General features: G+C 65.0%; 50 protein-coding genes (1 of these 50 running past the window's edge). 42 read left to right on the forward strand and 8 right to left on the reverse strand.

The features are described 5' to 3' along the window. Positions 1 to 119: 119 nt before the first annotated feature. The gene (gene hutC, locus FOY51_RS07175) at positions 120 to 875 is read right to left on the reverse strand and encodes a histidine utilization transcriptional repressor HutC (RefSeq protein WP_149429552.1); all 756 of its coding nucleotides are present in this window, start codon (positions 873 to 875) and stop codon (positions 120 to 122) included. Positions 876 to 960: 85 nt separating this feature from the next. Here hutC and hutI point away from each other — a divergent pair, with 85 nt between their 5' ends. The 11 genes from hutI to FOY51_RS07230 all read left to right on the forward strand — a co-directional run bounded on the left by hutI (position 961) and on the right by FOY51_RS07230 (position 12,948). Further along, on the forward strand, positions 961 to 2,175 hold the full coding sequence (gene hutI / locus FOY51_RS07180) for an imidazolonepropionase (protein ID WP_149429553.1): 1,215 nt from the start codon (positions 961 to 963) through the stop codon (positions 2,173 to 2,175). After that, positions 2,172 to 3,110, forward strand: coding sequence for a formimidoylglutamase (gene hutG, locus FOY51_RS07185; RefSeq protein ID WP_149429554.1), 939 nt, complete (start codon positions 2,172 to 2,174; stop codon positions 3,108 to 3,110). The genes hutI and hutG overlap by 4 nt, the downstream gene beginning before the upstream one ends. Positions 3,111 to 3,210: 100 nt before the next feature. Further along, a complete protein-coding gene (locus tag FOY51_RS07190; protein WP_149429555.1) occupies positions 3,211 to 4,647 on the forward strand; it encodes a purine-cytosine permease family protein in 1,437 nt (478 codons plus the stop codon). Positions 4,648 to 4,688: 41 nt separating this feature from the next. Further along, positions 4,689 to 6,356, forward strand: a complete 1,668-nt coding sequence (gene hutU, locus FOY51_RS07195) for a urocanate hydratase (RefSeq protein ID WP_149429556.1) — start codon at positions 4,689 to 4,691, stop codon at positions 6,354 to 6,356. 63 nt (positions 6,357 to 6,419) lie between these two features. After that, complete coding sequence (locus tag FOY51_RS07200; RefSeq protein WP_149429557.1) at positions 6,420 to 8,723, forward strand: Tex family protein; 2,304 nt, start codon at positions 6,420 to 6,422, stop codon at positions 8,721 to 8,723. A 9-nt stretch (positions 8,724 to 8,732) separates the two neighbouring features. Continuing rightward, entirely contained in the window at positions 8,733 to 9,596 is an 864-nt protein-coding gene (locus FOY51_RS07205) for a hypothetical protein (protein WP_149429558.1), read from the forward strand. A gap of 244 nt (positions 9,597 to 9,840) precedes the next feature. Beyond that, positions 9,841 to 10,182: a 50S ribosomal protein L19 gene (rplS, locus tag FOY51_RS07210; protein ID WP_149429559.1), complete on the forward strand. Its 342-nt coding sequence runs from the start codon at positions 9,841 to 9,843 to the stop codon at positions 10,180 to 10,182. Positions 10,183 to 10,330: 148 nt separating this feature from the next. After that, a complete protein-coding gene (gene lepB / locus FOY51_RS07215) occupies positions 10,331 to 11,086 on the forward strand; it encodes a signal peptidase I (RefSeq protein WP_149429560.1) in 756 nt (251 codons plus the stop codon). Positions 11,087 to 11,097: 11 nt separating this feature from the next. Next, positions 11,098 to 11,808, forward strand: coding sequence for a ribonuclease HII (locus FOY51_RS07220; protein ID WP_149429561.1), 711 nt, complete (start codon positions 11,098 to 11,100; stop codon positions 11,806 to 11,808). A 37-nt stretch (positions 11,809 to 11,845) separates the two neighbouring features. Beyond that, a complete protein-coding gene (locus FOY51_RS07225; protein WP_149429562.1) occupies positions 11,846 to 12,151 on the forward strand; it encodes a DUF2469 domain-containing protein in 306 nt (101 codons plus the stop codon). Continuing rightward, positions 12,148 to 12,948, forward strand: coding sequence for an acyl-CoA thioesterase domain-containing protein (locus FOY51_RS07230; protein ID WP_187776227.1), 801 nt, complete (start codon positions 12,148 to 12,150; stop codon positions 12,946 to 12,948). The genes FOY51_RS07225 and FOY51_RS07230 overlap by 4 nt, the downstream gene beginning before the upstream one ends. A gap of 6 nt (positions 12,949 to 12,954) precedes the next feature. Here the strand turns inward: FOY51_RS07230 and FOY51_RS07235 are convergent, their stop codons facing one another. Next, positions 12,955 to 13,419: a DUF2599 domain-containing protein gene (locus FOY51_RS07235; protein ID WP_235916184.1), complete on the reverse strand. Its 465-nt coding sequence runs from the start codon at positions 13,417 to 13,419 to the stop codon at positions 12,955 to 12,957. A gap of 123 nt (positions 13,420 to 13,542) precedes the next feature. Here FOY51_RS07235 and FOY51_RS07240 point away from each other — a divergent pair, with 123 nt between their 5' ends. From FOY51_RS07240 to FOY51_RS07270, 7 genes are all read left to right on the forward strand, one after another. Beyond that, positions 13,543 to 13,947 carry a hypothetical protein gene (locus FOY51_RS07240; RefSeq protein ID WP_149429563.1) on the forward strand — a complete coding sequence of 135 codons (405 nt, stop codon included), beginning with the start codon at positions 13,543 to 13,545 and terminating at the stop codon, positions 13,945 to 13,947. After that, positions 13,944 to 14,900 (forward strand): cytochrome c oxidase assembly protein, encoded by a 957-nt coding sequence (locus tag FOY51_RS07245; RefSeq protein ID WP_149429564.1) that lies wholly within the window; start codon positions 13,944 to 13,946, stop codon positions 14,898 to 14,900. The genes FOY51_RS07240 and FOY51_RS07245 overlap by 4 nt, the downstream gene beginning before the upstream one ends. Positions 14,901 to 15,017: 117 nt before the next feature. Further along, the gene (locus FOY51_RS07250; RefSeq protein WP_149429565.1) at positions 15,018 to 15,374 is read left to right on the forward strand and encodes a YraN family protein; all 357 of its coding nucleotides are present in this window, start codon (positions 15,018 to 15,020) and stop codon (positions 15,372 to 15,374) included. A gap of 16 nt (positions 15,375 to 15,390) precedes the next feature. Beyond that, positions 15,391 to 16,899, forward strand: a complete 1,509-nt coding sequence (locus FOY51_RS07255) for a YifB family Mg chelatase-like AAA ATPase (protein WP_149429566.1) — start codon at positions 15,391 to 15,393, stop codon at positions 16,897 to 16,899. After that, a complete protein-coding gene (dprA, locus tag FOY51_RS07260) occupies positions 16,896 to 18,038 on the forward strand; it encodes a DNA-processing protein DprA (protein ID WP_149429567.1) in 1,143 nt (380 codons plus the stop codon). The genes FOY51_RS07255 and dprA overlap by 4 nt, the downstream gene beginning before the upstream one ends. A gap of 38 nt (positions 18,039 to 18,076) precedes the next feature. Then, positions 18,077 to 19,111 carry a hypothetical protein gene (locus FOY51_RS07265; protein ID WP_149429568.1) on the forward strand — a complete coding sequence of 345 codons (1,035 nt, stop codon included), beginning with the start codon at positions 18,077 to 18,079 and terminating at the stop codon, positions 19,109 to 19,111. A gap of 47 nt (positions 19,112 to 19,158) precedes the next feature. Continuing rightward, positions 19,159 to 20,085 carry a tyrosine recombinase XerC gene (locus FOY51_RS07270; RefSeq protein ID WP_149429569.1) on the forward strand — a complete coding sequence of 309 codons (927 nt, stop codon included), beginning with the start codon at positions 19,159 to 19,161 and terminating at the stop codon, positions 20,083 to 20,085. Here FOY51_RS07270 and FOY51_RS07275 read toward each other — a convergent pair whose 3' ends face one another. Continuing rightward, a complete protein-coding gene (locus tag FOY51_RS07275) occupies positions 20,086 to 20,565 on the reverse strand; it encodes a murein hydrolase activator EnvC family protein (protein WP_149429570.1) in 480 nt (159 codons plus the stop codon). It abuts the gene before it with no gap. Between the two features lie 224 nt (positions 20,566 to 20,789). On the opposite strand from FOY51_RS07275, the gene FOY51_RS07280 reads away from it, so the two are divergent. The 4 genes from FOY51_RS07280 to tsf all read left to right on the forward strand — a co-directional run bounded on the left by FOY51_RS07280 (position 20,790) and on the right by tsf (position 24,785). After that, a complete protein-coding gene (locus tag FOY51_RS07280) occupies positions 20,790 to 21,947 on the forward strand; it encodes a metallophosphoesterase (RefSeq protein WP_235916185.1) in 1,158 nt (385 codons plus the stop codon). A gap of 53 nt (positions 21,948 to 22,000) precedes the next feature. Further along, the gene (locus FOY51_RS07285; protein ID WP_149429571.1) at positions 22,001 to 22,738 is read left to right on the forward strand and encodes a siderophore-interacting protein; all 738 of its coding nucleotides are present in this window, start codon (positions 22,001 to 22,003) and stop codon (positions 22,736 to 22,738) included. Between the two features lie 243 nt (positions 22,739 to 22,981). Then, complete coding sequence (gene rpsB, locus FOY51_RS07290) at positions 22,982 to 23,836, forward strand: 30S ribosomal protein S2 (RefSeq protein WP_149429572.1); 855 nt, start codon at positions 22,982 to 22,984, stop codon at positions 23,834 to 23,836. A gap of 112 nt (positions 23,837 to 23,948) precedes the next feature. After that, a complete protein-coding gene (tsf, locus tag FOY51_RS07295; protein ID WP_149429573.1) occupies positions 23,949 to 24,785 on the forward strand; it encodes a translation elongation factor Ts in 837 nt (278 codons plus the stop codon). Positions 24,786 to 24,853: 68 nt separating this feature from the next. On the opposite strand, the gene FOY51_RS07300 is transcribed toward tsf, so the two are convergent. Next, positions 24,854 to 25,282, reverse strand: a complete 429-nt coding sequence (locus tag FOY51_RS07300) for a nuclear transport factor 2 family protein (protein WP_149429574.1) — start codon at positions 25,280 to 25,282, stop codon at positions 24,854 to 24,856. A 106-nt stretch (positions 25,283 to 25,388) separates the two neighbouring features. On the opposite strand from FOY51_RS07300, the gene FOY51_RS07305 reads away from it, so the two are divergent. The 5 genes from FOY51_RS07305 (at position 25,389) to FOY51_RS07325 (ending at position 29,157) form a co-directional block, all read left to right on the forward strand. Further along, on the forward strand, positions 25,389 to 25,955 hold the full coding sequence (locus tag FOY51_RS07305) for a TetR/AcrR family transcriptional regulator (protein ID WP_149429575.1): 567 nt from the start codon (positions 25,389 to 25,391) through the stop codon (positions 25,953 to 25,955). Positions 25,956 to 26,059: 104 nt separating this feature from the next. Further along, a complete protein-coding gene (gene pyrH / locus FOY51_RS07310) occupies positions 26,060 to 26,791 on the forward strand; it encodes a UMP kinase (RefSeq protein ID WP_149429576.1) in 732 nt (243 codons plus the stop codon). A 52-nt stretch (positions 26,792 to 26,843) separates the two neighbouring features. Beyond that, entirely contained in the window at positions 26,844 to 27,401 is a 558-nt protein-coding gene (gene frr / locus FOY51_RS07315; RefSeq protein ID WP_149429577.1) for a ribosome recycling factor, read from the forward strand. 57 nt (positions 27,402 to 27,458) lie between these two features. Next, a complete protein-coding gene (locus FOY51_RS07320; RefSeq protein ID WP_371830418.1) occupies positions 27,459 to 28,451 on the forward strand; it encodes a phosphatidate cytidylyltransferase in 993 nt (330 codons plus the stop codon). A 1-nt stretch (position 28,452) separates the two neighbouring features. Further along, positions 28,453 to 29,157, forward strand: coding sequence for a class I SAM-dependent methyltransferase (locus tag FOY51_RS07325; protein WP_149429578.1), 705 nt, complete (start codon positions 28,453 to 28,455; stop codon positions 29,155 to 29,157). On the opposite strand, the gene FOY51_RS07330 is transcribed toward FOY51_RS07325, so the two are convergent. Then, positions 29,150 to 30,007, reverse strand: a complete 858-nt coding sequence (locus FOY51_RS07330; RefSeq protein WP_235916186.1) for an HpcH/HpaI aldolase/citrate lyase family protein — start codon at positions 30,005 to 30,007, stop codon at positions 29,150 to 29,152. The genes FOY51_RS07325 and FOY51_RS07330 overlap by 8 nt on opposite strands. Before the next feature lie 141 nt (positions 30,008 to 30,148). Between FOY51_RS07330 and rlmN the strand changes: the two genes are divergently transcribed. Beyond that, positions 30,149 to 31,258: a dual-specificity RNA methyltransferase RlmN gene (rlmN, locus tag FOY51_RS07335; protein WP_149429580.1), complete on the forward strand. Its 1,110-nt coding sequence runs from the start codon at positions 30,149 to 30,151 to the stop codon at positions 31,256 to 31,258. A gap of 78 nt (positions 31,259 to 31,336) precedes the next feature. On the opposite strand, the gene FOY51_RS07340 is transcribed toward rlmN, so the two are convergent. Continuing rightward, positions 31,337 to 31,606: a DUF2631 domain-containing protein gene (locus tag FOY51_RS07340; protein WP_149429581.1), complete on the reverse strand. Its 270-nt coding sequence runs from the start codon at positions 31,604 to 31,606 to the stop codon at positions 31,337 to 31,339. Between the two features lie 115 nt (positions 31,607 to 31,721). On the opposite strand from FOY51_RS07340, the gene dxr reads away from it, so the two are divergent. From dxr to FOY51_RS07375, 7 genes are all read left to right on the forward strand, one after another. Further along, positions 31,722 to 32,879 (forward strand): 1-deoxy-D-xylulose-5-phosphate reductoisomerase, encoded by a 1,158-nt coding sequence (gene dxr / locus FOY51_RS07345; protein WP_149429582.1) that lies wholly within the window; start codon positions 31,722 to 31,724, stop codon positions 32,877 to 32,879. Positions 32,880 to 32,885: 6 nt separating this feature from the next. Then, complete coding sequence (locus FOY51_RS07350; RefSeq protein WP_149429583.1) at positions 32,886 to 34,100, forward strand: M50 family metallopeptidase; 1,215 nt, start codon at positions 32,886 to 32,888, stop codon at positions 34,098 to 34,100. A gap of 70 nt (positions 34,101 to 34,170) precedes the next feature. Continuing rightward, on the forward strand, positions 34,171 to 35,328 hold the full coding sequence (ispG, locus tag FOY51_RS07355) for a flavodoxin-dependent (E)-4-hydroxy-3-methylbut-2-enyl-diphosphate synthase (protein WP_149429584.1): 1,158 nt from the start codon (positions 34,171 to 34,173) through the stop codon (positions 35,326 to 35,328). Positions 35,329 to 35,398: 70 nt separating this feature from the next. Further along, entirely contained in the window at positions 35,399 to 36,235 is an 837-nt protein-coding gene (locus tag FOY51_RS07360) for a GNAT family N-acetyltransferase (protein WP_149429585.1), read from the forward strand. Between the two features lie 62 nt (positions 36,236 to 36,297). Then, positions 36,298 to 38,112 carry a penicillin-binding transpeptidase domain-containing protein gene (locus FOY51_RS07365; RefSeq protein ID WP_149429586.1) on the forward strand — a complete coding sequence of 605 codons (1,815 nt, stop codon included), beginning with the start codon at positions 36,298 to 36,300 and terminating at the stop codon, positions 38,110 to 38,112. 79 nt (positions 38,113 to 38,191) lie between these two features. Next, the gene (locus FOY51_RS07370) at positions 38,192 to 38,545 is read left to right on the forward strand and encodes a YybH family protein (RefSeq protein ID WP_149429587.1); all 354 of its coding nucleotides are present in this window, start codon (positions 38,192 to 38,194) and stop codon (positions 38,543 to 38,545) included. Between the two features lie 2 nt (positions 38,546 to 38,547). After that, complete coding sequence (locus FOY51_RS07375; protein ID WP_149429588.1) at positions 38,548 to 39,300, forward strand: SDR family oxidoreductase; 753 nt, start codon at positions 38,548 to 38,550, stop codon at positions 39,298 to 39,300. Here the strand turns inward: FOY51_RS07375 and FOY51_RS07380 are convergent, their stop codons facing one another. Continuing rightward, on the reverse strand, positions 39,301 to 39,780 hold the full coding sequence (locus tag FOY51_RS07380; protein WP_149429589.1) for a peroxynitrite isomerase: 480 nt from the start codon (positions 39,778 to 39,780) through the stop codon (positions 39,301 to 39,303). It abuts the gene before it with no gap. A gap of 153 nt (positions 39,781 to 39,933) precedes the next feature. Here FOY51_RS07380 and FOY51_RS07385 point away from each other — a divergent pair, with 153 nt between their 5' ends. From FOY51_RS07385 to FOY51_RS07410, 6 genes are all read left to right on the forward strand, one after another. Continuing rightward, positions 39,934 to 40,389 (forward strand): AMP-binding protein, encoded by a 456-nt coding sequence (locus FOY51_RS07385; RefSeq protein ID WP_149429590.1) that lies wholly within the window; start codon positions 39,934 to 39,936, stop codon positions 40,387 to 40,389. 155 nt (positions 40,390 to 40,544) lie between these two features. Further along, complete coding sequence (locus tag FOY51_RS07390) at positions 40,545 to 52,247, forward strand: non-ribosomal peptide synthetase (RefSeq protein WP_149429591.1); 11,703 nt, start codon at positions 40,545 to 40,547, stop codon at positions 52,245 to 52,247. 19 nt (positions 52,248 to 52,266) lie between these two features. Next, positions 52,267 to 53,238 carry an ATP-binding cassette domain-containing protein gene (locus FOY51_RS07395; RefSeq protein ID WP_149429592.1) on the forward strand — a complete coding sequence of 324 codons (972 nt, stop codon included), beginning with the start codon at positions 52,267 to 52,269 and terminating at the stop codon, positions 53,236 to 53,238. Beyond that, complete coding sequence (locus tag FOY51_RS07400) at positions 53,235 to 54,041, forward strand: ABC transporter permease (protein WP_149429593.1); 807 nt, start codon at positions 53,235 to 53,237, stop codon at positions 54,039 to 54,041. The genes FOY51_RS07395 and FOY51_RS07400 overlap by 4 nt, the downstream gene beginning before the upstream one ends. 8 nt (positions 54,042 to 54,049) lie before the next feature. Next, positions 54,050 to 54,886, forward strand: a complete 837-nt coding sequence (locus FOY51_RS07405) for an ABC transporter permease (protein WP_149430009.1) — start codon at positions 54,050 to 54,052, stop codon at positions 54,884 to 54,886. An 87-nt stretch (positions 54,887 to 54,973) separates the two neighbouring features. Beyond that, on the forward strand, positions 54,974 to 56,257 hold the full coding sequence (locus FOY51_RS07410) for an HNH endonuclease signature motif containing protein (protein WP_149429594.1): 1,284 nt from the start codon (positions 54,974 to 54,976) through the stop codon (positions 56,255 to 56,257). A 104-nt stretch (positions 56,258 to 56,361) separates the two neighbouring features. Here FOY51_RS07410 and FOY51_RS07415 read toward each other — a convergent pair whose 3' ends face one another. Further along, a complete protein-coding gene (locus FOY51_RS07415; RefSeq protein ID WP_149429595.1) occupies positions 56,362 to 57,225 on the reverse strand; it encodes a MarR family winged helix-turn-helix transcriptional regulator in 864 nt (287 codons plus the stop codon). A gap of 120 nt (positions 57,226 to 57,345) precedes the next feature. Between FOY51_RS07415 and FOY51_RS07420 the strand changes: the two genes are divergently transcribed. Further along, on the forward strand, positions 57,346 to 57,671 hold the 5' portion of the coding sequence (locus FOY51_RS07420) for an NAD(P)-dependent oxidoreductase (RefSeq protein WP_187776229.1). The gene runs 286 nt beyond the window's last position; only the first 326 of its 612 coding nucleotides appear in the window; the start codon lies at positions 57,346 to 57,348; its stop codon lies off the right edge, out of view.

Raw genomic sequence — 57,671 nt, forward strand, 5'->3', positions numbered from 1 at the left:
TACCTACATCCGAGGGCATCACCGGTTCGACAGCAGCCCAGAACTCGTCAGAAATCACACCCATCCGCGTCATCGGCTAATACTCGCTGGTCAGGACGCAAATATTCGGGAGACACGCCCTAGACCGTGAAGCTGCCCTCCAGTCGGTTGCGGGAACCCGGATGGACGAGTCGGGCCGCGCTCACCAGACTGCGTGCAGACCAAGTGCGTCGTCGAATCAGCAGGCACGGTTCTGCCGATGTGATCTGCAGCAGCCTGCATTCCTCGGGGGTGCCCAGGACCGCCTCGACGACGTGCTCGCCGCGCGCGAGTGGCGCAACGTCGCTGAGGTAGCGGTTCGGCGTGATGGACGTGAAGTCCTGCTCGAGGTAGTCGGGAGCCTCGGCCGGATTGACGAAGCGGTCCTCCACCTGAATCGGCACTGCATCTTCGAAATGCACTACCAGCGAATGGAATACCCGACTCTCGCCGGTGTCGCGCAGGATCAGATGGGCGGGGTCGGGAACTTCGCTGCGGAGGAAGATCACTTCGGTCCGGTGGCGGTGGCCACGATGCGCGATCTCGTCGGCGATGTTGGTGACTTCGAACAACGGCGACGCCGACTTGGTCGGTGCGACAAAAGTTCCGACACCCATCAGGCGCTGCACGACGCCGTCGGTGGCAAGTTCGCGGAGCGCCCGATTGATGGTCATTCGCGACAGACCCAGCGCGCTGACCAGCTGATTCTCCGAAGGCAATTGATCGCCTTCGGTCCACTGGCCGGTGCTGATCCGTTCCAGGACAAGGCGTTTGACGCGCTCGTAGGCAGGCGCACTTTCCGCACTGGTCTGTCGAAAAATCGTCGCCAAGTCGTCTTCGGTCACTGTTGATCCCATCTGCGCCGCTCCTTGACAGTCAGTGGTCTATACAGGACTATACATTGTTGTAGTGATGCACAACACAGCTGCGCAAAGGATTCTCGTGACCTCAGATCGATCGCAGACCACGGCGTTGACCAATATCGGAACCCTGATCACCAACGATCCCACGCTCGGAGACGGACGCCTGGGTATTCGTCACGACGCGGGCGTGGTGTTCGCCGACGGAGTGGTGTCCTGGGTGGGCGGCAGCGCCGATACCCCGAGCGCGGACGTCGGTCACGATCTCGGCGGGCGAGCGGTACTTCCGGGGTTCGTGGAGAGTCATTCGCATCTGGTGTTCGCGGGCGATCGGGCGGAGGAGTTCGCGTCCCGCATGGCGGGGGAGCGATACGGCGCGGGCGGAATTCGGACGACCATCGAGGCGACGCGACGCGCAACCGACGAGCAGTTGCGCGCGAACATGATGCGGCTGGCCGACGAGTCGCTGCGTTCTGGCAGCACCACCCTCGAAATCAAGACGGGGTACGGCCAGTCGACCGAACACGAGTTGCGCTGCGCAACGATCGCAGGTGCCGCCACAAGCGAGGTCACGCTGCTGGCGGCCCACGTTCCGCCGCCGGAGTATGCGGGACGCGTCGACGACTACGTGCGCATGGTGGTCGACGAGATGATCGGAGTCTGTGCGCCACATGCCAAATGGATCGATGTGTTCTGCGAGCGGGGCGCCTTCGATCGAGACCAAGCCCATGCCGTTCTCAGCGCGGGCATCGCTGCCGGACTGAAACCTCGTGTGCACGGCAATCAACTCCAGGCCGGACCGGGTGTGCAGCTCGCCGTGGAACTCGGCGCCGCGTCTGTCGACCATGTGACGCACGTGACCCGGGCCGACATCGACGCTCTCGCAGGAAGTTCCACCGTGGCGACCCTGCTGCCGGGCGCCGATTTCAGCACTCGCAGCACCTATCCGGATGCTCGTGCATTGCTCGACGCCGGCGTCACGGTTGCGCTCGGAGCGGATTGCAACCCCGGTACCTCGTACACGACCAGCCTGCCGTTCTGTATCGCAATTGCGGTGCGGGACCTGCACATGACACCCGACGAGGCGGTGTGGGCCGCCACAGCTGGTGGTGCGCTTGCGCTGCAGCGTAGCGATGTCGGAACCTTGGCGATCGGATCCCGCGCCGACGCGATCGCGTTGGCAGCACCATCACACCTGCACCTTGCATACCGGCCGGGCGTAGCGTTGGTCGATCACGTCTGGCGATCTGGCGACCTAGAGTACACGTCCGTGAAAGACCAAGGGAGCCAACGATGACCGTGCCGGAGTGGGATGGACGAGTCGACGGCGACGGTCCCGAGCATCTGCGCTGGCATCAGATCGTGCAGCCGTACAGTCGATCATCCGAGCCCGGCGCCTGCGCGTTCGTCGGATTTGCCAGCGAGGCGGGCGTGCGACGAAACAAGGGTCGAGTTGGTGCAGCGGAGGGGCCGGCCGCGTTGCGTCGTGCCCTGGCGCCGATGGCGCTCTCGGTGCCGATCGACGCCGTCGACGCCGGAACGATCACGGTGACCGACGACCTGCTGGAGGACGGCCAGCGCGAGCTGGGCGAGACGGTAGCCACGCTGCTCGACGCGGGTCATTTCCCCGTCGTGCTCGGCGGCGGTCACGAGGTCGCGTACGGCACCTTTCTCGGGTTGGACGCATCGGCGATGCGAGCAGGCGCCCGAGTCGGAATCCTCAACCTGGACGCGCATTTCGACCTACGCGGTGACGCGGTGCCGAGTTCGGGAACGCCGTTTCGGCAGATTCTCGAGGGTGCGCGCGCCGCGGGTACCCAGGTTCGCTACGACGTTGTCGGCATCAGTCAGCCGAGCAACACCCGAGCCCTCTTCGATACCGCCGACCGTCTCGGTGTGCGTTATCTGCTCGACGACGACTGTGGGGTAACGGATTTCGACGGTGTACGGGAGTTCGTCGACAGCTTTCTTGCCGACGTCGACCTCGTCTACCTCACGATCGATCTGGATGTACTGCCCGCGTCCGTGGCGCCGGGAGTGAGCGCGCCCGCGGCCTTCGGTGTACCGCTGGCCACGATCGCGTCGGTGTGCGATCAGGTCGCGGCCAGCGGGAAACTCGTTGTGTTCGACGTGGCGGAGTTGAACCCGACGCTCGACATCGACGCGCGGACGGCACGCACTGCCGCACGGCTCATCCATCCGCTGATCACACGGCGTCGTCCGATTCGGTGATGTCCGAGCAAAACCGCTGCTCTATCTATTGACACGTACCTGTCTATACAGGACTATACGAATATCAAGTTTCGTGATCCACTTCACACAAGGACAGCTCGTGACACAGGTCGGAACTCCCGAAAACAGTCTCGCCCCCGAACGGCGAACCATCGACGTGGTGCCGGACGCCGAGCGGCACGGTTCGCCGTTCAGTCAGTTCACCCTCTGGTTCGGCGCCAACATGCAGATCACCGCGATCGTCGACGGCGCTCTTGCCGTCGTGTTCGGGGCCGACGCGCTCTGGGCCATCCTCGGTCTCTTCATCGGCAACGTCGCCGGTGGCGCGGTGATGGCACTCCATGCCGCGCAGGGGCCGCGGATGGGTCTGCCGCAGATGATCTCCAGCCGAGCACAATTCGGAGTCCGCGGCGCAGTGCTGCCGTTGGTTCTGGTTGTGCTGATGTACCTCGGCTTCGCGGCCACCGGAACCGTGCTCGCGGGTCAGGCGGTCAACAAGATCATCCACGTCGACAATGCCGCTGTCGGCATCGTCATCTTCGGTCTGCTCACCGCGTTTGTCGCCGTGACCGGATACAAGCTCATCCACATCGTCGGCAGAATTGCGAGCGTCTTCGGCATCGTCGGCTTCAGCTACCTCGCAATCCGGCTGTTCACGGAGTACGACGTCTCGAGCTTCGTCGGATTGAAGTCGTTCGATTTCGTCACGTTCCTGCTCGCCATCTCGCTGGGCGCGGGCTGGCAGCTGACGTTCGGCCCGTACGTCGCCGACTACTCCCGTTACCTGCCGCGTTCCACCAGCGAACGCACCACCTTCTGGTCGACGTTCGCGGGCAGCGTCATCGGCTCGCAGTGGTCGATGACGCTCGGCGCACTCGTCGCGGCCGTCGCCGGTGACGCGTTCCTCGGCAATCAGGTCGGGTTCGTCGGCGATCTCGCCGGACCGGCAGCTATCGCCTTCCTGATCTATCTGGTGATTCTCGTCGGCAAGCTGACGGTCAACTGCCTCAACGCTTACGGCGGCTTCATGTCGATCCTGACGACCGTCACGGCCTTCAACGGCCAGACTCGCATCTCGTCGGTAGCGCGCACTGCCTACATCGTCGGCTTCACAGCGGTGTCGGTCGTCATCGCAGTCGTCGCCAGCGCGGACTTCCTCGACAACTTCAAGAACTTCGTACTGCTCCTGCTCATGGTGTTCACGCCGTGGAGTGCGATCAACCTGACCGACTACTACCTGATCTCGAAGGAGCGTGTCGACGTACCCGCGCTCTACGACCCGAGCGGGCGATACGGCGCCTGGAACGCGGCAGCGCTCGGGTGCTACGTGATCGGCGTTGTCGCACAGATTCCGTTCCTCGCGCAGAAGCTCTACACCGGGCCCATCACGGACATGCTTGGCGGAGCGGATATTTCGTGGATCGTCGGCATCGTCCTCACTGCCGCCATCTACTACCCGCTCGCGGTCCGGTCGAGCGATCCGCCCGCGTCGATGATCTACCCGCGTGGCTCGTCGATGATCGACTCGCGACTCTGAACTCTCCTGCCCTGCATCCCAGCTCACCCGAAGGACCCGAAATGACCACCACGTCCGGACCACGCCCCGTCGCCGCACCACACGGCACCGAACTGAACACCCTCGGCTGGCAGCAGGAGGGGGTGCTGCGCATGCTGATGAACAACCTCGACCCGGATGTCGCCGAGAATCCCGACGCGCTCGTCGTCTACGGCGGCACCGGAAAGGCAGTGCGAAGCTGGGAAGCGTTCGACGCGATCGTGCGGGTGCTGAAGACGCTGAAGGACGACGAGACGCTGCTTGTGCAGTCGGGCAAGCCGGTCGGCGTGCTGCGCACCAACGAATGGGCGCCGCGGGTATTGCTGGCGAACTCGAATCTCGTTGGTGACTGGGCGAACTGGGAAGAGTTCCGCCGCCTGGAGGCGATGGGTCTGACGATGTACGGCCAGATGACCGCAGGCTCGTGGATCTACATCGGCAGCCAGGGCATTCTGCAGGGCACCTACGAAACCTTCGGCGCGGTGGCGCGCAAGCGGTTCGGTGGCACCCTTGCAGGCACGATCACCCTGACCGCAGGCATGGGCGGAATGGGTGGCGCACAACCCCTCGCGGTGACCATGAACGACGGCGTCGCGATCTGCGTCGACTGCGACCCGGCACGTATCGATCGTCGTATCGCGCACCGCTACCTCGACACCAAGGTCGACACCGTCGAGGAGGCGCTGGCCCTCGCCATCGAGAAACGCGATGCGCGCGAACCGCTTTCGATCGGGCTGGTCGGCAATGCGGCCGAGGTGTTCCCGCAACTCCTCGCGATGGAAGCGCCGATCGACATCGTCACCGACCAGACGTCCGCGCACGATCCGCTGTCCTACCTGCCGGTCGGCGTCGAGCTCGACGACTGGCACACACTCGCCGACAAGGACCCGCAGTGGTTTACCACGGAATCGCAGGAGTCGATGGCTCGCCACGTCGAAGCGATGGTCGGATTCATGGATCGCGGCGCGGAGGTCTTCGACTACGGCAACTCCATCCGAGACGAGGCGCGAAAAGCAGGATACGACAGGGCATTCGACTTTCCCGGCTTCGTTCCGGCCTACATTCGGCCGCTGTTCGAGGAAGGCCTCGGCCCGTTCCGGTGGGCGGCCCTCTCGGGTGATCCGAAGGACATCGCGGCCACCGACAAGGCGATCTTGGAGTTGTTCCCGGACAACGGGAACCTGCACCGGTGGATCAAGATGGCGGGCGAGCGGGTGGCGTTCGAAGGTTTGCCCGCTCGCATCTGCTGGTTGGGCTACGGCGAGCGGCACAAGGCGGGCCTGAAGTTCAACGAGATGGTCGCATCGGGCGAACTGTCGGCACCGCTCGCGATCGGCCGGGACCATCTGGACTCGGGATCCGTCGCTTCGCCCTACCGCGAAACCGAGTCGATGATGGACGGATCCGATGCCATCGCCGACTGGCCGTTGCTCAACGCGTTGGTCAACACCGCGTCGGGTGCGTCGTGGGTGTCGATCCACCACGGCGGCGGCGTCGGGATGGGTCGGTCGATCCATGCCGGTCAGGTGTGCATCGCCGACGGCACCGACCTCGCCGCGCGCAAGCTGGAACGAGTACTCACCAACGATCCCGGGATGGGTGTGATCCGCCACGCCGACGCTGGTTACGACCATGCGCGCGATGTTGCGCAGGAGCGTGGCGTGCGGATTCCCATGACCGAGAGCGACTGAACGTAAGCACGGGAGCGGGCACCGACGAGACCGCGTCGGTGCCCGCCGGTAGTGTCTGGCGCCGTGACACCTGCCTTGAAATCTGTGAACCAGCGCATCGCCGACGAGCTCGCCGTCCGGGAAGACCAGGTTCGCGCCGCGGTCGAACTGCTCGACGCCGGATCGACCGTCCCCTTCATCGCCCGCTACCGCAAGGAAGCGACAGGGGGCCTGGACGACGCCCAGTTGCGCGATCTCGAGGAGCGCTTGCACTACCTGCGCGAGCTCGACGAGCGTCGGGCCGCGATCCTGGAATCCATTCGCACGCAGGACAAGCTGACGCCCGAGTTGGAACAGCAGATCATGGCGGCCGAGACCAAGGCCCGGCTCGAGGACATCTACCTGCCCTTCAAACCGAAGCGTCGTACCAAGGCGCAGATCGCTCGCGAAGCCGGCCACGAGCCCGTCGCCGACGCGCTGATCGGTGATCCGACCACCGATCCGGCGCAATACACCGACGAGCAACTCGACGGCGCCCGCGCCATCCTGGTCGAACGCTTCGCCGAGGACGCCGATCTGGTCGGTGACCTGCGTGACCTGATGTGGAACCGGGGCCAGCTCAAATCCGCTGTCCGTAAGGGCAAAGAGGACGAGCCAAATGCATCTAAATTCCGCGACTACTTCGAATTCGCCGAGCCGTTCGCCAAGCTGCCGTCGCACCGCATCCTGGCCGCCTTGCGTGGTGAGAAGGAAGAGATCCTGTCGTTGGGTCTCGAACCCGAGGTCGAGGAGCCGCAGCCGGGGGAGCGGACCGTGTACGAGGGTCGAATCGCGTCGCGGTTCGACATCGCCGATCGTGGCCGCGCTGCCGACGCCTGGCTGCTCGATACCGTGCGGTGGGCGTGGCGCACCAAGCTGCTGATCACCCTCGGGCTCGATACCCGCACCCGGCTGCGGCAGTCCGCCGAGAAGGACGCCGTCGACGTGTTCGCCGCCAACCTGCGCGATCTGTTGCTCGCCGCACCGGCGGGCACCCGTACGACTATGGGGCTCGACCCCGGTTACCGCACCGGTGTGAAGGTCGCTGTGGTCGACGGCACCGGTAAGGCTGTCGCTACCGAAGTCATCTACCTGCACCAGGAAGACCGCGCGTTGGCCGTGTTGGGTGCGCTGGTCGCCCGCTTCGGGGTCGAGCTGATCGCGATCGGCAACGGCACGGCGTCGAGGGAAACTGATGCGCTTGCGGCGCAGTTGATTTCGCTTGTTCCGGACAAGAAGCCGCAGAAGATCGTCGTCTCGGAGGCCGGCGCATCGGTGTATTCGGCATCGGCGTACGCATCCGCTGAATTACCCGGCATGGACGTGTCGCTGCGTGGTGCGGTCTCGATCGCACGTCGCCTGCAGGATCCGCTCGCGGAGTTGGTGAAGATCGATCCCAAATCGATCGGCGTCGGCCAGTACCAGCACGATGTCTCCGAGACCATGCTCGCCCGATCGCTCGGCGCTGTGGTGGAGGACGCGGTGAACAAGGTGGGCGTCGACGTCAACACCGCGTCGGTTCCGCTGCTCTCGCGTGTGTCCGGCATCGCCGGCTCGTTGGCGGAAAGCATTGTGGCGCATCGTGATCAGAACGGGCCGTTCACCAGTCGTACCGGTCTGAAAGAGGTGCCGCGGCTGGGGCCCAAGGCCTTCGAGCAGTGCGCAGGCTTCCTCAAAGTCGGGGGCGGTACCGATCCGCTCGACACCTCGGCCGTGCACCCGGAGGCGTACCCCGTCGTGCGTCGGATCATGGCGTCGAGCGGCTACGACATCAAGGAGCTCATCGGCAACGCCGCGGTGCTGCGGAAGCTACGCGCCGACGATTTCGTCGACGAGAAGTTCGGTCTGCCCACCGTCACCGACATCATCGCCGAACTCGAAAAGCCTGGCCGTGACCCGCGCCCCGAGTTCAAGACCGCGACGTTCGCCGCCGGTGTCGAGAAGGTCAAGGATCTGAAACCGGGAATGACGCTGGAAGGCGTCGTCACCAACGTCGCCGCGTTCGGTGCGTTCGTCGATATCGGCGTCCACCAGGACGGCTTGGTCCACGTCTCGGCGATGTCGCACAACTTCGTCAAGGATCCGCGCGAGGTCGTGAAGTCGGGCGATGTGGTGAAGGTGAAGGTGCTCGAGGTCGACGAGGCCCGCCAGCGCATCGGACTTACCTTGCGGCTCGACGACGAGGTGGGTGCGAGTAAGCCCGCCGCCGATCGCGGCAGGCAGGGTGGTCAGCAGCGGAGCCAACAACCTCGGAAACCGCAACAGCAACGCGGCCCTAAGCCGTCCAGCGCGCCCGCCGCAAGCGGTTCGATGGCGGATGCGCTACGCAAAGCGGGCTTCGGCAAGTAGAACAGTGGTATGCGACGGTGGCTCGATGAGGAGATCGTTGGTCATGGTCGGCTGCCGCTGCTGTTCTTCCTGATCGGCTTCATCGTCGGGTTCCTGTTCATCCGGCTCAGCGTTCGGCTGATCAGGGCGCAAGTGCGGTGGTGGCCTGGCAACGTCACGCCGGGTGGCCAGCACGTGCACCACGCCGTGTTCGGGGTGATCGCGATGATGATCTCCGGCGTCGCGCTCATCACCGTCTACGTCGACGGGACCCAAACCAGCGGTGCCTGGCTGGCGGCGATCTTCGGCGCAGGCGCGGCGCTGGTGCTCGACGAGTTTGCGCTGCTCTTCTATCTGGAAGACGTGTACTGGAAGGAAGAGGGACGCAGCTCGGTCGATGCGGTGTTCATCGCCATCGCAGTGACGGGACTGCTGTTGCTCGGTTTGCGGCCGCTGGAACTGTTGAACGTCACCGACTTCCGAGACGATCCGCGGCCATGGGCGCGGATCGGGATCGCTGCAGGTTCGGTGTTCAACCTGGGACTTGCGGGCGTCGTCATCGCCAAGGGCAAGATCTGGACCGGCCTGGTCGGGATGTTCTTCGTCCCGTTGCTTGTCCTGGGTGCGATCCGGCTGAGTAGGCCGGGAGCACCGTGGGCCCGCTGGCGCTACACGAACCGGCCGCGACGCATGGAACGCGCACTCAACAGAGAACGTCGCCTGCGTCGCCCGCTGATTCGCGCCAAGATCTACGTGCAAGATCTGATCGCAGGTAAGCCGAGCATCGTTCACGCCCGCGAAGCCGCCGAATCGGAGCTGGTTCGCAGCGTCCACGCAGCGCCGCCCGCACACCCGCACGGCGAATCCACCGATTCCATGCGGATCCGCAGCTGAATCCGCCGCCCAGCCTGGGTGAACGCCACTCTCGTTGCGTTCAACCGAACGAATGTGCCATTCACCCGTGCTGGGCGACGCCGATTTCGCTCCCAGGTCCTCTGTCTGGCACAATTGAACGGTTGCCCGCACCCTCTCGTGGTCGCGCAGGCAGCAACTACATGACCTGAGTACGAACCAGTCGAGCACTCTCGCAGTGCCGCTCGGTTCCTCTTCTCTCGCGAACGCAAGGATGGAAACACCGATGCAGACCCTGGATTTCTTGGACAACAAGTCGCTGCGCACCGACGTACCCGAGTTCCGCCCCGGCGACACGCTGAATGTGCACGTGAAGGTGATCGAAGGCCAGAAGCACCGTATCCAGATCTTCAAGGGCGTCGTGATCCGTCGTCAGGGCGGTGGCGTTCGCGAGACCTTCACCGTTCGCAAGGTGTCCTTCGGCGTCGGCGTCGAGCGCACCTTCCCGGTGCACAGCCCCAACATCGACCACATCGAGGTCGTCACCCGCGGTGATGTCCGTCGCGCGAAGCTGTACTACCTCCGCGACCTGCGCGGCAAGGCAGCCAAGATCAAGGAAAAGCGCTGATCTTCGGGCTCACCCCCGCAATCTTCACGACACAGCACGCAGCAGACCTTCCCGGTCGACTGCGTGCTGTGTCGTTTCTGTCCTGTTAGCTCGACAGGCCGTTGTGCCAGTGGCGCCCGACCGGTCGCGGCCGGGCTAACCTGTTGCGGTGGTAGACGACAACGACTCGAAGCCGGAAGAGACCAAGCCGGCAAAGAAGAAGCAGCGCTCGTTCTGGCGTGAGCTCCCCATCCTGATTCTCGTTGCGTTGGTCTTGAGCTTTCTGCTGCAGACGTTCATCGCGCGGGTGTACCTGATTCCCTCGGAGTCGATGGAACCAACGCTGCACGGCTGCGCAGGCTGCACCGGCGATCGCATCGTCGTCGAGAAGGTCGGCTACCACTTCGGTAATCCGCGCCCGGGCGACGTCGTTGTCTTCCTTGGTCCCGATTCGTGGAACGGCGAGTACAAGTCGATCCGGTCGACCAACACGGTCGTGCGGGGACTGCAGAACGTCGGATCGGTCTTCGGCGTCGTTCCGCCCGACGAAAACGATCTGGTCAAGCGCGTCATCGCCACCGGCGGCCAGAAGGTGGAGTGCTGCGATGCACAAGGCCGCGTACTGGTGGACGGCAAGCCGCTCGACGAGCCCTACATCGTCAACGACTTCCCCTTCGTCCCCGGCACCCAGACCTGTACGACGCCGGTCAAGTCCGGCCGGTGCTTCGGGCCCGTGACGGTGCCCAAGGGCAATCTGTGGATGATGGGCGACAACCGCAACAACTCTGCCGATTCGCGCTATCACGTCGGTGACGAGCGACAGGGCACGGTGCCGATCGACAACGTGATCGGCAAGGCCAGGTTCATCATCCTTCCGCCGAGCCGAATGGGTGGCATCAGCTCGCCGCACATCCAATCGAACTGAGCCGGTAGTCGATGGATCGTTGGCCACCCAGAACCGTCATTCGCAAGTCGTCGGGATTGCGGACGCTGGAGTCTGCGCTGATCCGGAGCGGTCTCGGGCCGGTAGCCGGCGTCGACGAGGCGGGTCGCGGTCCCAGTGCAGGCCCATTGGTGGTCGCAGCGTGTGTGCTCGCGCCGAAACCACAGAATGCGTTGCTGGGCCTCGACGATTCCAAGAAGCTGACAGAGAAGGCACGCGAACAGCTCTTCCCGGTCATCAAACGGCTGGCGCTGGCGTGGAACGTCGTGTCGGTGCCGGCCTGGGAGATCGACGCCATCGGAATACACGTCGCCAACATCGAGGGAATGCGCCGCGCGGTGGCGGGTCTCGGCTGCACGCCGGGCTACGTGTTGACCGACGGCTTCCGCGTTCCAGGCATTCCGGTTCCTTCGCTGCCGGTGATCGGCGGCGACGCGACCGCGGCGTGCATCGCCGCAGCGAGCATCCTCGCGAAAGTCACCCGTGATCGCATGATGGTGGAGCTGGACTCGCGCCTACCCGGGTACGGGTTCGCCGAACACAAGGGCTACAACACGCTCGCCCACTCGAAGGCGCTGGCCGCACTGGGGCCGACGGACGAGCACCGACGATCGTGGCGCAACGTGTCGTCGTTAGGCGGCTGGCAGGTACCCGACGCGCTGGAGATGGACCCCATGAGCGCTGACGTTTCGAGTGCGACATGATGGCTGACGACACCCGACCAGGAGGAATCCCCACCCGATGAGCGCCGAGGATCTCGAGAAGTACGAAACCGAGATGGAACTGTCCCTGTACCGCGAGTACAAGGACATCGTCGGCCAGTTCTCCTATGTCGTGGAGACCGAGCGTCGCTTCTATCTGGCGAACTCGGTGGAACTGCTGCCGCAGAATGCGGATGGGGAGATCTACTTCGAGGTCAGAATGTCCGATGCCTGGGTCTGGGACATGTATCGGCCTGCGCGCTTCGTGAAGCATGTTCGCGTGATCACGTTCAAGGACGTGAACATCGAGGAGCTCGAAAAGCCCGATCTACGTTTGCCCGAGTGACCGAGGTCGACGCGTCGTCGGCGTTCTTTGCCGCGACCGACACCGGATTCGAGCCTCTGCACTTTGCGCAGAGCAGGTGGGCTCCGAACATGATCACCGGGCCCGCAACCTGCGGCATCGTCGCACGAGAGCTCGAAAATGCCTTCGGTACAGCCGATTTCGTGCCCGCTCGGCTGACCGTCGATCTGTTCCGCGCAGGCATGATGTCGGAAACGACGGTAACGACCACCAGTGTTCGCGATGGGCGCCGCATCAAGGTCGCCGACGCGTCGGTACTTCAGGGTGGCGTCGAAATCGCCCGCGCCACACTGGTCTTGTTGCGCACCTCCGAAGAGCCGCCCGGCGAAGTGTGGGTTCCGGACGATCGACCGATCCCGCCGAATGCGGAGCCGTCGACCGAACCTGGATTCTGGTGGGGGAGCGACGACCACCCGGACGGGTGGACGCAGTCGATGAGAGCGCAGCACAATGCCGGTCGAAAGCGGATGTGGGGCAGGCAGATCGGTGTGGTGTCCGGTGAGGAACCCTCTCAGTTCGTGCGTTGCGCAATGGCAGCCGAGTCGACGAGCTTGATGTCCAACTGGGGCACCCTGGGTGTCGGTTTCATCAATGCCGATATGACGATGGCGCTGGCGCGGTTGCCGATCGGACCCGACATCGGTCTCGAGGCAGACAATCACATCAGTACCGCGGGGGTTGCCGTCGGATCGGCGACGCTGTTCGATCGGCACGGATCGTTCGGGTCCTGCGTGATCACGGCAGTGGCGAACCCGCAGGCACAGGTGACCTTCGGCTGACGGCCGCTATTCCTCGGCGCCACCCGGATTGCATTGGGCGGCAACGGTGGCTTGGTAGCCGACGTTCGGCCGCCACGGTTCCAGATTCCAACTCGGCTTGTCCGGCTGGACGAGTCTGGCGTAGACCCAGTGGCAGAAGAACTGGTCGTGCATCCCCGGGGTGTCCGCACTCGGTTCGGCCGCGATCACCTCGGACCACGCGCGGTCGCCGGCGGTGGGAAAGGTGTCGGCGCGACCGGCAGGTGTCGGAATCACCTGCAATTGGTCGCCCTTGTCGGTTTGCGTCCAGGTGACGTGATCGATCAGCGGCGCGCCGGCGTAGTGATCGACAGCAGGCGCGGGCGTCGTCGGCGGAAGTGGCTTCGCCGTCGTCGTCGCTGTCGGCGGTGCGCTTTCTGTCGCCGAACCCGCCCCACAGCCGGTGACGAGCGACATCGCAGCCAATACGGCGGCCACCGTTCCCATGCGCATGCCCGCCATTGTGCCGTGTGTCGATTCGGTGCGGACGGAGGGTAAAGCGTTGTCCCGAAATAGTGCCGATATTGACAACCAACGCCGTCCAACTGGTAAAGAAAAGGTCATCTACCTGCGGTGATGTACGCAATCGATCGCCGATTCTGGCAGACTACCCAAGTGGTGAGCGAGCGCAAGGAAAACGAGTCCGGTACCGCGGCACGGCTGACGAACGCCGGATTCGGATTTGCAATCGCGGGTGTAGTGGCCCTGCTGGTGGCCTTCGGTATCGGAATGTTCGAGGGACGTTGGCCGCCGGGGTGGGCCTTCCTGGTGTCCGTCGCGCTGATGGCTTTGGCGGCCGTCGCCGTCGGAGCATCGTTTCTGTTGCCTGATCGTCCCGGCGGAGCGGCGCGAGCGAGCGTCGCACCCCGGGTGTTCGTCGCCCGGTCCGGTGGTGTGATCCCGATGCGCACCCGACTGATCGGGGGCGCTGTAGCGTTGGCGATCATCGTCGCCGTCGTCGCATTGCACGGTGCCACGTGACTCAGTTGCCTGCACTGACCTTCGAAACCGCCTTCACCTCGTGGCGGTGGGACTGGTCGACGGCGGTAATCGTCCTCGCGCTCGGCATCGGATACTGGCGGTGCAACGCGCGAGCGGCGCGTCGCGGCGAGGCCGTCGACGGCGTTCGGACCGCATGCTTCCTCGGGCTCGGTCTGTTCGTGTGGATCCTCGCGACCATGAGTTTTGTCGGGGTGTACGCGGACATCTTGTTCTGGGTGCGCGCGCTCCAGGTGCTGCTGCTGCTGTTCGTGGTTCCGTTCGGCTTCGCCCTCGGCAAGCCGGTGACGGTGCTGCGCAATGCGGGGAGTCCACGGCTGCGCGACGGCGTCGATCGGGTGATCGGCAGCAAGGCAGCGCGCATCGCGACCTATCCGGTGACCACCTCGATCGCAATGCTCGCCACGCCGTGGCTGCTCTATCTGACTCGTTGGTATCCGGCCGCCCTCGAGCACGAGGGTATCGACATCGTGACGCGAATCGTTTTGGTAGCGGTCGGTTTCGGGTACTTCTACTCCCGACTACAGGCAGACCCGGTGCCCCGGCGATTCCCGCAACTGATCTCGCTGGTGATCACCATTGCCGAGACCATAGGCGACGGATTGCTGGGTGTTGTCATTTGGCTGGGCCCGCCGATCGCGGCCGAGTACTACGCCCACATCGGCCGGACGTGGGGGCCGACGTCGACGACGGATCAGACGATCGGCGCCGGAGTGCTCTGGGTACTGGGCGACGTGCTGGGCCTGCCGTTTCTGCTGATACTGATGCGAACCTTCAGCGCCGACGAGCGCAAGAAAACCGCGCAGATCGATTCAGAACTCGATGCAGAGGAAGAGGTCGCCGCGCCGAGGGAATCGGAAAATGTCGATTCCGGGCCTGCGCGACTGTGGTGGGAAGACGACCCGCAGCTGCAGGAACGGTTCCGGCGCAGGTAGCGACGTTTTCGGTTCAAGGTAACGCCGTTATCCACACGACCTGATTCGCTAACAGGGCAATGTGTTTGCCCAGATCGCGAAATCTTGCCGCCGGTCTGGTCGGCGAGAGTTCGGGATGTGTCACACAACATCGAACTAGGCGCCCACGGCGAAACTCTGGCTGCGCAATTTCTCACCGACGCCGGTATGCGGATCGAATGCCGAAACTGGCGCAATCGGTACGGCGAGATCGATCTGATCGTGCGCGACGGGAACACGACGGCGTTCGTCGAAGTCAAGACGCGGACCGGAACACGATTCGGTCCGCCTGCCGAGGCGGTGACGTTCGCCAAGCAAGCACGCATCAGACGGCTGGCGATGCATTGGTTGGTCGAGCAGAGCGGACCCTGGGTCGAGGTGCGATTCGACGTCGTATCGGTGCTGATCGAACCTGGTACCGATCCGCTGATCGAACATTTTCCGGCGGTCTTCTGATGGCGCGGGTCTTCTGATGTCGCTCGGTCGTGCACACTCGGTTGCCGTAAGCGGAGTCGATGGGCAGATAGTCGAGATCGAAGCCGACATCGGACGCGGGCTGCCCGGCGTACATCTGGTCGGATTGCCGGACACCGCATTGCAAGAGTCGCGAGATCGGGTGCGCGCTGCGGTGACCAATTCCGGAGAGAAGTGGCCGGAATCGCGAGTCATTCTGGCGTTGTCTCCCGCGACGCTGCCGAAGGTCGGGTCCGTCTACGACGTCGCCCTGTCACTTGCGGTGCTCGACGCCGCCGAGGCGGTACCTCACGACCGACTCGAAAAGAGCGTGGTGCTGGGCGAATTGGCGCTCGACGGTCGGATACGCCAGGTTCGGGGCATTCTGCCTGCCGTTCTGGCGGCCAAGAACGCGGGGTGGCAGCGGGTGATCGTTCCTGAATCGACCTTGGCAGAGGCGGGGTTGGTCGACGGGATCGAGGTGTTGGGCACCGGGTCGCTGCGCGAGTTGGTGCTGTGGTTGCGCGGCGACGGCGTCCTCACCGAACCGGACCCGGTAGCTATCGCACACAGTCCCGCGTACGGCGACCTCAGCGAGGTGGTCGGTCAGGAAGAAGCACGCTGGGCCGTGGAAGTCGCGGCTGCCGGCGCTCATCACCTGCTGTTGACGGGACCACCCGGTATCGGCAAAACCATGCTGGCGCAGCGCCTCCCAGGGCTGCTGCCGCCGTTGACGGAATCGGAATCGTTGGAGGTGACGGCAATTCATTCGCTCGCGGGAATTCTGCCCGGTGGCAATCCACTGATCACGCAAGCCCCGTTCATCGCGCCGCATCACACATCGACGGTCAGTTCACTGGTGGGCGGCGGATCGGGCATGGCGAGGCCGGGCGCTGTCAGTCGGGCACATCGGGGTGTGCTCTTCCTCGACGAATGTGCCGAGTTGGGCACGAAGGTGCTGGAGGCCTTGCGAACTCCGCTCGAAGACGGCGAGGTGCGGATCGCCCGGCGCGACGGTGTCGCGCGTTACCCCGCGCGGTTTCAGTTGGTCCTCGCCGCGAATCCCTGCCCCTGCGCTCCGGCACGGGAGACGGATTGCGTCTGCGCACCCGCTGCGCGACGGCGCTACCTCGGCAAGCTGTCGGGTCCGCTCATCGATCGAGTGGATCTGCGAATCAGGATGCGGCCCATGGCTACCGGTGCCTTCACGACCGACGTCGCCGAGAGTAGCGAGGCCGTGCGAGCACGGGTGTCGTCGGCGCGTGCGATGGCCGCAGAGCGCTGGCGAGAGTTCGGCTGGACCACCAACGGCGAGGTGCCGGGGCACGTGCTGCGTCAGCGGTTCCGCTTGCCGCGCAGTGTCATTGCACCGATCGAGGAGGCTCTGTTGCGCGGTCGGATGACGGCTCGCGGCGCGGATAGAGCGATCAGAGTTGCCTGGACCGTGGCCGATCTGCGCGGTGCCGACAGCCCGAACATCGAAGATGTCGGTGGCGCGTTGAACTTTCGCGATCGGCTGAGCGAATGACCGCGGTCGATCCCCGTCGGGCCGCGTGGGCGTATCTGTCTCAGGTGGTGCAAGGCCCGTGCGCACCGTTGAACGAACTCGTCGAGGCGGTGGGAATCGAGGAAGCTGCACGCGCCGTGCGCGAACGCGATCTACCACCCGTGTTGCAGCGCAGAACGGAGGCTCGCAGACATATCGACACGTCGACGAGAGACCTCGAGCTGGTGGCCCGTCGAGGCGGTCGACTTGTCACACCGGATGACGCCGAATGGCCTGCGTGGCGAATGCTGGGCTTCGCGGGGATCGATGTGACCCGAGACAAGGACGGTGCCGCCCCGCTCGCGTTGTGGGTGTTGGGTGAGGGGTCGGTGACCGAGCTGACCGAGCGGGCGGTCGCGGTGGTGGGGACACGGGCGGCGAGTTCGTACGGATCGACTGTCACTGCGGAGATCGTGGGCGAACTTGCAACGCAGGGGTTCGCGATCGTGTCGGGCGGCGCATTCGGGATCGATGGCGCGGCGCATCGGGCTGCGCTGGCGGTGGGAGGTGTGTCGATTGCGGTGCTGGCGTGCGGAATCGAGCGCGCGTATCCGACCAGTCACGAGAAGCTGTTGCACACGGTGGCCAGTACCGGGCTGGTCGTCAGCGAATACGGCCCCGGGGTCACACCCGCGAAGTACAAGTTTCTGGCGCGAAATCGGTTGGTAGCGGCGCTCTCCGATGCGGTGCTGGTTGTGGAGGCGGGGTGGCGCAGCGGTGCGCGCAACACGGTGAAGTGGGGCCGCCGACTGGGTCGTCCGACGCTGGCGGTCCCGGGCTCGGTGCACTCGGTGGCCTCGACGGGGTGTCACCAAATGATCCGTGACGGCGAGGCGCGGTTGGTGACGCGAGCGAGTGAGGTGATCGACGAGGCGGGTCCGCTTCGGTTGCCGGTGAGCGGTGTCGAGGATGGTGGCAGGGCATCCGACGCTTTGGTGGGTGATCAGCTGCTGGTGTACGAGGCGTTGCCCGCGAGGGGATCTCGCGGTCCGCGTGAACTGTCGGAGGCATCGGGCGTCCCAATCGACGGCGTGCGTGGTGTGCTGCCGTTGTTGGAACTGTCCGGGTTGATCGGGTCCGACGAGACGGGGTGGTTTCGGGTGCGCAAACGTAATCGTTAACAGCTGTCGGCGCCGGCTGGGCGGTTCATACTTTCCGGATGAGTCGGTTCTACCTGGTACGCAGCGGGTACGGCAGCGTCGCGGCCGAGGCGTTCATGATCGTTGCCATCGCGACGATTCTGATCACCCGGCTGTACCTGCACCTGACTGATTATCCGCAGGTGGGCGGCGGCAGCTTGCACATCGCGCACGCGCTCTACGGCGGGGCGCTGATGATGCTGGCCTTGCTGATCGGCTGGATCTTCAGCGGATTCGGCGTGCGCGCGACGACCGTGATCGTCGGCGGAATCGGTTTCGGGTTGTTCCTCGACGAGGTGGGCAAGTTCGTCACCAAGGACAACGACTACTTCTACGGGCCGTCCGCCGAGATCATGTACATCCTGGTTGCGGTGCTGCTGGTGCTCAATCGGGTCGTGCGGGAGATTCGACCACCCACGTGGCGGGAGAATCTCGGGAACGCCGCGGCGATCGCCGCCGACGGGGTGGTGCACGGAATGCCCGAGCAACGGCGCCAGTGGGCATTGACGATGCTGGCCGATGCCGAGACCCGCGGTGCCGACCCGGCGACCGTCGGGCACGTCCGGGCGATGCTCGCGGATTCCCGACCCGCGAGTGGAAAGCTGTACCGGCTCAGGCAGTTTGCTCCGAAATTGATTCCGGCCTTCCTGCTGAGCCCGCGCTTGGTGCCGGTGGTCGGATGGCTGATGGTCGCGGCGTCGTTCGCCGGTGCGGCCTTCGGAGCACTCGGAGCGGCGCTGGGTGGGGTGTTCTACGAAAACGACAAGGTCACCTTCGAACTTGCCGGGATGAGCGCGGCAACGGCCATCCTGCTCGTCAGCGCCGTGCTCACACTGGCCCTGTCGCTGCCCGCGATGATCGCACTCAATCGTACGGATGCGCTGTGGCCGTTGCGGCTGTTGCGAACGGCCGCACTGATCTTCACGATGCTGAACGCGCTGGTGGATTTCGCGACGCAAGGTTTCGCCGCCCTGACGAACTTGGCTATCGGGTTGGTGACCCTCGCGATCCTTACCAACCGGTTGCGCGTTCGGATGGGCGAGTCCGACCTCTGACGGCGAGCCGACTTGCGAATCACCAGCGTGCGCAGGACTGTTGGGCCATGGACTCGGAGCTGCCGATGGGGTTGCAGGTGCACCTCGACGACTTCGCCGAACACTTGCGTCTCGAGCGGGGCAGGTCCGAGCACACCGTTCGCGCATACGTCGCCGACACCCGACTGCTGCTCGACCATCTGCTGGCCACCGATCCCCATGCCGGGCTTGTCGACATCGACCTGCACCTGCTGAGGTCGTGGCTGGCCGCGCAGTCCGCAGCGGGCATCGCCCGGACAACGATGGCGCGTCGGACCTCGTCGGCGCGAACCTTCACGGCCTGGCTGACCCGGACGGGACGGATCGCGGCAGATCCGGGGACACGGCTGGCGTCGGCGAAATCGCATCGGGTGCTGCCGTCCGTCCTGCGTCAGAACCAAGCTGCCGAGGCGATGGAAGCGGCCGAACTCGGTGCTGCCCAGCACGATCCACTTGCTCTGCGGGACCGGCTGATCGTGGAGTTGTTGTACTCCACCGGTATTCGCGTCGGCGAGTTATGCGGCCTCGACCTGATCGATGTCGACCTCGACCGTCGGCTGGTCCGAGTGATCGGCAAAGGCAACAAGGAGCGATCGGTTCCGTTCGGTCGTCCCGCCGCCGAAGCGGTGGAGGCGTGGGTGCAATTCGGACGGCCAGAGCTGGCCAACGCCGAATCGGGCACGGCGCTCTTGTTGGGCCGCCGCGGCCGCCGCCTCGATCAGCGCCAGGCGAGAACGGTGGTGCACGAGGTGCTATCGGCTGTTCCCGGTGCCCCGGACCTGAGTCCGCACGGCTTACGCCACTCTGCCGCAACGCATTTGCTCGAAGGTGGGGCCGATCTTCGCGTCGTGCAGGAGTTGTTGGGTCATGCCAGCATGGCGACCACCCAGCTCTACACGCACGTGTCCGTTGCGCGGTTGCGCGCCGTGCACGATCAGGCCCATCCGCGAGCCTGATCAGACAGGTTTCAATCGAATCGGCCGGGCATGGATCAAGCCGAGGGGATCGAGATATTCGCGATCCCGCCGCAGCCCCCAGTGCAGGCACGCGACCGCGGCGCAGTCCGGATGCCCCGGTTCCAGCGTCCCGATCGGCGAACCGCGGCTGACGCGTCGACCCTCGACGACGGTCGCAGTGACCGGCTCGTAGGTGGTTCGCATGCCGCCGTCGTGATCGATCGACACCACCGGTTTGCCGCCGACTGTGCCGACGAAGACCACGATTCCCGCTCCCGCGGCTACTACCACCTGTCCCGGTGCGCCGGCAAGATCGACGCCACGATGCCCGGGCAGCCAGTTCTGCTCGGGTTTGGCGAAGGCGCGCACCACCTTCGGGCGCGGAGCCAACGGCCACGTGTAGTCGCCGACCGGCGCGGCCTCCGCATGCGACCCGCCGACTAGAAGCACCAGCAGAATTGCCCCCAACTTCCACCCCATCGGACCAGCGTGAGGCGTCCGACGCGTCGATGGGGGCTCCGGATCGAATCTGTGGACAACTTTTCGGTTATGCACAGGGCGAACACGCGTAAGGGACCGCCAGTCCGCTAGGTCGGTATCGTGGAGCGGCGGCACTCGGAGTGCCGCTGTGACGATCAGAGCGTTGACTATCAGATGGGCGCAGAACCTTGGCGAACAACGAATCGCTTCAGTCCGAGCCGGGCGTGGCCGAAGCAGAGGCGGCGCGATCCGGACCCGCGCGAATCCTGCGCATCATCCCGGTCGTCCTGATTCTGGGGCTGCTCTTCGGTATCCCGTGGTTGGTGCTGGTCGCGTCCGCGCAGTGGCCGATGGTTGTCGTTGCACTCGGCTCGGCGCTGGTCGTCGCGGCATTCGTCGCGTTGCCGCTGCTGATGATGTTGGGCCACGGTCGTCGACATCTCGATCGTGCTGCCGCCGTCGGCGACGGACTGCTCGGCACGGTCTGGGTGCTGTTCGTCTGGACCTTGCTCGGCCTGCTGCTGCGTCTCGCGTTGTCGTTGGCCGGAATCGGCAGCGCGGCCCGAATCTCGGCAATCGTCACGCTCATAGTTGTTGCCGCGCTGTTGGTCTGGGGTTACACCGAGGCCATGCGGATCCCGCGAATCAAGAATGTCGACGTCGTGATTCCGCGTCTCGGGAAGGGACTCGACGGGCTACGCGTCGTCGCCATCACCGATACCCATTTCGGACCGATCAACCGGACGAAGTGGTCGCACGGCGTCGCAGACGCGGTCAACGGCCTCGACGCCGACATCCTGTGCCACGTCGGTGACATCGCCGACGGCACCGCCGTCCAGCGTGCTGCGATGGCTGCGCCGCTGGCGACCATGCGAGCACGATTCGCGCGTGTCTACGTCACCGGCAACCACGAGTACTTCAGTGAGGCGCAGGGCTGGCTCGAGCACATGGATCACCTCGGCTGGGACGTCCTGCACAATCGCCACACGGTCGTCGAACGCGCTGGTGACCGCCTCGTGGTCGCAGGGATCGACGACGCTACAGCGAAATCGTCGGGCGTTTCCGGCCACGGCGCCAACCTCGCAGCGGCGTTGGCAGGCACCGACCCCGACTTGCCCGTCTTCCTGCTCGCACACCAACCGAAGCAGATCGGCGGTGCGGTGAGCGCAGGCGTCGACCTGCAGATTTCCGGCCATACTCACGGCGGTCAGATCTGGCCGTTCAACTACCTCGTTCGTCTGGATCAGCCGGTTGTCCACGGGCTGAGCAAGCACGGGGAGCGCACCCAGCTGTATACGAGCCGCGGGTCCGGCTTCTGGGGCCCGCCGTTCCGGGTGTTCGCACCGAGCGAGATCACCGTGCTCACGCTGCGATCCGCTTAGCGCGAAAACCTGCTGTACCGTAGTTAGGTAATCCTAATAACGCGGGAGGTTTCGTGGCGAGACGACAGACGACGTTGACGGTCCAACGGACCGCGCGGGTGACGCCGAACATGGTGCGCGTGTACTTGGGCGATCCAGGCTTCGACGATTTCGAACCGAACGAGTTCACGGACTCGTACGTGAAGCTGCTCTTCGACGACGACGTGAAGCGCACGTACACGGTCCGATCGGTCGACGTCGAGGCGCGTGAGATCGCGATCGACTTCGTCGTACACGGTGACGACGGCATCGCCGGCCCCTGGGCGGCGAAGGTGACACCGGGGGAGACGATCTCGATGTTCGGCCCCGGCGGCGCCTATGCGCCGCGGACGGATGCCGATTGGCATCTGCTGGCAGGCGACGAGTCGGCGATACCGGCGATCTCGGCAGCCGTTGCAGCGCTGCCGGACGCGGCGACGGCGAAGGTCTTCATCGAGGTGATCGACGTCGACGGCGAGGTCGAGCTGCCCAGCCGCGCCAAGGTCGACCTGCAGTTCGTGCATCGGGGAACAGGTGACACCTCACCCCTGGTGGACGCCGTGCGAGAGGCCGAATGGCTCCCGGGTCAGCCGCACGTGTTCATCCACGGTGAGGCGGACGCGGTGATGCACGGGCTGCGTAGATACATCCGCCGTGACCGCGGAGTGGCCGCCGAATGGGCATCCATTTCGGGGTACTGGCGACGCGGTCGGACCGAGGAGGGCTTCCGGGTCTGGAAGTCGGAGTTGGCGGCAGCCGAGGCCCCGGCCTGACGGAGGCCTGCTCGCCAGTTATGACCTGCGCGTTCGAGCGCCTACACTGGTCGGGCGGTCTGTGCTCGCACAGGCCGACTTCGCGCGCCCGCGTATCGAGATGTTCCATTGTTTCGAACGAGGCCGTCGGCTGGTCCCGCTGGAGCTAGATGCAAAAGCGCAGGTCCTACGGTCTGCGGACGCCAGGGCAGGGGTCGAACTACGTCTCCTGCGACAACCGGCAATGAAAGAGAGATAACAGCCATGGCTGTTGTAACAATGAAGCAGCTGCTCGACAGCGGCGCTCACTTCGGGCATCAGACCCGCCGTTGGAACCCGAAGATGAAGCGATTCATCTTCACCGACCGCAACGGCATCTACATCATCGACTTGCAGCAGACGCTGACCTACATCGACAAGGCGTACGAGTTCGTCAAGGAGACCGTTGCCCACGGCGGCACCGTCCTCTTCGTCGGTACCAAGAAGCAGGCGCAGGAATCGATCGCAGCCGAGGCCACCCGCGTCGGCATGCCCTACGTGAACCAGCGCTGGCTCGGTGGCATGCTCACCAACTTCTCCACCGTGCACAAGCGTCTTCTCCGCCTCAAGGAGCTCGAGGCCATGGAGCAGACCGGTGGCTTCGAGGGTCGCACCAAGAAGGAAATCCTCATGCTCACGCGTGAGATGACCAAGCTGGATCGCACCCTCGGTGGTATCCGGGACATGGCCAAGGTTCCGTCGGCCATCTGGGTCGTCGACACCAACAAGGAGCACATCGCCGTCGGTGAGGCTCGCAAGCTGAACATCCCGGTTATCGCAATCCTGGACACCAACTGCGATCCCGACTTGGTCGACTACCCGATCCCGGGTAACGACGACGCGATCCGTTCCGCGGCACTGCTGACCAAGGTTGTCGCCTCTGCTGTCGCCGAAGGCGTGCAGGCCCGTGCGGGCCAGTCGTCCTCCGACGACAAGCCTGAGGTCGGCGCGGGCGAGCCGCTCGCCGAGTGGGAGCTCGAGCAACTCGCGCAGGCATCCCCGGCCGCCGAGGCCACCCAGGAAGCCGCTGCCGAGGCGCCTGCCGCCGAGGCTGCCGCAGCTCCGGCTGCCGACGCCTGATCGGTTCAGCCCTACCGGACGTTCATCTTGCCGACCTTTCCAATCGCGGAAAGGTCGGCAAGCATGATTCCAGACTCCAGCACGCCCAATCTTCGAAGGAGGCTCGCCCACGATGGCGAACGCCGAAACACCGAAATACACCGCCGCTGACGTCAAGCGGCTCCGTGAGCTCACCGGCTCCGGAATGATGGATTGTAAGAACGCACTTGCCGACAACGACGGCGATTTCGACAAGGCCGTCGAGCAGCTGCGGATCAAGGGTGCCAAGGACGTCGGCAAGCGCGCCGAGCGCTCCACGGCCGAAGGCCTGGTCGTCGCCAAGGGTGGCGTCCTCGTCGAAATCAACTGCGAGACCGACTTCGTCGCCAAGAACGACGAGTTCCAGCAGGTTGCCGACGCGATCGTCACCGCTGCTGCCGCAGCCAAGCCTGCCGACCTCGACGCCCTCAAGGCGCTCGACGTCAACGGCAAGACCGTCGACGCCACCGTCCAGGAACTTTCCGCCAAGATCGGCGAAAAGCTGGAACTGCGTCGCGTCGTGTCCTACGACGGCCCGGTTGCCACCTACCTGCACAAGCGCAGTGCGGATCTGCCCCCGACAGTCGGCGTTCTCGTCGAGTACAAGGGCGAGGGTGACGCTGCCGCGGAGGCCGCTCGCGGTGCCGCCATGCAGGTCGCAGCACTCAAGGCGAAGTACGTCACCCGCGACGAGGTCCCGGCGGACGTCGTCGACGGCGAGCGTCGCATCGCCGAGCAGACCGCCAAGGAAGAGGGCAAGCCGGAGGCTGCGCTGCCGAAGATCGTCGAAGGCCGCGTCAACGGCTTCTTCAAGGATGTCGTGCTGACCGAGCAGTCCTCGGTGCAGGATTCCAAGAAGTCGGTCAAGGCCATCCTCGACGAGGCCGGCGTGACCATCACCCGTTTCGCACGCTTCGAGGTCGGTCAGTAACCGACCTCAGCGCACAGCAGTCGACCCCGTACGCCGCGCGGCGTACGGGGTCGACTGCTTTCTGGGTATCACCCAAGTGCTGCAACCACTTCCGGCAGCCTGCCGACTGCGTGAGCCAATGCGAGATGGTTGTGATAGTCCCGCGATTCGACGATCTTGCCGTCGCGCACCCGCATCACCACGATGTTCGCGACCTCGAATCGTTTGCCGGTCGCGACGATCAGCGCGTGATAGTCGAATTCGCCGATCACCACCTCCGGATCGTCGGTCCGATGGATCACCAGGTTGGCAACGTCGAACTGGAGCGCCGCTGCGGCGGGCGATGCGAAGTGTTCGCGTATCTCGTCGCTGCCGTGCCATGCAGTGGTGCCGACCATTCCGAATGCGTGCCGAACCTCGGCGTTCTCGGCGTACAACTCGTGGAGTCGGTCTCGGCGACCAGTTGCGATTCCGTGGATCAGTGCCTCGAATACTGCGCTGGGAGTGGGTGTCGGCATAGTGATCCTCCGAAGGTCGATGGCATAATCGGAGCGTAGACTCCGTTAATGCTAACATACGGAGTGACAACTCCGTTTGTCAATCGCCAGTCGAGAGAGGGTCCTTATGCCCGACAAACCGCTGCGAGCCGACGCGCGACGCAATCGCGCTCGCTTGCTGGAGGTGGCCGAGGAAGTGTTCTCGACCGAGGGTGCGGCGGCGTCCACCGAAGCCATCGCCCGGCGTGCCGGAGTGGGGATCGGGACGGTGTTTCGACACTTCCCGACCAAAGAAGACCTCCTGGAGGCGGTGTTCGTCGAACACATGCACCGGCTGGCCGCGTCTGCAGAAACGCTCGCCGATACCGGGGATCCGAGCACGGCTTTCTTCGAGTTCTTCCGTGCCGTGGTCGACGGCTCGGTGACCAAGAACGCGCTGGTCGGGGCGTTGGAGGCTGTCGGTCTGGATGCGCGAGACGCGGCATCCTCGACGCGGGGCGAACTCAGGGGCGCGGTCACGACCCTCCTTGCCGGTGCACAGCGGGTCGGAGCCGTCAGGGCGGACGTCGACACCGCGGAGGTGTTCGCGCTGTTGGTCGGCGCGTCGCGCGCGGTGGAGCACGCTGCCCGCTTCGATGTCGTAGGCGAGCGCACTGTCGGCTTGATCTTGGACGGTCTGCGGCCGCAGAAGTAATCCCGACGCCATAATCCCTGCCTCGATGAGGCAGGATAGGTGTGCCGTCCTGGAGGAATCCGTGGATGGCCGTTCTATGTACACCACCATTTTCGAGGAGACCGATGACGGATCCGGCTACCGACCGACCTGGCTATCAGCGCGTCGTACTCAAACTCGGTGGCGAAATGTTCGGTGGCGGCAAGGTGGGCCTCGATCCCGACGTGGTGACCACGGTGGCGGAGCAGATCGCTGAAGTGGTTCGCGGTGGCGTCCAGGTGGCAGTGGTGATCGGCGGCGGCAACTTCTTCCGCGGCGCCGAACTCGAAGAACACGGCATGGAACGTGCGAGGTCGGACTACATGGGCATGCTCGGTACGGTCATGAACAGTCTTGCGCTGCAAGACTTCCTGGAGAAGCAGGGTGTCCAGACGCGCGTGCAGACGGCCATCACCATGGGTCAGGTTGCCGAACCGTACCTGCCGCTGCGAGCCCGCCGACACCTCGAGAAGGGTCGCGTCGTGATCTTCGGCGCGGGCATGGGAATGCCGTACTTCTCCACGGACACGACGGCTGCGCAGCGCGCTCTCGAGATCGGCGCGGAGGTCGTTCTCATGGCGAAGGCCGTCGACGGCGTGTACTCGGCCGATCCGCGAACGGATCCGACTGCCGAGCTGTACACCCAGATCACCCATCGAGAGGTGATCGAACAAGGGCTCAAGGTTGCCGACGCGACGGCGTTCAGCCTCTGCATGGACAATCAGATGCCGATGCTGGTTTTCAATCTCCTTACGCAGGGAAATATTGCCAGGGCGGTATCGGGTGAGAAGATCGGAACACTGGTCAAAACAGATTGAGCACGACCAGCCGCGATAGATACTTGCGCGAACGATACTTGGAGGAACGGCCGTGATTGATGAAGCTCTCTTCGAGGCCGAGGAGAAGATGGAGAAAGCCGTCTCGGTAGCGAGGGACGATCTCGGCAGCATCCGTACCGGACGCGCCAACCCTGGCATGTTCGCGCGCATCGTCGTCGAGTACTATGGTGCGCTCACGCCGATCACACAGATCTCCAGCATCAACGTTCCCGAGGCGCGTTTGGTGGTCGTGAAGCCGTACGAGCCGGCGCAGCTCGGTCCGATCGAGACAGCGATTCGCAACTCCGATCTGGGCGTGAACCCCACCAACGACGGCAACCTGATCCGCATTGCCGTTCCGCAGCTCACCGAAGAGCGCCGCCGTGAACTGGTGAAGCAGGCGAAGGCGAAGGCCGAGGATGGCAAGATTTCCGTGCGCGGTGTCCGACGCAAGTCGATGGACGAACTGTCGCGGATCCAGAAGGACGGCGAGGCCGGCGAGGACGAAGTGGGTCGCGCCGAGAAGGAACTCGACAAGCTGACCGGCAAGTACACGGCGCAGATCGACGAATTGGTCAAGCACAAAGAAGCGGAATTGCTCGAGGTCTAGGCCGCTCGAGTATTACGTTTGCTCGAGATCCAGCCAGGAAGCGACAGGAGTAAGACCGTGCCGACACAGGAGGGGACCCCGCACGCCGGCGTTCCCGACGAGCCCGCGTTGGATGTTCCCCCGCCGCAGCCGTCGGAGTCTGCGCCCGTCGCTGAGGCAGCCAAGGCTGAGGCGTCCAAGGCTGGGGCATCCAAGGCGGAGCCGTCCAAGGCGGAGCCGTCCAAGGCGGGGGCATCCAAGGCCGGCCGCAATCTGCCCGCCGCAATGGGTGTCGGCCTGACGCTGGGCATCTCGCTCATCTTGATCCTGACGTTCGTACCGCGCGTGTGGATCGGCGTCATCTCCGTTGCGCTCGCGATCGCGACGTGGGAAGTTGCGCGCCGATTGCGCGAAGCGGACGTTCTGGTGCCGCGAATCCCGCTGATCGTCGGCGGCCAAGCCGTTATCTGGTTGGGCTGGCCGTACGGTGCGATGGGCGTCCTCAGCTCGTTCATGGCGACGGTCCTGGCCTGCATGGTGTGGCGACTGTTCGATCACGGCCTCCGTGCGACACCTCGAAACTTCTTGCGTGACACGGCAATCACGGTATTCGTTGCCGCATGGATTCCACTGCTCGGCGCGTTCACCACGCTGATGGTGTTGGAGGAGAACGGCGCCCGCAAGGTGCTGGTGTTCATGATCGCTGTGGTCTGCTCGGACGTCGGCGGCTACGCGGCAGGCGTGCTGTTCGGCAAACACCCCATGGTGCCCGCGATCAGCCCGAAGAAGTCGTGGGAAGGCTTCGCCGGTTCGCTGGTGTTCTGCGTGATCGGCTGTCTGCTGACGGTCACCCTGATGCTGCATGCCAACTCGCTGATCGGAATTCTGCTCGGCGTCGCCCTGGTCTTCGTCGCAACGATGGGCGATCTGATCGAGTCGCAGATCAAGCGCGAGCTCGGCATCAAGGACATGGGTACGTTGCTGCCCGGTCACGGCGGCATCATGGATCGCCTGGATTCGCTGCTGCCGTCGGCGTTTGTCGCCTGGGCGGTTCTCACCGCGCTGGTGTAGCTTGCCCGTCATTCCCAGCCCGAACATCTGGCACTGGCCCGACGTCTACGAACTCGAGAATCGCGCGCAGGACGTCGACGGTGCCGTTTTCGCCGCGCTTGCCGAGGTTGCCGACTGGGCGGACCGCGACGTCGCCGACATCGGGTGTGGCTCCGGGTTTCACCTGCCCGCGTTCGGTAAGACCGCCCGATCGGTCGTCGGAGTCGAGCCGTACCGGCCGCTGATACCGGTCGCGGCGCGCCGCATTGTGGCGATGCCGAACGTCCGGGTTGTGCAGGGGTCCGCCGAGACGATCCCGCTCGAGGACGGTTCCACGGATGTCGTCCATGCCAGGACCGCGTATTTCTTCGGTGCGGGATGCGAACCGGGGATCGCGGAGGCTATGAGAATCCTGCGACCAGGGGGAGTGCTGGTGATCGTCGACCTCGACGCGACGGCGTATCCGTACGGCGAATGGATGCGTGTCGATATCGCGCATTACCGGCCCGATCTGGTCGAACGGTTCTTTGCGAACGCACGCTTCGAATGCCGACGTGTCGACACCCGATGGGAATTTCCGAACCGCGACGCAATGGCTGAGGTGCTGCGCATCGAGTTCACACCTCGGACCGCGAAGAAGGCGCTGCGCAGCACACCGGGTACGTCATTCGATGTTCGTTACCGCATTCACACGCTGCGCAAACCCAGTGGGCTGATCCTCAGCTGAGCCCGAACGCCGCCGCGAGCGCGTCGAACTTCTTGGCCTTCGCCAGCCGTGGCAGATCGCTGCCGTCGCGCACGCGCTCGCCGTTGGCGCCGAGCAGCTCGATGGTCTCGCGCGCCCAGACGATGTCTTCGGCGCTCGGGCTCAGGCCTTTGTTGACCGCGGGTGCCTGCTCGGGACGCATACACAGTTTACCGGTCATGCCCATGTTGGCCGTCAGTGCCGAATCACGTTGCAGGATGGTCTCGTTGCTGGTCAACGTCGGCCCGTCGATCGGACCCGGCAAGCGGGCCGCGCGGCTCGCAACGACCAGACGAGAGCGCGGATATGCCATTGCCATCGGGTCGTCGCTCATCCCGGTGTCGCGCCGGAAGTCGCCGCTACCGAAGGCGAGTCGGAAGGTGCCGTCGGCCCGTCCGATGTCCGCGACGGCTTCGAGGCCCATCGCCGATTCGATCAACGCCAGGATCTTCGTGCCCTCGGGCAGTCGGTCGGCGGTCGCTTCGACCTGCGACCCGCTCTCGGTCTTCGCCAACATCACGCCGGCAATGCTGGGAGCCTCGGCAAGGACAGCGAGGTCGTCGGCCCAGAACGTGGTGGTCGCGTCGTTGATTCGCACCCACAGCGACGACGTACCCGCCCGCCCGCCTGCTGCGAGCCAATCGGCTACTCGCTGACGTGCGCTCGGCTTGTCGGGCGCGGATACGGCATCCTCGAGATCGAGGATCACGGCGTCGACACCTGCCTCGGTCGGCGGGGCGAAACGGTCGGGGGCGTTGGCGGGGACCAGCAGCCACGATCGAGCGATGTCGGAAGCGATCGTGACCCCCGGATGTTCGGCGTGGATGGTCACTCGTACTCCCTGTATGTCGATGTCGTTGCTTGTAACCATGGTCACCCTGCCGAGCCCGTAAGGCCAGCTTGAGTAATTTAAGTACGCATGAATTTCGGAATTGGCCAGTGTAGTGCGTTGGATGGGACACTGGAACGCACTATGGCCGTTTCCCTCCCGCTCGTATTCGATGCACCCCGTCGTGGTTTGCCGCCGAGGCACCTCGCCGACTTGGACTCCGACGAGCGTCGCGCGGCAGTTCAGGAACTCGGCTTGCCCGCATTTCGCGCGGACCAGTTGGCTCGGCAGTACTACGGCAGGCTCGAGGGGGATCCGGAGAAGATGACAGATCTGCCGGCTGCCGTGCGCGAGAAGGTGGGCGCCGCGCTGTTCCCGCCGCTCCTCACGCCGGTCCGGCACATCGCATGTGACGGCGGCGAAACGCGTAGGACGTTATGGAAAGCGGGCGACGGAACGCTGCTCGAGAGCGTGCTGATGCGCTACCCGGACCGGGCGACGCTGTGCATTTCGAGCCAGGCGGGGTGCGGGATGGCCTGCCCATTCTGCGCGACCGGACAGGCGGGTCTGACTCGAAACCTGTCGACGGCCGAGATCGTCGATCAGGTGCGCGCCGCCGCGGCGGCCATGCGGGACGGCGACGTTTCCGGTGGACCTGGACGACTGTCGAACATCGTCTTCATGGGCATGGGTGAACCCCTCGCCAACTACAAGCGGGTGGTGGCGGCGGTTCGCCGGATCACGTCACCCGCACCTGACGGGTTGGGCATTTCCCAACGCGCGGTGACGGTCTCGACCGTCGGTCTGGCTCCGGCGATCCGCAAGCTGGCAGACGAGGGGCTGAGCGTCACCCTTGCGGTCTCCCTGCACACCCCGGACGACGAGCTGCGCGCGACCCTTGTGCCGGTCAACAATCGCTGGTCGGTAGCCGAAGTCCTCGATGCCGCAACCTATTACGCGGACACGACAGGGCGACGAGTGTCGATCGAATACGCGCTGATCCGCGACATCAACGATCAGCCGTGGCGGGCCGACATGCTGGGCAAGAAGCTGCACAAGGCCCTCGGTTCACGCGTGCACGTCAACCTGATTCCGCTGAACCCGACGCCGGGCAGCAAGTGGGACGCCAGTCCCAAACCGGTGGAAGAAGAATTCGTGCGCCGCGTGATCGCGCAGGGCGTCTCGTGCACCGTCCGCAATACCCGAGGTCAGGAAATCGCTGCTGCCTGTGGGCAGTTGGCTGCAGAAGGCTGACGCCCTGGTGCGTCGAAAGCGCACTTGCTGTCGCATCGCCCGAGTGGCGCGTGCGATATGTGCGCTCTCGTCGGTCGACTAGCGGTCGCGACGTTTCAGAACCGAGTCGCGAACGAGGATGATCGCGATCAAGGCTGCGAACCCGATCAGGTAGATGTCCTCGATGTGGCCCTTTTGGTTGCCGATCATCATCAGCAGCAGGAACACGATGACAGCGCAGCCGGCGATCTTGGCAGCCTTCGGCGACTCGCCACTCCAGCCCCACGCGGCGGACGGAACTTCGGCAGTGTCGACGTGACCCGAGACGATGGGGTCGTTGTCGGCGGGATTCAACTCTGTACCGGCCACGATCGCTCCTCTGCTGAACCGAATTCTGCTGACATTATCGTGGCATACGACCGCGCGTCGTAGCCAGTGGGGTAGCGCGTGGCGTCGATTGTTTCCAATCGGGAACAATGGGACGGTGGCTGCTCCCGAAACTGCACCGATCCGGGTCCTTCTGCTCGGCAGTACCGGCTCGATCGGTACTCAGGCCCTCGAGGTCATCGCCGCCAACCCCGACAAGTTCACCGTCGTCGGGCTCGCGGCCGGCGGCGGCAAGCCGGAATTGCTCGCGGAACAGATCATTGCGACCGGTGTGAGCAACGTCGCAGTGTCCGACGCAGTGGTCGGTGAGCGGCTTGGGGTGCCGCTGTTCGGCCCTGATTCCGTGACCGAACTCGTGCGAAGCACCGAGGCCGACGTCGTGCTCAACGCCCTTGTCGGCTCGCTCGGCCTGGAACCGACGCTCGCTGCGCTTGCCAGTGGTGCGCGCTTGGCCTTGGCGAACAAGGAATCGTTGGTGGCGGGCGGGTCGTTGGTGACGCGCGCCGCCGCGCCCGGGCAGATCGTGCCCGTCGACTCGGAGCACTCGGCCCTCGCGCAATGCCTGCGCGGCGGTACCGCCGACGAGGTCGACCGATTGGTGCTCACGGCGTCGGGTGGCCCGTTCCGCGGCTGGAGCGCTGCCGACCTCGAGACGGTGAATCCTGCACAGGCGAAAGCGCATCCCACCTGGTCGATGGGTCCGATGAACACCTTGAACTCGGCGACCTTGGTCAACAAAGGCCTCGAGCTGATCGAGACCCATCTGCTGTTCGGCATCCCGTACGACCGCATCGACGTGACCGTTCATCCGCAGTCGATCGTGCACTCGATGGTGACGTTCACCGACGGCTCCACGCTCGCGCAGGCCAGTCCACCCGATATGAAGTTGCCGATCGGACTGGCGCTGGGCTGGCCGAGCCGGGTGGCGGGGGTGGCGTCGGCGTGTGATTTCAGCACGGCATCCACCTGGGAGTTCGAGCCGCTCGACGCATCCGTCTTTCCCGCCGTCGAGTTGGCCCGCGAGGCAGGCACCCGTGGTGGTTGTCTCACCGCCGTCTACAACGCGGCCAACGAGATCGCCGCCCAAGGTTTCCTCGACGGGGTGATCAGCTTTCCCACGATCGTGCGCACCGTGGGCCGAGTGCTGGCCGACGCGGACGAGTGGTCGGCCGAACCCGCTACCTTGGATGACGTACTCGCCGCCGATACTTGGGCGCGCGAGCAGGCGCATGTGTTGGTCAAGGGAGAGGGCTAAAGCCGGATGGTGTTCGTTGTGGGGGTCGTGATCTTCGCCCTCGGTATCGCCACCTCGGTGGCCCTGCACGAGTGCGGGCACATGTGGTCGGCGCAAGCCACCGGCATGAAGGTTCGCCGCTACTTCGTCGGCTTCGGACCCAAAGTGTTCTCGGTGCATCGCAACGGGACCGAGTACGGACTCAAGGCCATTCCGCTGGGCGGATTCTGCGACATCGCGGGTATGACGGCCCTCGACGAGGTGGAGCCGCACGAGCTCGAGCGAGCGATGTACCGGCAGAAGACGTGGAAGCGCCTCCTCGTCATGTTCTGCGGTATCGCCATGAACTTCCTGCTCGGCTTCCTGCTGATCTTTCTGCTCGCCGTCACCTGGGGATTGCCCAACATCAACCAGCCGCCGCCGACGGCACTGGGCAAAATGGAGTGCGCGCCGTCGCAGAAGCTGGACGGATCACTCATCGACTGTTCAGGCGAAGGGCCCGCGCAGAAGGCCGGACTCCTCGACGGTGATGTCGTCACCGCCGTCAACGGCGTCAAGGTCGACACCTGGTCGGACTTCACCCAGGAAACGCAGAAGCAGACCGGCCCGTTCACGTACACGATCGAACGCGGAGGCCATGAGCTGACCGTTCCGGTCCAGCCCGATCGGGTTCAGCGCCTGGTCATCGACAAGAACACCGGCGCGAAATCGCTGAAGACCGTCAGTGCGATCGGTGCTGCGAAGGACTACTACGAGGACGTCAAGTACAACCCGCTCGCCGCGATTCCCGCATCGGTGGCGTTCACCGGAGACCTTGCCGGACAGACGTTTCACTCGCTGGCGCAGATGCCGACCAAGGTGGTCAACCTCTGGCATGCGGTGACCGGCGGGCAGCGCGATGCCGATACCCCGATCAGCGTGGTCGGTGCCAGCAAGATCGGCGGCGACCTGGCCGAGCGGGACCTGTGGGGGACGTTCATCCTGCTGCTGGCCAGCCTGAACTTCTTCCTGGGAGCGTTCAACCTGTTGCCGCTGTTGCCGCTCGACGGCGGGCACATGGCGGTGACGATCTACGAGAAGATCCGCAACATGTTCCGATCCCGCAAGGGTCTGCCCGCCGGCGCGCCGGTCGACTACCTCAAATTGATGCCCGCGACCTACGTGGTGATCTTCATCGGCGGCGCGTACATGCTGCTCACGTTGACGGCCGACATCATCAACCCCATCCAGCTCTTCCAGTGACGGTGACGTGCGACCGATAGAATCGTGCGTACCAGCACTCTCGAGCGTGTCAGCAGGAAAGTAGGCTTTCGTGACCACCTCAGTCGGACTGGGTATGCCGGCCGGACCCGCACCCGTGCTCGCGCCGCGCCGAACCACTCGCCAACTTCAGGTCGGAACGGTCGGTGTCGGCAGCGAGAGTCCGGTGTCGGTGCAGTCGATGACCACCACCAAGACCCACGACGTCAACGCCACACTGCAGCAGATCGCGGAGCTCACCGCGTCGGGCTGTGACATCGTGCGCGTCGCCTGCCCGCGGCAGGAAGACGCAGATGCATTGGCGACCATCGCCAAGAAGAGTCAGATCCCGGTGATCGCGGACATCCACTTCCAGCCCCGCTACATTTTCGCGGCCATCGACGCGGGCTGTGCCGCGGTTCGCGTGAACCCCGGCAACATCAAGGAATTCGACGGGCGCGTCGGCGAGGTCGCGAAAGCTGCAGGCGCAGCAGGGATTCCGATCCGTATCGGCGTCAACGCAGGCTCGCTCGATCCGCGACTGTTGCAGAAATACGGCAAAGCGACGCCGGAGGCGCTGGTCGAATCCGCCCTGTGGGAAGCAGGCCTGTTCGAAGAACACGGATTCGGCGACATCAAGATCTCGGTCAAGCACAACGATCCGGTCGTGATGGTAGAGGCGTACCGCCAGCTCGCGGCGAAATGCGACTACCCGCTGCACCTGGGCGTCACCGAAGCCGGACCGGCGTTTCAGGGAACCATCAAGTCCGCCGTCGCTTTCGGCGCGCTGCTGGCGGAAGGCATCGGCGACACCATCCGCGTGTCCCTGTCGGCACCGCCCGCCGAAGAAGTGAAGGTGGGCAACCAGATCCTGCAGTCGTTGAATCTGCGTCCCCGCAAGCTCGAGATCGTCTCGTGCCCGTCGTGCGGTCGCGCACAGGTGGACGTATACACGCTGGCCGACGAGGTGACCGCAGGGCTGGAAGGCATGGAGATTCCGCTCCGCGTCGCCGTGATGGGATGCGTGGTGAACGGTCCGGGAGAAGCGCGCGAAGCAGATCTGGGTGTTGCCTCCGGAAACGGCAAGGGCCAGATTTTCGTCAAGGGCAAGGTCATCAAAACCGTTCCCGAGGCGAAGATCGTGGAGACACTGATCGAAGAGGCGATGCGGATCGCCGAACAGTTCGAGGGCGAGGCCGAAGCCGGCGCACCCGTCGTCTCGGTCTCCTGAGTTCGGTACCAGCCTGACTCGCCCGGGTGCCATCTTCCGCGCGGTGCCTCGTTCATGGCACTCTGGTGGAGTGCTGAAGCTTCTCGGCGCACGTCAACTGGGTAGTCGCGACACGCCCCAGGTGCTCGATGTGCTGGACTCCGACCCCGTCGCCGCATGCATGGTTGCCGCGCGTGTGCAGGAATTCGGGCTCGAACCGCGTGCGTTTCAAGGGGAGCTGTGGAGCCGCGGCGGTCCGCACGAGTCGCTCTGCTTCTCGGGTGCGAATCTGGTTCCACTACGAGGTGATCGAGACGATCTGCGCGCCTTCGCCGATCGTGCGTCGCGCGGTCCGCGGATGTGCTCGTCCGTGGTCGGCCGCAGCGAATTGGCGCTGCCCCTGTGGGAGATGCTCGTCGGCGAATGGGGCCCCGCGCGGGAACTGAGGTCCGACCAACCGCTGCTGGCGTTGGGACACGCGGCGGCGATCGCGCCGGATCCCGCTGTGCGCCAAGTCCGCATGGACGAACTCGACTGCTACTTGCGCGCCGCGATCGACATGTTCATCGAGGAAGTAGGAGTCGACCCGCGCGCCAACGACGGTGGCAACGGATATCGGCGCCGGGTTGCCAACCTGATCGCGTCCGGTCGGGCATGGGCGCGTTTCGAAGACGGCCAGGTGTTGTTCAAAGCCGAAGTGGGCTCGATGTCGCGCACGGTCGGCCAGATTCAAGGTGTCTGGGTCGACCCTGCGCATCGTGGCCTCGGATACGGCGCGATGGGGACGGCCGCAGTCGCCAACGCCGTCGTCGCCTCCGGTCGCACTGCCAGTCTGTACGTCAACAGCTTCAACGGCGCTGCCCGGCGCACCTACGATCGGGTCGGATTCACGCAGATTGCCACCTTTGCGACGGTCTTGCTGGATTAGCGCTTCGTCTGCGCGGCCCTGCCTCCCCAGAACGTCGAGGTTGCCGAATTACGATGGGCCCGATGAAATTCCGTTCCGTGCACCGTCGTCGAGCGGGTCGTATTTCCGCAGTCGTGGTGACGGCGGTGGTGGCAGCCGGGTTGGTTGCCTGCACCCCCAAGCCGGAAGGTCCGTTGCCCGCCGCCGACCTGTTTGTCAGCTCGTTCGCGCAGCGCAAGTTCGACGCTGCGGCCGCCACTACCGATCAGGCCGACCGCGCCGAAGACGTGTTGAAAGCCACCTGGGACGAGTTGCAGGCCCAATCGATGACGGCCAGTGCGGAATCGGCTCACGTCAGCGGCGACACCGCGACGGTCGACTACACCTACGAGTGGCACCTACCGAAGAATCGAGTCTGGAAGTACACGGGCCAGCTGCAGATGGGCAGGCGGGACGGGGACTGGAAGGTCCGCTGGACGTCCACCGACGTGCATCCCAAACTCGGCGACACACAGAAGATGGCGCTGCGAACAACGGCCGCTCCGCGCGCCCGGGTGAACGAGCATTCCGGCTCCGACGTGCTGGTGCCCGGCGTCGTGCACCGCATCGCGCTCGACGCCGCAAAGGCGGGCAACGTCGTGCAGGTGGCGAACGCGCTCTCGGCGGCATTGCTGCGCTTCGATCCGACACTCACGGCTCAGTCGATCGTGGAATCGGCCACGGCCACCAAAGGCGACTATCCGGTTGCGACGCTGCGCCAGGACGACTTCGACCAGGTGCAGGCCCAGATCGCCGCGCTGCCCGGCGTGTCGTCGCAAGACGAAGCGGACCTGGTTGCCACCGACCGCTCGTTTGCGCCCGACCTGATCAGCCAGGTCAAGAAGACCGTGATCGAGGACGTCGACGGCAAGGCCGGCTGGAGTGTGGTGACGGTCAATGCCAACGGTGTCGACACCGATGTGTTGACCGAGACGCCGTCGCAGCCCGCGCCGTCGTTCTCGATCAGCCTCGACCGTCCGATCCAGGTTGCTGCGCAGGCTGCGGTCGATGCGCGGCCCGATCAGACGATGATGGTGGTGATCCAACCCTCGACCGGTGCGATTCTTGCCGTCGCGCAGAACAAGGCTGCCGACAAGGACGGACCGGTTGCCACGACCGGCCTGTACCCGCCCGGGTCGACGTTCAAGATGATCACGGCGGGCGCAGCGATCCAAGGCGGCATCGCCACGCCGGACTCGACTGTGCCGTGCCCCGGCCGAATCGAGATCGGCGAACGCAGCATTCCGAATTACGACGAGTTCTCGCTCGGCAACGTTCCGATGGCCACCGCGTTCGCCAAATCGTGCAACACGTCGTTCGCGAAGCTGGCGAGCGAGATGAAGCCGGATGCGTTGAACCTCGCGGCCTCGGAGTACGGCGTCGGCCCCGACTACGACGTCGTGGGAATCCCGACCGACTCGGGCTCTGTGCCGCCCGCCACCGACCTCGTTCAGCGCACCGAAGACGGGTTCGGTCAGGGCAAGGTGGTGGTCAGTCCGTTCGGCATGGCATTGGCCGCCGCGACCATCGCGCACGGTTCCGTTCCTACGCCCCAACTGATTTCGGGTCACCCCACCACGGTCAAAGGCGAGCGGCCGCCGATCACGCCTGCCATGGTCGACGGCCTGCGCGGGATGATGCGACTGGTGGTCACGAGCGGGACGGCAGAGCGGATCGCCGATCAAGGCGAGGTGTACGGCAAGACGGGTGAGGCAGAGGTGGACGGCGGTTCGCACGCGTGGTTTGTCGGCTACCGGGGTGACATCGCGTTCGCCACGCTGGTGGTGAAGGGCGGCAGTTCCGACAACGCCGTCGCCGTCACGCGAGATATGTTCGCTGCCTTGCCCGAGGGCTACTGATCGCCATACGCCACGCTTCTTCCGGCGAGCACTGCCGACTATTGGACAAACAAGGCTTCCGGTCCCAGGGTTGAACCCTATGGCGAATTACGAGAGTGCCAGAACACCCGAAGACCTCACCCGCTTGTTCGTGGAGCGCGCGAACGCAAACGACGCCGCCGGCATCGCGGCGTTGTACGAGGAGCAGGCGGTCATGGCGTACCCGACCGGCTCGCAGACGGTCGGTCGTGCGGCGATACAGGAGCTGTGGTCGCAGATCGTGACCAAGATGCCGCCGATCGAGCCGGAGCCGCCGCTGCCCACGCTGATCAGCGGTGACATCGCCTTGACCGCCACAGCTGCCAAGGACGGTACGGGCGCGCGAGCTCAGGTTGCGCGTCGCCAGCGCGACGGCAGCTGGTTGCGGCTGCTCGATCAGCCGGAGATCTCGTAGCCGTGCGGATCGCAGTGATCGGCGGGACCGGGCTTGTCGGATCGCACACGGTAGCGGCTGCACGCGCGGCCGGTCACGAACCGGTTGTGATTTCGAGATCGAACGGCGTCGACATCATCACAGGGGCAGGCCTGTCCGACGCGTTGGACGGCGTCGACGCCGTCGTCGATGTCAGCAATACGGCGGCGCGCGACATCGACGGCGCTCGCGACTTCTTCTCCACCGCGGCGACAAACGTCGCAGCCGCGGAGGCCACGGCAGGCGTGCGGCATCATGTGCTGCTCTCCATCGTCGGCGTCGACAAGGTGGCGAACAATGCGCACTACGTCGGCAAGGTGTGCCGGGAGGAACTCGCGCTGTCGTCTTCGGTACCAGCGACGGTGCTGCGGGCCACCCAGTTCCACGAGTTCGCGGGCATGGTTGTCAGGTGGACGCGCGAAAGTGACACAGCGACGATCGCACCCGTTCTGGTTCAGCCCGTCGCAGCCCGCGAGGTCGGCGAAGTCCTGGTGCAATTTGCCGCCGAAACGCCGACGGGCGGTCGCGTCGAACTGGCGGGGCCTGCGACGGAGGATCTCGTCGACATGGCCCGTCGCACCCTTGCCGTGCGCGGTGAGAACGTGCGATTGATACCTACCTGGCGGGGGCCGCTGAGCATCGAGATGGCAGGCGAGGTACTGCTGCCAGGGACTGGCGCGCGCCTGGGTTCGACGACGTTCGAGCAGTGGTTGGCTTCGGAGGATGCGCTCCGGTGATCACACCCGCCGCAGTGTTGCGGCGAGATGGTGCTGCAGCGGCTTGCCGACCGCACCCAGTTCCAGCGTGTACGTGAGTTCGTCGCCGAACACGCGGATCGTGCGGGTCAGCGCGGTCACATCTTTGGCGGTCGACGTGAGCCCGATGCCGGTGGAGCGGAGCTCGATGACGATGGCGTCGCCGTCGAATGCCGCTGTGCCCTCCTGGATCTCGGTGATGCCGGTGGGGTGTGCGAGCACCAATTCGAGCCTGCCCGGCGCCGGTGCCCGGAGGTATCCGGTCTCCGCGTGCAGGGGCCTAGCATCGTCGGACGCTCGGGTGCGTTGCCTGTAGGCAAGGAATGGTTTGCCGACATGGCCGAACGTGACTTCTTCGCTGTAGCCGAACGGTTCGATCGTCGGATACTCGCCGGCACCGGTGCCGGACCAGGTGCCGAGCAACGGTGCCAGGGGCATCAACGCGGGGTGTAAATCAGCCACCCGAACAGAATAGAACTCGATTCACCGCGCCTACCAAGGGTGGTGGAACGTGCACCCCGGGGGTCGGCGGGCCACCCCTGCGGTCGGTGTCGAAAGGTGTTCGGCTGCGGGATATTTGAACTCACCAGCCGACGAGCAGTAGTGAGGAACGAAATGCCCACAGCATTCGCATCGCCGACCGAATCCGCCCAAGCCATGTTGCGACCGGAACTGCTGGCCGCCGTGGCCGCCGCCCATCCCGGACTGGTCGCGGCATCGAGCGACGACACCGACCTCACCTACGGTGAACTCGACAGCTGGTCCAACCGGTTGGCGCGAGTCTTGATCGCCCGCGGCGCTCGCCCCGGCGTAAGCGTCGCAGTCGCCGTGTCGCGCACCGTCGAGTCCATCGTCGCTCGCTGGGCCGTCGCGAAGGTCGGTGCAACCGTTGCCCCGGCGGGCGAACCTGCGGCATTCGGTATCGCCGTCAAGAGCGATGCGGTGCGCTCGGCGGCGACCGTCGAGTGGCTCATGCTCGACGATCTGGCCACGATGCGTCACTACATGACGGTATCCGATGCGCCGGTCACAGATACCGACCGGTCCGCTCCTGCGCTGGTAGCCGCCTGATTTGCCGCTCTTTCCAGGTGTGAGTCAAGTCACATTCGAGTAGTGTGAGCATCCTTCCCGCCGCTTGCAGAGATTGGTGGCGCTGCCGATGATCGCGCCTGGAGTACGACCGTCCCGATCGACTACGCCGCGCGCAGGCGCCGAGTGAGGAAGCAATGCTCGAGCAATCCCTTGGTCCGGAGTCCACAACTTCCGCGCACGGCGTTCCCGCAGGAGCCTTTCCGCTCTCGGCGGCGCAGCGTGGAATCTGGTTCGCGCAGCACGTGGCGGGCGACGCCCCGATCTCCATCGCGCAGTACGTCGAGATCGACGGCGATCTGGACGTCGAGCTGCTCAAGGAGTCGTCACGAACGGCGGGGCGCGAATTCGGAACCGGGTTCTTGCGTTTGATCGATGTGGACGACCAACCGATGCAAGTGGTCGACAAGACGCTCGACGACGCCATCGAGTTCGTGGATCTGCGCGATGCGGCCGACCCCGTAGCGGCTGCGCATGCCTGGATGCGCGCCGAATACTCTGCGCCCCTGCACATGCGCAACGACAGGCTGGTGGCGGTCGCGGTGCTGCGACTGGCCGATCACCGCTACTTCTGGTATTCGCGCATCCACCACATCGTCCTCGACGGCTTCGGTGCGATGACGATGCTGAAGCGCGCTGCCGACCTGTACAACGCTGCGGTGCACGGTACGGCGCCGGGACCCGCCACGGCCGACGATCTGACCAAGATCGTCGATGCGGACAGCGCATACCGGTCGTCGGACCGGTTCGGCGCAGATCGCGAGTACTGGCGCGAACACCTTGCGGGAATGGCGGATTCGGTCAGTCTGGCCGGCCGAACGGCCGACGTCGACGCGCATCCGCGGGTGGTGACGGGGGAGTTGCCCAGCGAAACCGCCGCACTGTTGGATTGGGTGGCGAAAGCGCAGTCGTCGAGCGTTGCGCCGATCGTCGTTGCGGCTTTCGGCGCCTACCTGGGGCGCATGACCGGCGCACCCGAAGTGATGCTGAGCCTGCCGGTTTCGGCCCGCACCACCGCCGTCATGCGCCGCTCGGGCGGCATGATCGCGAACGTGGTGCCGCTGCGGCTCACCCTCGGAATCGACACCACCATCGGCGATCTGATCGCCACAGCGCAGAGCGAGCTGACAGGTGCGTTGCGTCGGCAGCGCTATCGGCAGGAAGACATCTTCCGCGACCTCGGCTGGGCGATGGACGAGGCGGCATCGTTCGGGCCATCGGTGAACCTGATGATGATGGATACGCGAGTCGAGTTGGGGCCCATCACCGGTCGGCTGCACGTCCTCACCTCCGGGCTCATCGAGGATCTGTTTCTCAACCTCTATCCGGGTGTGGGCGGCGACAGCACCCATATCGACTTCCAAGCCAATCCGAATCTTTACACCGAAGCCGAATTGACCGGGCACTACCACCGTTTCCTGCGCTTTCTGCACCGTTTCCTCGCAGTGGGAACCGAGACCACGCAGGCGACGTTGGAAATTCTCACCGAGTCGGAACTGGAGCGGCTGCGGCCGGTCCGTGGGCCCGCGAGCGAGGCGGCGCGCACGTTCACCGAAATCCTCGCCGCCGGTGTTGCCGTCGATCCGAGTGCGATCGCCGTGCGCTGTGGCGCGACCGCAGTGACCTATCGGGAACTGGACGAGCGATCCAATCGCATTGCGCGAGTGCTGATCGCGCAGGGCATCGGCCCGGAGCAGACCGTGGCGATCGCGATTCCGCGCTCCCTGGAATCTGTATCGGCGATGTGGGCGGTCGCCAAGACCGGAGCCGCGTTCGTGCCGGTCGATCCGAAATATCCGGCGGACCGCATTCAACACATGATCCGCGACAGCGGCGCCGGGGCAGGTATCGCTCTGCGTTCTGAGGGCTTGCCGGGCGCGATCTCATGGTTGCAACTCGACGATCCACGAATCGAGAATCAGTCACCGGACGCAATCGTCGACAGCGAGCGCACGGCACCGCAATACCTCGATCAGACTGCGTACATCATCTACACCTCAGGGTCGACGGGTCTGCCCAAGGGCGTGCTCGTGAGCCATCGCGGGCTGGCGAATCTGGTCGCCGCCGCCCGCGAAACCTTGGGCGTGACAGCGGAATCGACGGTGGCGCACGCGGTGTCACCGAGCTTCGATGCCTCCATCGAGGAACTGCTCGTGACGTTCGCAACCGGTGCGACGCTGGCTGTCGTCCCACCGTCGGCTTTCGGCGGCGAAGAGATGGCAGCCGTCCTCTCGGCACACCGGGTGACGCACCTCGACGTTACTCCCGCCGTCGTGGCATCGATGGACCCGACGCATGTTCCCGAATTGCGGACGATCGTGGTCGGTGGCGACGTCTGCCCGCCCGACCTGATCGCGAAGTGGTCCGATCGGACGCTGATCAACAGCTACGGCCCCACCGAAGCGACGGTAACGGCCACTTTCACCGGCCCGATGTCGCCGACCGGGCCGGTGTCGATCGGCACAGTGGTGCGCGGTGCATCCGCCGTCGTACTCGACGCGTGGCTGCGGCCCGTGCCGATCGGTGGAACGGGTGAGCTGTATCTGGCAGGCCCGGGACTGGCTCGCGGATACCACAATCGGGTGGGACAGACCTCGGATCGCTTCGTCGCCAACCCGTTCGGGGCACCCGGCGATCGGATGTACCGCACCGGTGATCTGGTCCGATGGAACGACGACGCCGGATCGCTCTGGCTCGAATACCTGGGCCGCAGCGACTTCCAGGTGAAGGTGCGCGGCTACCGTATAGAACTCGGCGAGATCGATGCGGCACTCCAACGGCATGCCGAAGTGGACTTCGCGCTGACGATCGGTGCCAAGACACCGGCGGGCGCAACCGCATTGGTGTCCTACATTCACGGCGAGGCGGGTGTTGCGCCGGAACAGGTGAAGGCCTTCATCGCCGAGTTCCTGCCCGCCTACATGGTGCCGACCTCGATCATGGTGCTGGACTCGATCCCGCTCACTCCGGTCGGCAAAGTGGATCGAAAGGCCTTGCCGGATCCTGAGTTCGGCACCCGCACCATCGCGGGACGCGCGCCCTCCACCCCTCAGGAGAAGCTGCTCGCAGGATTGTTCGCCGAGGTGCTCGGCCTCGAGTCGGTGGGAGTGGACGAAAGCTTCTTCGCATTGGGCGGCGACAGCATCGTCTCGATTCAACTGGTCTCGCGAGCGAAGGCTGCCGGTCTCGCGTTCTCGGCGCGGGATGTGTTCGAGCGCAAAACGATTGCCGGACTTGCCGCGGTTGCAGCATCGACGGACACTGTCGACGAGCTGCTCGAGTTGCCAGGTGGGGGAGTCGGTGCCGTACCGCTCACACCGATCGTCGCTGACATGGTGATGCGCGGGTCGCACAACGACCGGTTCGCGCAGGCAGTTCTGGTCGCGGTGCCGGCCGACCTGTCGCGCGAACATCTGGTCGCAGCGGCGCAAGCCGTCATCGACCACCACGACATGCTGCGTGCACGGCTGACGGCCGACGGGATCGTCGTTCCCGCAGCCGGATCGGTCGATGCCGAACAACTCGTCGATCACGTTCGTGCCGACGGCGATGCTGCGATCGAGGCGGAACTGCAGCGCGCAGCGGATCGGCTCGACCCTGCTGCCGGGATACTCGCTCGTTGGGTGTGGATCGAGCGCGACGGCGCCGACGGTGCGCTGTGGATAGTTCTGCACCACTTGGCTGTCGACGGCGTGTCGTGGCGAATTCTGCTGCCGGACTTCGTGACCGCGTGGTCCCAGGCTGTCAGCAATGCGCCGACGGCATTGGCGCCGGTTGCGACGTCGTTTCGGCGCTGGGCACACGGTCAGGTCGAACAGGCGCAGAGTGCTGCGCGGGTTGCGGAGTTGCCCACGTGGGAGCGCATTCTGCAGACCGTCGACCAGCCCCTGGGAGCTCGAGCCATCGACCCGACCGTCGACGTGGTTGCCACGATGGCTCGGATCGAAACGACGGTCCCAGAAGAAATTGCGGGCACCCTGCTCGCCACTGTGCCGGACCGATTCCATTGTGGTGCAGACGACGGGTTGCTGACAGGCTTGGCAATGGCGGTTGCCAGCTGGCGCCGTCGGCGAGGAGTCGACCAGCCCGCAACACTGATCACCTTGGAGGGCCACGGTCGTGAGGCCGCGGTCGTGCCCCTCGCCGACATCGGCCGCACGGTCGGTTGGTTCACGAGTGTTTACCCGATGGCTCTCGATCTCGCCGCCATCGACCTCGACGACGCGTTTGCCGGTGGGCCCGGCGCGGGCGCGGCCATCAAGGCCGTCAAAGAGCAATTGCGTGCTGTTCCGGATCGTGGAGTCGGCTATGGCATGCTGCGCCACCTCAACGGCGACACCGGCCCGACTCTCGCCGCTGCCGGCGCCCCGCAGATCAGCTTCAACTACCTGGGCCGCACCGGAACCGGTGGTGCGGAGGGGTTGTGGCTGCCGCAGCGATTCGCTTCGACCCAGGACGATCGCACGGCTCTGCCCGCCGTGATCGATATCAACGGCATCGCGGAGGACACGGCAGACGGTGTGCGCCTGGCGATGACGTGGGCGTACGCGTCCGAGTTGCTCGCCGAATCGGACGTCGTCGAGCTCGCGGAGTTGTGGGGCTCGGCACTGCGAGCGCTCGCCGAGCATGCGCGCTCCGACGGTGCGGGTGGCCGCACACCGTCCGACTTCGAGTTGGCGCCGACGACCCAGGTTCAGATCGACCTGTGGGAGCGCCGATACCCGACGATGCTGGACGTATGGCCGTTGTCGCCGTTGCAGTTCGGGCTGCTGTTCCACGCGCTGTACGACACGGATACCGCCGACGGCTACACGGTGCAGGCGATTCTCACCTTGGCGGGCACAGTCGACGCCACCCGTCTCCGCACAGCGGCGCAGGGGCTGGTGGATCGGCACGAGAATCTCCGCGTCGGTTTCGTCGAAACCGACGACGGTCCTCGCCAGATCGTCGTGCGAGATGCCGAGATCGGCTGGCAGGAGATCGATCTGACCGGCGGTGCCGACAGATCCGAACAGGACGAATTGGACCGGGTGATTGCCGCCGATGCGGCGACGCGATTCGATCTGACGCAACCGCCGCTGTTGCGGTTCACGCTGATTCGGACCGGCGTCGATGCGTATCGCCTGGTGATGACCAATCACCACATCGTGCTCGACGGCTGGTCGACTCCGCTGTTGGTCCGAGAGTTGTTGTTGCTCTACATCACTGCGGGTGATGCGACATCGCTGCCACCGGCACGCTCGTATCGTGACTTTCTGGCGTGGCTCGGTCGGCAGGACACCGCCGCGTCCAAGGCTGCCTGGGCGACGTCGCTGGCGGGCATCGATTCGGCGACCCGAGTGGTCGAATCGCTGGCAAAGATCCAATCGACGCGGACCGGTCAGATCAGTGTCGAGCTGTCCGCCGCAACGCTGGCATCGTTGCGCAACCTGTCCCGCCGAACGGGCGCCACCGTCAACACCGCGGTGCAGGCGGCGTGGGCGTTGTTGCTGGCGACCATGACCGGACGCACGGACGTGGTGTTCGGTGGCACCGTCTCCGGCAGGCCGCCGCAACTACCCGGTGTCGAAGACATGCTGGGTCTGTTCATCAACACACTGCCGGTTCGAGTTTCGCTGAATCCCGGCGAATCGGTCGCCGAGCTGCTGACGCGGATCCAGACCGAGCAGGCAGCGCTACTCGATCATCAGCACGTGGGGCTCGCCGACATTCACCAGGCGGTCGGGGTTGCGGAGCTGTTCGACACGCTGACGGTGTTCGAGTCGTACCCGGTGGATCGGGAAGCGTTGGCGCAGACGCTCGACATCGCGGGCATGCGCATCGTGGATTTCGAAGGGACGGATGCGACCCCGTATCCGTTGAACCTGATGGTGATTCCCGACGGTGACGCGATTGCGGTGAACCTGAAATACCTGGCGGACGAACTCGACGACGCCGCCGCGCGCACCCTGCTGGATCGGTTCGTTCGGCTGCTCGATCGTGTCGCCGACGATCCGACGGTGCGGGTGGCATCCCTGCAGTCCTGCGATGACGCCGAACGCGCGGTGCTCGCACCGGTGTCCGGGCCTGCGGCAGTGGAGGTGTCGACGCTGGGCGGGTTGCTTTCGGCGTCGGCGGCCGTGGCGGGCGACGCCATCGCGGTATCGGCGACCGACACCGTGCTCACCTATCGCGAGCTGGACGACTGGTCCAATCGGCTGGCGCGGGTACTGCTTCGGCACGGGGCGGGCCCGGAGAAGTTCGTTGCTCTCGCCCTGTCGCGCTCGGTCGAATCGGTGGTGGCGGTGTGGGCAGTCTCGAAGACCGGTGCGGCATTCGTTCCGATGGACCCGAATCATCCGCCCGAGCGCATCGAACACATGGCATCCGATTCGAGGACGCAGATCGGCGTCACCACAACGTCATTGGGCACCAACCTGCCCGCGACCATCGATTGGCTGCTACTCGACGATCTCAACACCATTCGCAAGACGATGACGGTCTCCGCCGCCCCGATCACCGACGACGACCGTGGTGCGCCGATTCATATCGACCAGATCGCGTACCTGATCTACACATCGGGCTCGACGGGCAAGCCGAAGGCCGTGTTGCTGAGTCACCGCGGAATGGCAAACCTGGTTGCGGCGCAGCGTGAATCGCTTGGTGTCGACGCCGACTCACGAGTGCTGTTGGTTGCATCACCGAGCTTCGACGCGTCCGTCTTCGAGCTGCTGATGGCGCACGGTTCCGGTGGCCGCGTCGTGGTCGCCCCGCCGGAGGTGTTCGCGGGCCCGGCGCTACACGATCTGCTGGTCGCCGAGGAGGTGTCGCATGCGGTGATCACGCCGTCGGCGGTATCGACCATGGAACCTGCGGGTCTGCAGGCACTCCGAGTCCTTGCGGTCGCGGGTGAGGCGGCCAGCGCAGAGCTGGTGGAGCGTTGGTCGGTGGGTCGCAAGCTGGTGAACCTGTACGGCCCCACCGAGTTCAGCATTTGGGCAACGGGAACGGGACAGCTCGCCGCAGACAGGCTGGTGACGATCGGCGGCCCGATCCGCGGTGCGTCGACCATGGTTCTCGACACCTGGTTGCGCCCGGTACCGATGGGCATCTCCGGCGAGCTCTATCTGGCCGGGCCAGGCGTGTCACGCGGTTACTACAACCGTACGGCGATGAACGCCGCACGTTTCATCGCGGATCCGTTCGGCCGGCCGGGGGAGCGGATGTACCGCACCGGTGACATGGTGCGATGGGTGGTTGGTGAATCGGGCACGCCCGAGCTGGAGTATTTGGGCCGCAGTGATTTTCAGGTCAAGATCCGCGGTCTGCGTATCGAACTGGGCGAGATCGACACCGTGCTGTCGCAGGACGAGTCGGTGGAATACGCCGCAACGATCGGCCGCGACGGCCCCGCCGGTGCAACGGTGCTGGTGGCTTACGTTCTGCCGACGCCGGGTGTCACGCTCGACACCGAACGACTTCGCGAGCAGGTCGCGGCGGTCCTGCCGGGATACATGGTGCCTGCCTACATCGTGGTGCTCGACGAAATCCCGTTGACGCCCGTCGGCAAGTTGGATCGCAAAGCGCTTCCCACACCGGACTTCTCGGACTCCGGGCACGCCTATCTGGCGCCGCGCACCGAAACCGAACACATCATCGCCGCGATCTTCGGCGAGATCGTCGGCCGCGATCACGTCAGCATCGATCAGTCGTTCTTCGACCTCGGCGGCAACTCGCTCCTGGCGACTCGGGTGATATCCCGAATCAATGCGGCATTCTCGTCGGCCGATGTCGAATCGACGGTGGCGCTGCGCGATCTGTTCGACGCACCGACCACCGCCCAACTTGCTGCCCGGGTGTCGCGGTCGGACATCACCGCGATCCGACCGGCGTTGATCGCCGGGACACGTCCGGCTCGGGTGCCGCTCTCGTCGGCACAAAAGCGGATGTGGGTGCTCAATCAGCTCGATACCGGGTCGGACGCGTACAACATCGCAGTGGCCCTTCGGCTGACAGGCGAGCTGGACGTGTCTGCGTTGCGCGCAGCCGTCGGCGACGTCGTGGCGCGCCACGAGACACTGCGGACGATCTTTCCCGCGGATGCCGAAGGGCCCCAACAGGTCATCGTCGATGCTGCGAGCGCCTCGGTGGCGGTCACCGAGGGTGCAGCGGCCGGCGACGAACTGTATCGGTCGATCCTGCAGCTGACCACCGCCGGATTCGATCTGGCACGCGAAACACCGCTGCGGGTCGGTGTGTTCGAAGTCTCGCATGCCGAGCACGTCGTGGTGATGGTGGTGCATCACATCAGTGCCGACGGATTCTCGATGGGACCACTCACCCGGGACGTGATGATCGCCTATGCGGCCCGGATCGCGGGCACCGATCCCGGTTGGTCGCCGCTTGCGGTGCAGTACGCCGACTTCGCGTTGTGGCAAGACGATCTGCTGGGTACCGACGACGATCCCGACTCGTTGCTGTCACGCCAGATCGCTTACTGGCGAGCGGCGTTGGCGGGGATGCCGGAAGAGATCGGTCTTCCCGTCGATCGCCCGCGCGGGTTGGTCCCGGCCAACCACGGGCGAACCACGAAGTTCGCCATCGACGGCGCCCTTGCCGCAGGCCTGACCGATTTGGCGCGCAGCAGAAACGCATCGTTGTTCATGGCGGTGCACACCACGCTGGCCGTTGTGCTCGCCCGACTGAGCGGTGCCGGCGACATTGCGCTCGGCACCCCGGTCGCGGGCCGTGGCGAGGCGGCACTCGACGACATCGTCGGAATGTTCGTCAACACCCTGGTGCTGCGGACGGGGATCGATCCCGACGAGCAGTTCGTGGACCTCTTGGATCGAGTGCGGCGCAACGACCTCGACGCTTTCGAGCACGCGGACGTTCCGTTCGAGCGGCTCCTGGAGATGATCGACCCGGTGCGTTCGCCCGCACGCCACCCCCTCTTCCAGGTGATGTTCGCGTTCCAAAATCTTGGGCTCGGTGCTGTCGAGCTCCCCGGCCTCACCGTCGAACCCCTCGATCCTGGTTCGGATACCGCGAAATTCGATCTGGAGATCATCGTGACACCCGGTGCTGCGGCACAGGGCATGTCTGTCGACATCACCTACGCCACCGATCTTTTCGACGATGCGACCGTCTCGGCGCTGATCCAGCGGTGGCTGCGAATCATGCACGCGGTTGTCGCGGATCCGGCGGTGGCCGTCGGTGCGATCGAACTTCTCGATCCGGCCGAGCGTGCCGACCTGACATCCCGCAGCGGATCGGCTGGCGAACCGGTCGAGCTACTCGGCGACCTCTTGACCGCGGCCGCCGTCGCGAATCCCGACGGAACGGCGATCGTGTCGGCCGGGAAGTCCGTCACCTATGCGCAGCTGAATGCAGATGCCGAACACGTGGCTCGCCTGCTGATCCAACGCGGCGTCGGACCCGAAGACATTGTTGCCGTGGGTATTCGGCGGTCGATGGAGTCCGTGCTCGCAGTATGGGCCGTCGCCAAGACCGGTGCCGCTTTCCTGCCGATCGACCCCAATTACCCTGCCGATCGCATCGAACACATGTTGGCCGATTCCGGTACCCGGATCGGCCTCACGGTGGCGTCGGCACGACAAGACTTGCCGGACACGGTGGACTGGATCGTGCTGGACGACAATGCGATCAAGGGCGCCCCCGCGGCACCGTCTACTGCACAGGATCGACTCCGGCCGGTTCGGCCGGCGCATCCCGCCTACGTCATCTACACGTCCGGGTCGACGGGAAAGCCGAAGGGTGTGGTGGTCACCCACGCGGGGATCGCGAATCTTGCTGCGGAACAACGGGAACGCTTCGAGGTCACCTCGGGGTCACGAACGCTTGCCTTCGCGTCTCCGAGTTTTGACGCATCCGTGCTGGAATTGTTGCTGGCGGCGTGTGCGAGCGCGACCATGGTCATCGCACCGACGACCGTCTACGGGGGCACCGACCTGGCAGAGCTGCTGCGCCGCGAAAAAGTGACACATGCCTTCGTGACTCCTGCTGCGCTGGCGACCGTCGAGCCTGCCGGACTCGACGATCTGGAGATGGTCCTGGTCGGCGGCGAGGCGTGCTCTGCCGAACTTGTCACCAAATGGGCGGGCACCGATCCCGCGGGCCGACGTCGATTCTTCAACGGCTACGGGCCCACCGAGGCAACGGTGGCCACCAACATCTGCGGCCCGATCGCGGCGCACGACCGCGTCACCATCGGCGGACCGATTCGAGGCACCAGGTCGGCGGTGCTCGACTCGCGTTTGCGCCCGGTCCCTGTCGGGGTCGCAGGCGAGCTCTATCTGTCCGGAGACGCGCTCGCGCGCGGCTATCGCCATCGGCCTGGTTTGAGTGCGGACCGGTTCGTCGCCGATCCATACGGCCCTACCGGGGCGCGAATGTATCGGACCGGCGACGTGGTGCGCTGGACGCGCGACGGGGACATCGAGTACCTGGGGCGCAGCGACTTTCAGGTCAAGATCCGCGGATTCCGTATCGAACTCGGCGAGATCGATGCGGTCCTGTCCGCCTACGACGGCGTCGATTTCGCCGCGACCATCGGCTCGGATGCCCGTCCTGGTGGCACCGCGCTGGTGTCCTACGTGGTCGGTGCACCGGGCCGGACGCTCGACCACGCAGAGTTGATCGCGTTCGCAGGCTCCCGACTGCCGTCGTACATGGTGCCCGCCTCGATCATGGTGCTCGATGCGGTGCCGCTGACTCCGGTGGGCAAACTCGACCGTGCCGCGCTGCCGGCACCGGTGTTCGCCGCCAAGGAGTTTCGGGCACCGACCAACCTCGTCGAAACCGGCGTCGCCGCGGTGTTCGCGACGGCGTTCGGCCTCGATCGGGTCGGCCTCGACGACGATTTCTTCGAACTCGGCGGCAACTCACTGATCGCAACCAGGGTGGTCAACGATCTTCGCCGCACGCTCGGCCGTGACATCGAGATGATGTGGATCTTCGCGGATTCGACCGTCGTCGCGTTCGCGGCGCGGATCGAAGCTGCTCCTGTCGCGAGCACGACGGATCGAGTTGCCGACCCGTTGGCCGTGCTGCTGCCGATCCGGGCCGTCGGTGACCTGCCGCCGCTGTTCTGCATTCATCCCGCGTCCGGCTTGGCGTGGTCGTACGGCGGGCTTGCGCAATTGCTGGAACCCGGCAGACCGATCTACGGGGTGCAGTCACCCGAACTCGGCAGCGACGAGCCCGCTCCGCGCACCATCGAGAGCTTTGCGGATCGGTATGCCGACGAAATTCGGTCGGTCCAACCGCACGGGCCGTACCACCTGCTGGGTTGGTCACTCGGTGGATTCATCGCGCACGCGGTGGCGGCTAGGCTCCAGGCCAGCGGTGAGCGGGTGGACCTGCTTGCTGTGCTCGACGCCGATCTGGCCTCCCGCGATCTGGAACCGGCGCAACCGCTCACGCCTGGCGAATTCGTGGGTGAGTTCGGATCGATCTTCGGTGTCGACGATGTTCCGCAACAGCTGACCGCGGAAGGTGCCGCGGCACTGATTCGGGAGCGGCTGGGAGTCGATTCGATCGGTGCCGAGCACGTCGTCCGGCTGACGTCGTCGTACAACAATTCGCTGCGCATTCTCGAGGGCTATCGACCGCCCGTGTTCGAGGGTGATCTGTTGCTGTTCACCGCGATCGACGGAAAGGACGACCCGGCGAGCGTCGCGGCCGGGTGGACACCGTTCGTGAACGGTCGAGTCGAGAACGTCGATGTCGATGCCGCACACGACGACATGACCGCTCCCGCAGTTCTTCCCACGATCGCTCGGGTTCTCGATATGCGGCTCGGCGCACCCACTCCCTCGACAGCCCTTCCCGCTCACTGAAACTCGAAAAGGAGTCCCGATGGGCACCAGTGAACCAGCCATCGTCGTCGATGGGTTGCAAAAGTCGTTCGGCGACACCGTTGCGTTGCGAGACGTGACTTTTCACGTCGGAGCCGGGGAAGTCCTCGGCTTGTTGGGCCCCAACGGCGCAGGCAAGACGACGACGGTCAACATCTTGTCGACACTCGTCCGACCCGACGGCGGACACGCCAGTGTTGCCGGCTACGACGTCGATTCGGAGGCGGCATCTGTGCGCCGCTCGATCATGTTGACGGGCCAGTACGCCGCACTCGACGACATGTTGACCGGCCGCGAAAACCTCGTGATGTTCGGTCGACTGCTCGGGCTGCGCAAGGGCGTGGCCATGGAGCGCGCCACGGCACTGATCGGCGAATTCGATCTGGTCGCCGCTGCCGATCGTCGGGTGTCCACGTACTCGGGCGGCATGCGGCGGCGAATCGACATTGCGTGCGGGCTCGTGGTTCGTCCGGAGGTGGTATTCCTGGACGAACCGACAACCGGCCTCGACCCCAGAAGTAGGCAAGGCGTGTGGGATCTGGTGGCCGGTTTCAAGAAACAAGGCATCACCACGTTGCTCACCACGCAGTATCTCGAAGAAGCGGATGCGTTGAGTGATCGGATCGTGGTGATCGATCACGGCACGGTCATCGCCGAGGGCACGGCGGACGAACTGAAGGCGCGCACCGGCGGAAGCTATTGCGAGGTGGTCCCTTTGAACATGCGCGATATCCCCGCGATCGTCGCCGCGCTCGGAAATCTCCTGCCGCCAGACTTCCGTGGCGCCATCAGCGGAGAGTCGGATCGGGTCGCCGTTCCCGCCCCCGACGGCGCGAAGACGCTCGCCGAAGCGCTGCGCCGCCTGGATAGCGCAAACATCGACCTCGTCGACATCGCGCTGCGGCGGCCGTCGCTCGACGATGTCTTCCTGTCTCTGACCGGACATTCCACAGCACCGGGGGAGGCGTCGTGACGGCACAGACGCTCGAACCCAGACCCACTGTGCTGCAACAGTGGTGGGTGCTGTCCACCCGGCTGATCGCACCGTCGTTTCGCAGCGGCGAGGCGGTTACGTCGGTGCTGGCACCCGTCGTGTTCACGGTCGGTTTCTACACGCCGTTGAACGCGGTGATGAGCTTCTTCGGACACGGCCTGAGCAGCTACGCGCAATTCCTGATGCCGCTGATCGTGTTGCAGGCGTTGGCTTTCACCTCGATCTCCGCCGCGTTTCGGTCGGCAACCGATGCCGTCGAAGGAATAAACAAGCGGTTCGGATCGATGCCGATCGGTCCATTGGTGCCGCTCGCGGCGCGGATGACGGCAACGCTGTTTCGGTTCGTGGTCTCGTTCGCAGCGGCGATCGTCTGCGGGTACGTCATCGGATTCCGGTTCTCCGCGGGCACCCTGCACACGATCGGATTCATCGCCTTCGCGTTGCTCATCGCGGTCGCGCTGTCGGTCGCGGCGGATGTACTCGGCGCGTTGTCCAGCAGCCCGGAAGCGACCACGCAGGCCCTGATGTTGCCGCAGCTGATCCTCGGCATGCTGTCGGTGGGATTCGCACCGGCGAGCCAGTTTCCGAGTTGGGCGCAATGGTTCGTTCGCAACCAACCCGTGTCGCAGTTCGTGTACGGGCTGCGCGCGCTGGCGGGGGACACGACCGGCGGCGCGGGTTCGGTGACGTGGTCGTTGATGGGCCCGCCGCTCGCGTGGGCAGTCCTGTTGATCGCCGTGTTCGTTCCACTGTCCATGCGATTGAGCGCGAGGAGGCCCTGATGGACGCCATGATCACGCCGACGCGACCCGCGACCGACGCGACTTTCCCAACGCGGCGGGGTGGCACATCGGAGACGTCGGCGCGCTCGCTGATCGGGCACACCCTCGTTCAGGTGCAGCGCCTGCTACTGCGCTGGACCCGTGATCCGATGACGTTGATGCAGGCGTTGCTGTTCCCGGCCCTGCTGCTGGTGATGTTGAATACCGTTCTTGGGCGCCAGATCTCGGCGTTCGCGGGTCACAGTGCGCTCTACGGCACGGTGCCGATGACGGCGCTTGTCGGCGTGATGTCCGGTTCAGTGGCGGGCGCGGTGACGATGGGTCGTGAACGTGACGCCGGCCTGCTGGCGCGCTTCTGGGTGCTGCCGGTGCACCGTGCGTCGGGATTGGTCTCGAGGATCGTGGCGGAAGCGGTGCGCATTCTGGCGTGCACCGTGGTGATCGTGGGTGTGGGCTACGTGATGGGCTTCCGATTCGATCAGGGCGTACATGCCGCACTGGCCTTCCTCGCCATTCCGCTGATGTACGGTCTGGCCTTCGCGACGATGGTGACCGCTGTCGCTCTGTTTACCGCGAAAGCAACACTGGTCGAGGCGATCTCGCTGGGAAGTTCGCTGCTGATGTTCTTCAGCACCGGATTCGTTCCCCTGGCAGCCTATCCGCCGTGGGCGAGTCCGATCGTTGCTCATCAGCCGCTGACCTGCGCGACGGACGCTATGCGTGCGCTGGCCCTCGGTGGCGACGTGTCCGGCCCGTTGATCGCGACGACCGCGTGGTCGGTAGGCGCGATCGTCGTCTTCGCCGTACCTGCCGCGATCGGATACAGGCGAGCAAGCCGCCGCTGAACTGTGCGTTAAGAGCGCGACCTCTAACCTCAACTGCCCCAATAGTTTCAGGAGTTTCTTGTCGGAGGGTCTCGATACAATTCGGGCATGGGGTTAGGGGAGATTCTCGAGGAGATCAGGTCGGTGAGCCGCGAGTCGTGGCAGCTGACCGACGACGCGTTGGCGTCGTCTCTCGTCGAGGTGTGCTCAGCGATTCATGGTCTCGAAGCGTTGCGGTATCGGTTGATCAGCGACATGGGCGAGCGCGGTGCGGTGCCGTCCGGGTACACCAGTGTCGCGGCGTGGTTGGCGTGCAGCACCTCTTTGAACACCCGTGAGGCGGTTCGGATCGAACGGCGTGCGGACGCGTTGCGTTCCAGTCCGGAGGTGCGGGCGGCGTTCGAAGGCGGCGATATCTGCGCCGATCATGCGGCGATGGTGATCAATTTCATGGAACGACCCCCGGCGGCGATGCCTGCCGAGGCGGCACCCGCCGCGCTGAAGTTTCTGTTGGATGCTGCGAAGGATCGGGATACTCGGGTGCTGCGCGGTGCGGTCGCGAAGTTGAAGCAGGTCTTCGAAACCGATGATCCGCCACCGGCCGAGGATGTCGATCGCAACGAGTTCTTCGCCTCTCCCACCAGCAACGGGCGGGTTCTGCTCAAGGGTGATGTGGATGCCGAGACCGGGGAGATGCTGCTCTCCGCGTTGTCGCCGTTGTCGAAGCCACGACCCGACTCCGATGCCGAACCCGACCGACGCACCCCAGCCCAACGCCGCGCGGACGCGTTCACCGAAGTATTACGCCGCTACCACGATGCCGCGTGCGGACCCGACGAAGGCAACGAACGCCCACACCTACACGTCCACATCAACGCCAACGATCTCGTCGACAAGTCCGGCTCAGGCAAGCCGGCCGCGGATCGTGGCGCCTACCAGGAGATGTTCGCCGCCACCGATGTCGGCTGGACGCCGTGGATGGGCCCCTTGTCCGTCGACACGGTTCGCCGGTTGGCGTGTGACTGCACCCTGTCCCCGATTTTGTTGGACGAGAACGGCACCCCGATCGATCTCGGCAGAACCACCAAAGTGATTTCGCGGAAACTGCGGCGGGCGTTGGTGGCTCGGGATCACGGGTGCGCCTTTCCGGGCTGCGGGCGGCCCCCGTCGTGGTGCGACGGGCATCATGTCAAACACTGGGCAGATGGCGGACCCACAGATCTGGATAATCTGGTCCTGCTCTGCCGGTTTCACCACCGGATGATTCATCACAGCGGCTGGCAAGTTGTCATGGGCGAGGACCGTCACCCGTGGTTCATCCCGCCCGTGCAACGTGACCGATTCCGAGAACCCATACCCGCCAACAACCGCGGGGCGCCCGTCCCCGCGTAAACACCGGCACACAACCTCAGAGCACGGCTCCGCATCGGTCACCGATGCGGAGCCGTTCTGCGCCTATGGTGTCTGGCTCGAGGTGTCAGACCTATACGCACAGTTCAGTGGGTGACCAGCTTGGTCAACAGCGCGTTCAGATCGTCGACACCGTCGGCGCCGATCAGGCGTTCGACATCACCGTTGACGACGTCGAAAAAGCCTCGCGCCGAATCCAATTTGTCGATTCCGGCAGCGCTGAGGGTGATGCGATAGGCGCGGCGATCCTGCGTGTTGCGAACCCGCACGAGCAGACCCGCGGTATCGAGTTCGTCGACCATGCCCAGCACCACCGGTGCGCTGATCTGCATATGGTTCGCAACGTCCTGCTGAGTGCATTCACCGAGTTCGTCGATCGCGGTGAGCACGCCGAAGTACCGCGGCTCCAATCCGATCGGTGCCAGGGCGGCGGTGCCGACATCACGGTGATGCTGGTGCACACGAGTGACAAGAAATGCTGTGCACGAACCTATCTCGGGGATCTCGGCGAGCGACGGATCCGGGAGCAACGCGACGAGTAGACGTTCCAATCGTCGCGCCTCCTTGCGGGTCAACGCCGCTGTGAGTTCGGCGTCGGCTCGAGCAAGGTCCCGGCGGACAGTCGGCAGTGCTTTTCTGCCGGTGTCGGTGAGGGCGAGTGCGTAGGCCCGCCGGTCCGACTCGTCGCGTCGACGCTCGACCAGGTGCGCCGCCTCGAGGTCGTCTACCAGCTTCACAACGAGAGTGCGGTTGATGTGTAGCAGCGCCGCGATCTGCTGCTGCGACGTCGCACCCCGATGGGCGAGGACGCCCAGCGCGGCGGCATCGCGGGGACTCTTTGTGGGAGGCAACGATTCGCGCGCAACCTCCACGGCCAGGTTGTGCGCGCGCCGCAAGAGATAGCCGGTGTAGTCCGACAGTGGCTGGGCGCCCGGATTGCGAGAGTTCATCGTCGGTTCACGATATCAGCAGGCGACGTGAAGGTTTGGCAATTGATCGTTACAACTATTGATAGTTATGCGCATTGCATATACCGTCGATTGCGGGGCCGAACGAACGGAGTGGGTGTCATGCGAATCGTGGTCTTCGGTGCGACAGGTAAGACAGGACGATTGGTTCTCTCGAAGGGTGTGGAACGCAAACACGAGATGGTGGCGTTCGCTCGCACACCGGCGTCGCTCGACGGGTTGCGTGACCGGGTGACCGTCGTCGAAGGCGACGGGACCGATGCCGGTGCCGTCGGTCGGGCAGTGGTCGGAGCGGATGCGGTGATCGTCTCTGTGACGTCTCGCGGAAGCAGCGAACCCGTGGTCGCGCAGATCACCGGGAACGTGGTCGACGCCGCGGTGGCATGCGGGGTCGACCGGCTGGTAATCGTCGGCGCCTACGGAATGGT

The sequence above is a fragment of the Antrihabitans cavernicola genome (genome assembly GCF_008297975.1).
Classification (GTDB): Bacteria; Actinomycetota; Actinomycetes; order Mycobacteriales; family Mycobacteriaceae; genus Antrihabitans; species Antrihabitans cavernicola.

Excerpts from the sequence above, each read along its gene's own strand:
- hutC (WP_149429552.1), bottom strand. The coding sequence starts at position 875 with ATGGGATCAACAGTGACCGAAGACGACTTGGCGACGATTTTTCGACAG.
- hutG (WP_149429554.1), top strand. The coding sequence starts at position 2,172 with ATGACCGTGCCGGAGTGGGATGGACGAGTCGACGGCGACGGTCCCGAG.
- hutU (WP_149429556.1), top strand. The coding sequence starts at position 4,689 with ATGACCACCACGTCCGGACCACGCCCCGTCGCCGCACCACACGGCACC.
- FOY51_RS07205 (WP_149429558.1), top strand. The coding sequence starts at position 8,733 with ATGCGACGGTGGCTCGATGAGGAGATCGTTGGTCATGGTCGGCTGCCG.
- rplS (WP_149429559.1), top strand. The coding sequence starts at position 9,841 with ATGCAGACCCTGGATTTCTTGGACAACAAGTCGCTGCGCACCGACGTA.
- FOY51_RS07220 (WP_149429561.1), top strand. The coding sequence starts at position 11,098 with ATGGATCGTTGGCCACCCAGAACCGTCATTCGCAAGTCGTCGGGATTG.
- FOY51_RS07225 (WP_149429562.1), top strand. The coding sequence starts at position 11,846 with ATGAGCGCCGAGGATCTCGAGAAGTACGAAACCGAGATGGAACTGTCC.
- FOY51_RS07235 (WP_235916184.1), bottom strand. The coding sequence starts at position 13,419 with ATGCGCATGGGAACGGTGGCCGCCGTATTGGCTGCGATGTCGCTCGTC.
- FOY51_RS07240 (WP_149429563.1), top strand. The coding sequence starts at position 13,543 with ATGTACGCAATCGATCGCCGATTCTGGCAGACTACCCAAGTGGTGAGC.
- FOY51_RS07255 (WP_149429566.1), top strand. The coding sequence starts at position 15,391 with ATGTCGCTCGGTCGTGCACACTCGGTTGCCGTAAGCGGAGTCGATGGG.
- dprA (WP_149429567.1), top strand. The coding sequence starts at position 16,896 with ATGACCGCGGTCGATCCCCGTCGGGCCGCGTGGGCGTATCTGTCTCAG.
- FOY51_RS07265 (WP_149429568.1), top strand. The coding sequence starts at position 18,077 with ATGAGTCGGTTCTACCTGGTACGCAGCGGGTACGGCAGCGTCGCGGCC.
- FOY51_RS07270 (WP_149429569.1), top strand. The coding sequence starts at position 19,159 with ATGGACTCGGAGCTGCCGATGGGGTTGCAGGTGCACCTCGACGACTTC.
- FOY51_RS07275 (WP_149429570.1), bottom strand. The coding sequence starts at position 20,565 with ATGGGGTGGAAGTTGGGGGCAATTCTGCTGGTGCTTCTAGTCGGCGGG.
- rpsB (WP_149429572.1), top strand. The coding sequence starts at position 22,982 with ATGGCTGTTGTAACAATGAAGCAGCTGCTCGACAGCGGCGCTCACTTC.
- tsf (WP_149429573.1), top strand. The coding sequence starts at position 23,949 with ATGGCGAACGCCGAAACACCGAAATACACCGCCGCTGACGTCAAGCGG.
- FOY51_RS07300 (WP_149429574.1), bottom strand. The coding sequence starts at position 25,282 with ATGCCGACACCCACTCCCAGCGCAGTATTCGAGGCACTGATCCACGGA.
- FOY51_RS07305 (WP_149429575.1), top strand. The coding sequence starts at position 25,389 with ATGCCCGACAAACCGCTGCGAGCCGACGCGCGACGCAATCGCGCTCGC.
- pyrH (WP_149429576.1), top strand. The coding sequence starts at position 26,060 with ATGACGGATCCGGCTACCGACCGACCTGGCTATCAGCGCGTCGTACTC.
- rlmN (WP_149429580.1), top strand. The coding sequence starts at position 30,149 with ATGGCCGTTTCCCTCCCGCTCGTATTCGATGCACCCCGTCGTGGTTTG.
- FOY51_RS07350 (WP_149429583.1), top strand. The coding sequence starts at position 32,886 with ATGGTGTTCGTTGTGGGGGTCGTGATCTTCGCCCTCGGTATCGCCACC.
- FOY51_RS07365 (WP_149429586.1), top strand. The coding sequence starts at position 36,298 with ATGAAATTCCGTTCCGTGCACCGTCGTCGAGCGGGTCGTATTTCCGCA.
- FOY51_RS07370 (WP_149429587.1), top strand. The coding sequence starts at position 38,192 with ATGGCGAATTACGAGAGTGCCAGAACACCCGAAGACCTCACCCGCTTG.
- FOY51_RS07385 (WP_149429590.1), top strand. The coding sequence starts at position 39,934 with ATGCCCACAGCATTCGCATCGCCGACCGAATCCGCCCAAGCCATGTTG.
- FOY51_RS07390 (WP_149429591.1), top strand. The coding sequence starts at position 40,545 with ATGCTCGAGCAATCCCTTGGTCCGGAGTCCACAACTTCCGCGCACGGC.
- FOY51_RS07395 (WP_149429592.1), top strand. The coding sequence starts at position 52,267 with ATGGGCACCAGTGAACCAGCCATCGTCGTCGATGGGTTGCAAAAGTCG.
- FOY51_RS07405 (WP_149430009.1), top strand. The coding sequence starts at position 54,050 with ATGATCACGCCGACGCGACCCGCGACCGACGCGACTTTCCCAACGCGG.
- FOY51_RS07410 (WP_149429594.1), top strand. The coding sequence starts at position 54,974 with ATGGGGTTAGGGGAGATTCTCGAGGAGATCAGGTCGGTGAGCCGCGAG.
- FOY51_RS07415 (WP_149429595.1), bottom strand. The coding sequence starts at position 57,225 with ATGAACTCTCGCAATCCGGGCGCCCAGCCACTGTCGGACTACACCGGC.